The sequence below is a fragment of the Vibrio sp. CyArs1 genome, from assembly GCF_022432925.1.
GTDB classification, from domain to species: Bacteria; Pseudomonadota; Gammaproteobacteria; order Enterobacterales; family Vibrionaceae; genus Vibrio; species Vibrio mediterranei.
Map to the genome: position 1 here is coordinate 115344 of NZ_JAKRBO010000003.1, position 57671 is coordinate 173014.

Annotated in this window: 45 protein-coding genes (2 of these 45 cut by a window edge); 26 read left to right on the top strand and 19 right to left on the bottom strand. The window is 44.7% G+C overall.

Annotated features, from left to right (window positions below; all coding sequences use genetic code 11):
* The 5 genes from MMA19_RS11145 to MMA19_RS11165 all read left to right on the top strand — a co-directional run.
* Nucleotides 1-1239, top strand: partial view of an FAD-binding oxidoreductase gene (locus tag MMA19_RS11145; RefSeq protein WP_006069825.1) — the 3' portion only. It extends 213 nt beyond the left edge of the window; the window shows 1239 of its 1452 coding nt (coding positions 214-1452); its start codon lies beyond the left edge, outside the window; it ends in the stop codon at nt 1237-1239.
* A gap of 114 nt (nt 1240-1353) precedes the next feature.
* Nucleotides 1354-2355 carry a TRAP transporter substrate-binding protein gene (locus MMA19_RS11150; RefSeq protein WP_006069826.1) on the top strand — a complete coding sequence of 334 codons (1002 nt, stop codon included), beginning with the start codon at nt 1354-1356 and terminating at the stop codon, nt 2353-2355.
* Nucleotides 2356-2478: 123 nt separating this feature from the next.
* Nucleotides 2479-3021 (top strand): TRAP transporter small permease, encoded by a 543-nt coding sequence (locus MMA19_RS11155; protein WP_006069827.1) that lies wholly within the window; start codon nt 2479-2481, stop codon nt 3019-3021.
* 21 nt (nt 3022-3042) lie between these two features.
* Complete coding sequence (locus MMA19_RS11160) at nt 3043-4383, top strand: TRAP transporter large permease (protein WP_006069828.1); 1341 nt, start codon at nt 3043-3045, stop codon at nt 4381-4383.
* Nucleotides 4384-4394: 11 nt separating this feature from the next.
* A complete protein-coding gene (locus MMA19_RS11165) occupies nt 4395-5297 on the top strand; it encodes a cache domain-containing protein (protein ID WP_240206233.1) in 903 nt (300 codons plus the stop codon).
* A 59-nt stretch (nt 5298-5356) separates the two neighbouring features.
* Here the strand turns inward: MMA19_RS11165 and MMA19_RS11170 are convergent, their stop codons facing one another.
* Nucleotides 5357-5563, bottom strand: a complete 207-nt coding sequence (locus tag MMA19_RS11170) for a hypothetical protein (RefSeq protein WP_006069830.1) — start codon at nt 5561-5563, stop codon at nt 5357-5359.
* 251 nt (nt 5564-5814) lie between these two features.
* Entirely contained in the window at nt 5815-8523 is a 2709-nt protein-coding gene (gene malT, locus MMA19_RS11175) for an HTH-type transcriptional regulator MalT (RefSeq protein ID WP_038227535.1), read from the bottom strand.
* A gap of 545 nt (nt 8524-9068) precedes the next feature.
* On the opposite strand from malT, the gene MMA19_RS11180 reads away from it, so the two are divergent.
* The 5 genes from MMA19_RS11180 (at nt 9069) to MMA19_RS11200 (ending at nt 17468) form a co-directional block, all read left to right on the top strand.
* Nucleotides 9069-11522 (top strand): glycogen/starch/alpha-glucan phosphorylase, encoded by a 2454-nt coding sequence (locus MMA19_RS11180; protein WP_006069832.1) that lies wholly within the window; start codon nt 9069-9071, stop codon nt 11520-11522.
* A gap of 250 nt (nt 11523-11772) precedes the next feature.
* Complete coding sequence (gene malQ / locus MMA19_RS11185; protein ID WP_006069833.1) at nt 11773-13950, top strand: 4-alpha-glucanotransferase; 2178 nt, start codon at nt 11773-11775, stop codon at nt 13948-13950.
* 310 nt (nt 13951-14260) lie between these two features.
* Entirely contained in the window at nt 14261-16444 is a 2184-nt protein-coding gene (gene glgB, locus MMA19_RS11190; protein WP_240206234.1) for a 1,4-alpha-glucan branching protein GlgB, read from the top strand.
* Nucleotides 16445-16562: 118 nt separating this feature from the next.
* Entirely contained in the window at nt 16563-16949 is a 387-nt protein-coding gene (locus MMA19_RS11195; RefSeq protein WP_240206235.1) for an MAPEG family protein, read from the top strand.
* A 3-nt stretch (nt 16950-16952) separates the two neighbouring features.
* Complete coding sequence (locus MMA19_RS11200; RefSeq protein WP_240206236.1) at nt 16953-17468, top strand: DNA mismatch repair protein; 516 nt, start codon at nt 16953-16955, stop codon at nt 17466-17468.
* Nucleotides 17469-17551: 83 nt separating this feature from the next.
* On the opposite strand, the gene kdgR is transcribed toward MMA19_RS11200, so the two are convergent.
* Nucleotides 17552-18334: a DNA-binding transcriptional regulator KdgR gene (gene kdgR / locus MMA19_RS11205; RefSeq protein ID WP_006069853.1), complete on the bottom strand. Its 783-nt coding sequence runs from the start codon at nt 18332-18334 to the stop codon at nt 17552-17554.
* A 260-nt stretch (nt 18335-18594) separates the two neighbouring features.
* Between kdgR and kduD the strand changes: the two genes are divergently transcribed.
* From kduD to MMA19_RS11235, 6 genes are all read left to right on the top strand, one after another.
* Nucleotides 18595-19356, top strand: coding sequence for a 2-dehydro-3-deoxy-D-gluconate 5-dehydrogenase KduD (kduD, locus tag MMA19_RS11210; protein ID WP_240206237.1), 762 nt, complete (start codon nt 18595-18597; stop codon nt 19354-19356).
* 17 nt (nt 19357-19373) lie between these two features.
* Complete coding sequence (locus MMA19_RS11215; RefSeq protein WP_240206238.1) at nt 19374-19886, top strand: YgjV family protein; 513 nt, start codon at nt 19374-19376, stop codon at nt 19884-19886.
* Nucleotides 19887-19973: 87 nt separating this feature from the next.
* Nucleotides 19974-20609, top strand: coding sequence for an RpiB/LacA/LacB family sugar-phosphate isomerase (locus MMA19_RS11220; RefSeq protein ID WP_240206239.1), 636 nt, complete (start codon nt 19974-19976; stop codon nt 20607-20609).
* Nucleotides 20610-20758: 149 nt separating this feature from the next.
* Nucleotides 20759-21616, top strand: coding sequence for an alpha/beta hydrolase (locus tag MMA19_RS11225; RefSeq protein WP_051868079.1), 858 nt, complete (start codon nt 20759-20761; stop codon nt 21614-21616).
* 210 nt (nt 21617-21826) lie between these two features.
* Nucleotides 21827-22198 carry a hypothetical protein gene (locus MMA19_RS11230; protein WP_240206430.1) on the top strand — a complete coding sequence of 124 codons (372 nt, stop codon included), beginning with the start codon at nt 21827-21829 and terminating at the stop codon, nt 22196-22198.
* A 196-nt stretch (nt 22199-22394) separates the two neighbouring features.
* Nucleotides 22395-23342: a DMT family transporter gene (locus MMA19_RS11235; RefSeq protein WP_240206240.1), complete on the top strand. Its 948-nt coding sequence runs from the start codon at nt 22395-22397 to the stop codon at nt 23340-23342.
* 71 nt (nt 23343-23413) lie between these two features.
* Here MMA19_RS11235 and MMA19_RS11240 read toward each other — a convergent pair whose 3' ends face one another.
* From MMA19_RS11240 to MMA19_RS11255, 4 genes are all read right to left on the bottom strand, one after another.
* Nucleotides 23414-25168: a transporter gene (locus MMA19_RS11240; RefSeq protein WP_240206241.1), complete on the bottom strand. Its 1755-nt coding sequence runs from the start codon at nt 25166-25168 to the stop codon at nt 23414-23416.
* Nucleotides 25169-25501: 333 nt separating this feature from the next.
* Entirely contained in the window at nt 25502-26125 is a 624-nt protein-coding gene (locus MMA19_RS11245; protein WP_240206242.1) for a bifunctional 4-hydroxy-2-oxoglutarate aldolase/2-dehydro-3-deoxy-phosphogluconate aldolase, read from the bottom strand.
* Nucleotides 26126-26138: 13 nt separating this feature from the next.
* Nucleotides 26139-27068, bottom strand: coding sequence for a sugar kinase (locus MMA19_RS11250; protein ID WP_006069862.1), 930 nt, complete (start codon nt 27066-27068; stop codon nt 26139-26141).
* Nucleotides 27069-27093: 25 nt separating this feature from the next.
* Nucleotides 27094-27429: a cupin domain-containing protein gene (locus tag MMA19_RS11255; RefSeq protein ID WP_031496039.1), complete on the bottom strand. Its 336-nt coding sequence runs from the start codon at nt 27427-27429 to the stop codon at nt 27094-27096.
* 306 nt (nt 27430-27735) lie between these two features.
* Between MMA19_RS11255 and MMA19_RS11260 the strand changes: the two genes are divergently transcribed.
* The 3 genes from MMA19_RS11260 to MMA19_RS11270 all read left to right on the top strand — a co-directional run bounded on the left by MMA19_RS11260 (nt 27736) and on the right by MMA19_RS11270 (nt 33862).
* A complete protein-coding gene (locus MMA19_RS11260) occupies nt 27736-29874 on the top strand; it encodes a heparinase II/III family protein (protein WP_240206243.1) in 2139 nt (712 codons plus the stop codon).
* Nucleotides 29875-32025 carry a heparinase II/III family protein gene (locus MMA19_RS11265; RefSeq protein WP_006070260.1) on the top strand — a complete coding sequence of 717 codons (2151 nt, stop codon included), beginning with the start codon at nt 29875-29877 and terminating at the stop codon, nt 32023-32025.
* A 79-nt stretch (nt 32026-32104) separates the two neighbouring features.
* Nucleotides 32105-33862: a transporter gene (locus MMA19_RS11270; RefSeq protein ID WP_240206244.1), complete on the top strand. Its 1758-nt coding sequence runs from the start codon at nt 32105-32107 to the stop codon at nt 33860-33862.
* Between the two features lie 432 nt (nt 33863-34294).
* Here the strand turns inward: MMA19_RS11270 and MMA19_RS11275 are convergent, their stop codons facing one another.
* The 9 genes from MMA19_RS11275 to MMA19_RS11315 all read right to left on the bottom strand — a co-directional run bounded on the left by MMA19_RS11275 (nt 34295) and on the right by MMA19_RS11315 (nt 44867).
* Complete coding sequence (locus tag MMA19_RS11275; RefSeq protein ID WP_240206245.1) at nt 34295-36295, bottom strand: methyl-accepting chemotaxis protein; 2001 nt, start codon at nt 36293-36295, stop codon at nt 34295-34297.
* Nucleotides 36296-36526: 231 nt separating this feature from the next.
* Nucleotides 36527-37714, bottom strand: a complete 1188-nt coding sequence (choV, locus tag MMA19_RS11280) for a choline ABC transporter ATP-binding protein (RefSeq protein WP_240206246.1) — start codon at nt 37712-37714, stop codon at nt 36527-36529.
* A gap of 2 nt (nt 37715-37716) precedes the next feature.
* Complete coding sequence (choW, locus tag MMA19_RS11285; RefSeq protein ID WP_006070265.1) at nt 37717-38559, bottom strand: choline ABC transporter permease subunit; 843 nt, start codon at nt 38557-38559, stop codon at nt 37717-37719.
* Nucleotides 38560-38609: 50 nt separating this feature from the next.
* Entirely contained in the window at nt 38610-39548 is a 939-nt protein-coding gene (locus MMA19_RS11290; protein WP_240206247.1) for a choline ABC transporter substrate-binding protein, read from the bottom strand.
* A 37-nt stretch (nt 39549-39585) separates the two neighbouring features.
* A complete protein-coding gene (gene betA / locus MMA19_RS11295) occupies nt 39586-41274 on the bottom strand; it encodes a choline dehydrogenase (RefSeq protein ID WP_236109279.1) in 1689 nt (562 codons plus the stop codon).
* A 23-nt stretch (nt 41275-41297) separates the two neighbouring features.
* A complete protein-coding gene (betB, locus tag MMA19_RS11300) occupies nt 41298-42758 on the bottom strand; it encodes a betaine-aldehyde dehydrogenase (protein ID WP_240206248.1) in 1461 nt (486 codons plus the stop codon).
* A 19-nt stretch (nt 42759-42777) separates the two neighbouring features.
* A complete protein-coding gene (betI, locus tag MMA19_RS11305; protein ID WP_006070269.1) occupies nt 42778-43374 on the bottom strand; it encodes a transcriptional regulator BetI in 597 nt (198 codons plus the stop codon).
* Between the two features lie 433 nt (nt 43375-43807).
* Nucleotides 43808-44128, bottom strand: coding sequence for a cupin domain-containing protein (locus MMA19_RS11310; protein ID WP_006070270.1), 321 nt, complete (start codon nt 44126-44128; stop codon nt 43808-43810).
* Between the two features lie 22 nt (nt 44129-44150).
* Entirely contained in the window at nt 44151-44867 is a 717-nt protein-coding gene (locus tag MMA19_RS11315) for a FadR/GntR family transcriptional regulator (RefSeq protein WP_062456272.1), read from the bottom strand.
* Nucleotides 44868-45197: 330 nt separating this feature from the next.
* Here MMA19_RS11315 and MMA19_RS11320 point away from each other — a divergent pair, with 330 nt between their 5' ends.
* The 3 genes from MMA19_RS11320 (at nt 45198) to MMA19_RS11330 (ending at nt 48691) form a co-directional block, all read left to right on the top strand.
* Nucleotides 45198-45917 carry a FadR/GntR family transcriptional regulator gene (locus tag MMA19_RS11320; RefSeq protein ID WP_006070272.1) on the top strand — a complete coding sequence of 240 codons (720 nt, stop codon included), beginning with the start codon at nt 45198-45200 and terminating at the stop codon, nt 45915-45917.
* A 134-nt stretch (nt 45918-46051) separates the two neighbouring features.
* A complete protein-coding gene (locus MMA19_RS11325) occupies nt 46052-47959 on the top strand; it encodes a DUF294 nucleotidyltransferase-like domain-containing protein (RefSeq protein ID WP_240206249.1) in 1908 nt (635 codons plus the stop codon).
* A 27-nt stretch (nt 47960-47986) separates the two neighbouring features.
* Nucleotides 47987-48691, top strand: a complete 705-nt coding sequence (locus MMA19_RS11330; protein ID WP_110165266.1) for a 3'-5' exonuclease — start codon at nt 47987-47989, stop codon at nt 48689-48691.
* A 60-nt stretch (nt 48692-48751) separates the two neighbouring features.
* Here MMA19_RS11330 and MMA19_RS11335 read toward each other — a convergent pair whose 3' ends face one another.
* Entirely contained in the window at nt 48752-49438 is a 687-nt protein-coding gene (locus MMA19_RS11335; protein WP_006070275.1) for an oligogalacturonate-specific porin KdgM family protein, read from the bottom strand.
* A gap of 1252 nt (nt 49439-50690) precedes the next feature.
* On the opposite strand from MMA19_RS11335, the gene MMA19_RS11340 reads away from it, so the two are divergent.
* Both MMA19_RS11340 and MMA19_RS11345 read left to right on the top strand, forming a co-directional pair.
* Complete coding sequence (locus tag MMA19_RS11340) at nt 50691-52466, top strand: transporter (RefSeq protein WP_038222000.1); 1776 nt, start codon at nt 50691-50693, stop codon at nt 52464-52466.
* Between the two features lie 122 nt (nt 52467-52588).
* Nucleotides 52589-54214: a polysaccharide lyase 6 family protein gene (locus MMA19_RS11345; protein ID WP_240206250.1), complete on the top strand. Its 1626-nt coding sequence runs from the start codon at nt 52589-52591 to the stop codon at nt 54212-54214.
* Nucleotides 54215-54294: 80 nt separating this feature from the next.
* Here the strand turns inward: MMA19_RS11345 and MMA19_RS11350 are convergent, their stop codons facing one another.
* Nucleotides 54295-55191, bottom strand: a complete 897-nt coding sequence (locus MMA19_RS11350) for a GGDEF domain-containing protein (RefSeq protein ID WP_240206251.1) — start codon at nt 55189-55191, stop codon at nt 54295-54297.
* Between the two features lie 193 nt (nt 55192-55384).
* A complete protein-coding gene (locus MMA19_RS11355; RefSeq protein WP_031493109.1) occupies nt 55385-55780 on the bottom strand; it encodes a DUF413 domain-containing protein in 396 nt (131 codons plus the stop codon).
* Between the two features lie 269 nt (nt 55781-56049).
* Here MMA19_RS11355 and MMA19_RS11360 point away from each other — a divergent pair, with 269 nt between their 5' ends.
* Both MMA19_RS11360 and MMA19_RS11365 read left to right on the top strand, forming a co-directional pair.
* Entirely contained in the window at nt 56050-57423 is a 1374-nt protein-coding gene (locus MMA19_RS11360; RefSeq protein WP_038222003.1) for an Ada metal-binding domain-containing protein, read from the top strand.
* On the top strand, nt 57420-57671 hold the 5' portion of the coding sequence (locus MMA19_RS11365; RefSeq protein WP_063602988.1) for a methylated-DNA--[protein]-cysteine S-methyltransferase. 225 nt of this gene lie beyond the right edge of the window; 252 of the gene's 477 nt are visible here — the first part of the coding sequence; the start codon lies at nt 57420-57422; the stop codon falls past the right edge of the window. Before MMA19_RS11360 ends, MMA19_RS11365 begins: the two co-directional genes overlap by 4 nt.

Below are 57671 nucleotides of genomic sequence, written 5' to 3' on the forward strand. Positions count from 1 at the left end.
GCCATTATTGGTTCTGGATTTACTGGGCTGAGTACGGCTATACACCTTGCCGAAATGTACGGTATTAAAGCAACCGTTATTGAGGCGAATCGCTTAAGTTGGGGCTGCAGTACTCGAAATGGCGGTCAGGCTCAATGTGCTTCAGGGAGGCTAAAGCGCTCTCAGTGGATTGAACGCTGGGGTCTAGAAACGGCTCTGAAAATGCACCGCGAATGCGTTGATGGTATGAACACATTCAAAGAGTTAATCAAAGATATCGACTGCGACCCACAGCCTGGTGGTCACCTCTATGTGGCGCACCGACCCAAAATGATGCCAGGTTTGGAGAAAGAAGCAAAACTGCTGCGTGACACCTTCAATTACGATGCGCAAATTTTGGATGCTGAGACAGTAAAACGCGATTACGTCGGGGATCAAGAAGCCGCAGGTGCAATGCACGAGCCAGAAGGCATCGGCATTCACGCAGGTAAACTAGCGTTTGGCTACTTGAGAAAAGCACGAGCATTGGGTGTGAAAGTTCATCCGTCAAGCCCTGTTATGGGATGGGAAACTCGCGGAGGCGTGCACTACCTTAAAACACCAGGTGGTGTGGTAAAGGCTCGTTCAGTGGGGGTTTGCACTGGTGGCTACACCAGTCAAGGTCTGCACTCTGAGCTAAAAAACCGTTTGTTGCCAGTGCTGTCCAATTCAATGGTTACACGCCCTTTGACGCAACAGGAGATTGCCGCGTGTAATTTCAAAACCAATCAGGTGATTACAGATACGCGTGTTCTTCGTCATTACTATCGCTTGCTACCAGATAATCGAGTTCAGATAGGAACTCGCAGTGCCATTACAGGTAAAAATGCGCCAGAGAAGAAATATGAAGATATGTTGCGCGCCGATCTCACGCGTAAATTCCCAGCCCTAGATCAGATCAAAATCGATTACTCATGGTGGGGATGGGTGGATGTAAGCCACGATATGATGCCAAGGATCTATCAGCCCAATCCATCGCAATCCATATTCTACGCCTTAGGTTACGGCGGTAATGGTGTGATGTATTCCGCACAAGCCGGTAAACGTCTGGCTCAATGGATTGGCGGAGAAGGACACAAACTGGATTTACCCATATTTGAATCAAAACTTCCGTTTCCAAACGTGAGGGAAGTGGTGGAGTCAGAGATGTTTGCACCATTTCGACGAGTAGGACAGCGATTCCTTTACCAGTGGTATTCGCTAAAGGATGAGGTGCTGTGACACTCAAAACATGTTTCCAAAATAGGGAAATAATGACGACCAGGAAAGTTGTACCAGGTCACCTTGTGAGCAAAGTACAGAGCGGATGTCTGTACGATATTAAAGGTTAAGACTATGAAACTTATTAAAAACAAAATCATTGCGGGCATGACAATTGCGGCGACGGCAGTGTTCTCATATACGGCTGCGGCTGCAAATTTCAAAATGGCTATTGGCGATGCCGCTGGTGGAACGCAATGGGAACTAGCTACTACGTTCTCCGAGCTAATGGAGAAAAAGACGGATGGCAAAGTTAAGATTGACCTATTCCCAAATGGACAATTGGGTAATGAACAAGACACCGTCAATGATGCGGCTATCGGTCTATTGGACTTCTCTGTTCTAGCTATAAACAACGTAACGCCCTTCTCACCAACGGTTGGCCTACTAACCATGCCATATGTAATTCAAAGTCCTGAAGAAGCTGTGCTATTGACACAAGGTCAGGTTGGTCAGGAACTGGTTGAAAACACCATTCGTGATGCAGGCGTTCGCATTGTAGGTTGGGCGTACTCAGGCTTTAGAGTCTTGACCAACTCGAAGAAACCAGTGGCTTCACCGGAAGATTTAAAAGGGTTGGTTATTCGTGTTCCTCGTAACGAAATCATGATCGCGTCTTATCAAGCATGGGGCGTAAACCCAACACCAATGGCGTGGTCTGAGACCTTTACAGGTCTGCAACAGGGCGTGGTAGATGGTCAAGATAACCCATACATCACAGTGTATGCGATGAAATTTAATGAGGTACAAAAGTATGTCACTAATATTCGCTACATCTTCTCTCTTGAGCCGTTGATTGTCAGTGAAACTGTATTCCAGCAACAGACTCCAGAGATGCAAAAAACCATTCTGGAAGCAGGCCAAGAGGCGACAGAGCACAGCTTTGCTTACCTAGAGCAAACTGAAAGCAAGATTCGTAAAGACCTTGAAGACAAAGGCATGGTGTTTACCGATCCAGCGAACGGCGAAAAAGAGTGGATCGAGAAAGTCACAACGTCTGTTTGGCCAAAATTCTACTCAAGCATCGGAGGTAAAGAGAAGCTAGACAACGTTCTTGAGCTACTGGGTAGACAATAACGATTAGTTACGCCCTATCTATTGGTGACCTGATAGATAGGGTTTTTGCATGGCTTTACTCGTTTATCTGTTCATACATATTGAGCGACTGGTTGTCATGTAAAAATCAACATTGGAGGTTATATGTCAGTCGCTAAAATAATTAGAAAACACCTAAACAACATTGAGGAGTACACCTGTTGTTTACTACTAGCGAGCTTTGTCTTACTGCTGTTCACGCAAATTTTATCTCGTCAGTTGTTTGACTATTCCATTCCTTGGGGTGATGAAGTCGCCACCTACATGTTTGTTTGGTTCGCTTATTTAGGTGCGGTGGTTGCCGCGAAAATGTCCGCTCATAACCGAGTAAGTTTCCACTTTAAGTTCTTTCCACCCATTGTTCAGACCATCAGTGAAACCATCGCAGATTTCTTATGGCTGCTGTTCAACGGTTACTTTGTTTACCTCAGTTACGACTTTGTTTTCAACAAAATGAATCTATTTTGGAAATCGCAAACGACTGGCATTCCAATGAAGTACTTCTACATGATTTTGCCGATAGCCTTTTCCCTAATGATGGTTCGAATCATTTGGAACAATTATGAGCGTTTATTCAAAGGGGCTCAAAATGAAGATCCCGAAGTAAAAGAGCTTCGCAAAATGACCGCTCAAAAGTCACTGCCATAGTCGTAACAGAGAGATGTAATTATGGAATCCTATTTAACTCTAATCTTATTTGGTGGCTTTTTAACGCTGTTAATCCTTGGCGCGCCAATTACCGTATCGCTCGCAGGTGCCTCCATGGCCGCGTATTTGATATTGGATAAAAACCCGATTGCACTTGTGCAAATTGCGTTTACCTCAGTGGGTAACTTCCCGTTGATGGCATTGCCATCGTTTGTACTGGCTGGTGCTTTGATGGAAGCTGCTGGTATCTCTAAACGCTTGGTGGACATTGCCGAAAGCTTAGCGGGGCCTGTAACCGGCGGCCTCGGAGCGGCAACCGTTATGGCGTGTCTATTCTTTGGTGCCATTTCTGGCTCTGGACCCGCAACCACTGCAGCAGTAGGTATGTTAATGGTACCGGCTATGGTGAAGCGTGATTATGAAAAAAGTTATGCTTCCGCGGTTACCGCGGCCTCCGGCGGACTTGGGATCATTATTCCACCGTCGATTCCGTTGGTCATCTTCGGTATCTCTGCAATGGGTTTGATGGCGCCGCCTGAGGCTATTGCTCAGCACGGCCAGTTTGCCTCGCTGTCGATTCCTAAACTGTTTGTCGCGGGCGTTATTCCTGGTTTGATCATGGCATCAACCTTGGTGTTCACCAATTACATGATTGCCAAAAAACAAGGCTATCAAGGGCTGACTGAAAACTGGTCATTTGGTGAGATTCGACACTCATTACGCCGAGGACTTTGGTCGATATTAGCGCCATTTTTGATTCTCGGTGGTATCTATAGCGGTATGTTTACTCCAACAGAGTCTGCGGTGGTTGCTATTTTCTACTCGCTATTTGTTGGTTTATTTATTCACCGCGAACTGTCATTCAAAAATATCCTTAAGTCCCTGTCGACGACAACATGGATTACTGGGCGCGTCCTATTGATCTTATTCGCGGCAACCGTGTTTGGTCGCTTACTGATTGAGCAAAAGATTCCAGTAGTGGTCGCCGAGTCATTGCTTGGCTTTACCGACAATATGTATCTCGTTTGGGCATTAACTATCATTTTATTGCTATTTATCGGCATGTTTATGGAAACGTTAGCGGCAATCATGATTATCGTGCCTGTTCTGCTGCCTATTATGTACATGCTTGGCGCTGATCCAACTCACGTAGGTATTGTTGTGGTATGTACGTTATCGATAGGGTTTGCGACGCCACCTCTCGGGGAGAATATTTTTGTCGCCTCAGGGATAGGGGGGGCCACGGTGGAACAGATTACCGCGAAGATCCACCCATTTGTGCTGGCTTCGGTAATTGGCGTGTTTGTTATTGCCTTCTTCCCACAAATTACGCTTTGGCTTCCGTCATTAGTCGGCTATTAGGAGAGATATCCATGAACGTATTGAAACTGATGGTGATAGGCTGTGCTTTGTCCGGCACGTTAACGAGTTTTGTTGTAAGAGCTGAAAGCAGCACTGCCGTCAATGTCTTGGATATTACTGAGCCTCATGTCGCCAGTGACGCAGAAAAGCGTGCCAAAACCTTGTTGGCGAAAGCGGTGATACATGTACAAACCGAAGGGGATGAGAGTGTTAAAGATTTCATGAGTGACCCCGAATACATTGATGGAGAGCTCTATGTCTTTGCCTTAGGTATTGATGGCGAATTTCTCGCCAGTGGAGGCTCGTCTATGGTGTTGGTTGGTGACAGTGTGCTCGATACTCAAGATGTTTACGGTAAGCCGTTTTTCCGAGAGATGATCACGAAAGCGGTACATGATGGTTACGGTGAAGTGAAGTACAACTGGGCTAATCCTACCGACCGTATGGGGGAACCTAAAACTACGTTCTTTGAACGTGTAGGTGATGTAATAGTTGCTGTGGGCTATTACCCCGAGCGTTCCAGTGCAGCTGAGGCGAAACGATTACTGGCTAGGGCAATGAAAGCCATGGTGGAATCTGAGCAGAAAAGTATCGATGAGTTTAACGACACCGACGGTAGTTTCGTGGAGGGGGATTTATACGTATTTGTGATGGATATGAATTCGGGTAAGTTTCTTGCTCATGGTGCGTCTCCTGAATTAGTGGGCCGCTCACATGATGAGATCCTAAGCCCAGATAACAAACCTATTCTTACCGAATTACTGACTCTAGCTAAGGAAAATGGACGCGGCGTTTATACCTATAAATGGTTGAACCCTCAGTCGAACAAAGTTGAAACCAAACATACATACTACCGTGTGATCGACAATAAACTTGTCGCTGTGGGCTATTATGTGAAGTCAGAAAGCTCTTAACCATATGATTTACTAGAGCAATCAAAAGCCAGTGGTTCTCACTGGCTTTTTACTATTCATCATATATCTACCAGTTCGTACCCTGAAAACCCATTCTGTCCCCAATACTTGTTATTCGATTTTGCGTTAAGGACTAAAGCCTGAATGGTTTCCACGCGACAGCCTAGCTGTTGTGCTAATTCAAAGACACTGCCCCGAATCACCTCAGAAGTAGAAGTGTTAATTAAGCAATGTTCTTGCTGGTAATGGTTTGATTGTAAATCCATACATGCTCTCCTCTACGTTTGTGGTTCTGGGCGTGAGATCTGACGTTACAAGTATTGGATCTCGCATGGGAAGTTGTATAAATAACATACTATTAAATTATAAAAAATGAAACAAAACATTCCATTAAATTAAATATTGGCTTAATTTGAGTGTGTTGATACGGTGTAGATTAAACTGTATCAGTAAGGACTTCATGAAAAAGCCCGAGTGTATGAACTATACGCTCGGGCTTTGTTTGTTGGCTGGCTTACTAATATCCCATCAACTGCAAGAGATTCTCAGCGGTGCTGATTGCTTCCTTACGATTTGCGATATTGAGCTTCTGATACAAATTACGGATATGTGTTTTAATTGTTGTACCTGCGACGTCCAGCTCTTGAGCAATCTGCTCGTTACTGAACCCGGAATATATCAAACCAAGAACCTGCCATTCTCTTTGTGTTAGAGGGCTAGTGCGTACTAACTCAGGGATATTCGGGTGGTTGATTAACTTTTCCACAAACTCTTCGTTAAAGTGGACGGAACGGCTACGCTGCGTGGTATTAATGTCTTTCATCAATAGTTGTGCGCGATGACGTTCCAAATCACCTAATTCAGACTTAGATACCAGTTTCTCAAGCAGATGACCGATGGTTGCACCGTCGACTAAGAAATTACCAATCATGCCAGTTTGGTTCGTTAAGACTAACGCTTCTTTTAGCAGAGCTTTGGCGGTCTCTTCATCCTGGTTTTGCACATTGAGTACCGCTTCCACAATCAAGTTGCGGTTGCGATCGGTCACTAACTGGTGGGCTTCTGCCTTGTCATTGAGATAGTTTAGAGTTTGCTGAGCTTGCTCGAACTGGCCTAGGTTGATTTGGGCACGAGCGATGTTTCGCCACTGAAGCTGCTCGAAGTGGTTACAAGCGTTGTCTGGTCGAATCGCAGTTTCTAGCCATTGTTCGATGGAGTCCACGTCACCGCGTGCTTGCCAGTAGAGGAGCAGCGATAATGAGGCGTTTGCGGTCCAATCAACATGGTAAGTTGACTGTTTCATCAGATGTTGGATCTGCTCAATGAACTTAGCGGCTTTATCGAGCTCCCCGCGACCAATTGCGATGCGTGCAATCATCGAGTAGCTATGAAGGTGCTTGCTCGGAGAATGGTTGCCAAGTACATCAAGTCCTTTATAAGCACACTCTTCAGCTTCATCCAATCGGTTCCAGCACCATAATACTTGCGCACGAACACGCAGCAAGAACTCATGCAATGGGACTTGATGTAGCTGCTGTTCTTCGATGAGTTTCAGTGCGCTATCCTGAATTTCGAACGCGGCTTGTACGTAGCCTTGTGCAATCAGAATTTCACTCTGCTGAAGCTGGGCCCAAAGTGCTTGGTGATAGACATGGTACTGACGCGCGAGCTTTTCAGTCTGCTGCATCATCGACAAAGCACGGCTAAGCTGACCGATGACGTGATTCACTTCACCCACCACCGAGGTTGCCACGATACGGCTGCGATAAACAGAATGGTCGAGTTCACTCAATGCTTGCTCGGCAAGCTCAAGCGCTTTTTCTGGTGAGTTTTGGTTAATGGCAACTTGAGCTAGCAGCGCGTGGAATTCACCTTCTTGCTTCTTCGAGCGCTCAACGTTGCGCGTTTCCATTTCTTTGTCGGCTTTAGCAATCAGCTCGCCAACATCGTTGTAGCGGTGCTGACTTTGCGCCAACCACGCCTGCAACATACACAGCTTTGGCTGGCTATATAATTGGTCTTGGGTCAGGACCGCAATGGCTCCTTCCAGAGTCGCAAGCTCACCTTGGTTGAACATTTTCCAGCCAAACTCGCTTAAGATTTTTGCAACCAACTCACTGTTATTGGCCAGTTGAGCATGACGCAGTGCTTGGTGCGGCACTTTTTGCTCTAGCCAAGCTTCGGCTGCTGCCAAATGAAGCTCGTGTTCCTGCTGAGGAATACGTGCTTTGCGCTCATGGGATAAGAACTCGGCAAACAGGTTGTGGAATCTAAACCAGTTATTTTCTCCCTCAAGCGGATAGATAAATAGGCCGAATCGGTTAAGAGATTCAATCATGCTTAGCGCATCGTCGCGCTTGGTTAGGGCGATAACCAGACTATCATTGAAGTGATCGAGTACTGAACACTGCATCAAGAACTTACGGGTATCTTTGTCTAACAGGTCAAACACTTCCTCAACCAAATAGTCCCAAAGGTGTGCATGGTTGAATTGAGAAATAGTCTCGACCGATTGGGCAAGAGTACGTTTTTGGTGCTGTGCTTGTAGTGCAAATAACTGCAATGCAGATGGCCAGCCTTCAACGTAAGTACGCAATGAATCGGCGGTCTCATTATCGATATCGCTAGCGAGTCGTTGGCTAAAGAAACGCGTGGTCTCTTCGGTATCAAAAGCGAGTAGCTCGTTGCCAATCTCAATCATTAAGTCGCGCACACGGAGGTTTGCTGTGCCTAAAGGAGGGTTGCCTCGACTGGTAACCACGAGAGTAACATTATCTGGCATGTGCTTAAGGAAAAAGCGCATCGCTTCGTGAATCTCTTCGTCAGTGATTAAATGGTAGTCATCAAGGACGATATAGCACTCGTTATGATAGCTCGTCAGTTCTGCAAACACTTCACTAAACAGGGAGTGGAGTGAAGAGAATTGACGACGCTCTGCCAAGGTTTGTGCATTTGGACACGTGTTATTCGTGGCTTTGTTGATGGCCTGCAATAGGTAGTTGACGAAGCGGAACGGGTCGTTGTCACTTTCATCGATGCTGTACCAGCCAACGTTTGGTTTATCTGATAGCCATTGAGCTGCCATCGTTGTTTTGCCGTAACCGGCGGGCGAGCGAAAAAGTACAAGCTTATAAAATGGAGCCTGTGCTAGCAGGTCCAATACTCGTGGACGCACAATCGCGTTATGTAAGCGTCCAGGTCGAGTTAGTTTTGAAGGAATCCACATAGATATTTCCTACCAATTTATTATGTTCTACTCCGTCGGGGAGTAGGGAGCGAGTCACCAAAGCTTTTTATTGCACGTTCGATGGTATGAGAGAGTGAGCTCTACATTTATTGATCGAGGGCTATATTTTGATTTTTAAGCTTTTTTCACAGCTACTACGCCTTATAAATGTGATTGATGTCACTTTTACTGCTTAGTGTGGAGTGTGAATGGCCTGTCATGTATACAAAAAAAACCTGTGATTTGCGGCTTTTTTCGAGGCTAATTGTGATCTGAACAGCAGAATTTGTATTTAGTCCGATAAGGGATAGCAAATGTTTCTTAATTAACGCTTAGAGTGAAATGTGAGCTTGGCGTGATCGTTATCACCAGAAAAAACAGAATGGTTAACCGGAATGGGAGATCGATCACTAAGTGGAGGGGAGTACGCCCTCTACGCCCTCCTCACTCATCCTCCATGGAGTCGGAACTAGGAGGATGTTTATGGAAACGTCACCATGCACGATATGGGACAGATGGATAAAAACTTAAAGTGAGATTTCTTAATGAAACCTACTCAGCAAAAACAATTTGATAAAGCTTCTTTCCAAGAAAGTGTTAAAAAGCACCTGTCTGCTACCTATGCAACGACTGTCGAGGCTGCTTCTGAGCGCCAATGGTATCTAGCGATGGGTCGAGCGTTAGCGGAATTAACTACGTTTGACCTTCTTGCCACTGAAGCGGACGAGCGCATCAAAAAAGCAAAAAGTGTTAACTACCTATCTCTTGAGTTCTTGATTGGTCGTTTGACAGGTAACAACCTGATCAGCATGGGCTTGTATGAGCAAATCACTGAAGCAATGGCTGAGCTAGGTCATAATCTTACCGACCTTCTTGAAGAAGAGCGCGACCCATCACTTGGTAACGGTGGTCTTGGTCGTCTAGCGGCGTGTTTCATGGATTCATGTGCTGCTCAAGAATACCCAACGGTAGGCTACGGTCTGCACTATGAATACGGCCTATTTAAGCAGTCATTCAAAGATGGCCGTCAACAAGAAGCACCAGACGCATGGCGTGGTGTAGAAGGTTATCCATGGGAAGTGGCGCGTCCAGAACTTGCGCAAGAAATTGGCTTTTACGGTCACGTTGAAGTTGTCAACGAGAACGGTAAAGAAGTTCGTAAATGGGTTCCTGGCATGACAGTAAAAGCGATGCCTTGGGATCTACCTATCGTAGGTTACGAGTCAGACACAGTGTACCCATTACGCCTTTGGGAATGCCAAGCCATTGCACCATTCTCATTGGCAAGCTTCAACAATGGTGATTACTTCGAAGCACAGCACGCGCTAATTGACGCGGGTAACATCACTAAGGTTCTATACCCGAACGACAACCATGAAAAAGGTAAGACTCTGCGTCTAATGCAGCAGTACTTCCACTCAGCAGCGTCAGTGCGCGATATCCTGCGTCGTCATGAAGCAGCGGGTTACACGCTAGCGTCTCTACCTAAGCAAGAAACTATTCAGCTTAACGATACGCACCCAACGATCGCAATTCCTGAACTAATGCGCATCCTCCTTGATGAAAAAGGCATGAGTTGGGATGACGCGTGGGCGATTTCTTCTAAGACATTCGCATACACAAACCACACACTACTTCCAGAAGCTCTAGAGACATGGCCTGAGTCGCTAATCCAGCGTCTACTTCCGCGTCACATGGAAATCATCTTTGAAATCAACCACCGCTTCCTGCAAGAAGTACGTGCAATGTGGCCTGGTGATGGTGAGAAGCAAGCGAAACTGTCTATCATCCAAGAAGGCTTCCATCGTATGGTTCGTATGGCGAACCTATGTGTTATTGGTTCATACGCGGTTAACGGTGTAGCTGCACTTCACTCTCAATTGGTTAAGAAAGACCTATTCCCAGAGTTCGATGCAATGTACCCAACGCGTCTGCATAACGTGACTAACGGTATTACGCCTCGTCGTTGGTTGAAGTTCTGTAACCCTGGTCTATCTGCTCTGATTACTGACAAGATCGGCGACGAGTGGCCTGCGAAACTGGAACAGCTTGAAGGCATCGCTAAGTTTGCTGATGACGCTAAATTCCAGAAGGAATATATGGCTGTTAAGAAGCAAAACAAACAGCGCCTTGCGGATTGGGTTTCTGAGAACATGGGTATCGAGCTAGATACTAACGCTATCTTTGATGTTCAAATTAAACGTTTACACGAGTACAAGCGTCAGCACCTTGACCTTCTACACGTACTAGCGCTTTACCACCGCCTACTGAAAGATCCTTCTTTCGACATGGTTCCACGCGTTGTGTTCTTCGCAGCGAAAGCAGCGCCAGGTTACCACCTAGCGAAAGAAATCATCTTTGCAATCAACAAGATTGCTGAGAAAGTGAATAATGACCCACGTATTGGCGGTAAGCTGAAAGTGGTATTCATCCCTGATTACCGAGTAAGCATGGCTGAGATCATCATCCCAGCAGCAGATGTGTCTCAACAAATCTCTATGGCAGGTAAAGAGGCATCGGGTACAGGTAACATGAAGATGGCTCTAAATGGTGCTCTAACTATCGGTACGATGGATGGTGCGAACGTTGAGATTCGTGAAGAAGTAGGCGACGAAAATATCTACATCTTCGGCCTAGATGTTGACGGTGTTAAAGAAGTGAAGGCGGCGGGCTATAACCCTTACGACTACTACAACGCGGATCCTCTACTAAAAGCATCTCTAGACCTACTTCTAGGTGATGAGTTTACTCCAGGTCAACCAGGTCTACTGCGTGCTACCTACGATAGCCTACTAGATGGCGGTGACCCTTACCTATGTCTTGCTGATTTTGCTTCTTATGTTGAAGCACACGAAGCGATGGACGCGCAATACCGTGACCAAGCGGGCTGGGCTAAGAAAGCGATTCTGAACACTGCTCTAGTTGGTAAGTTCAGCTCTGACCGAAGCATCAGAGACTACGTGAATAACATTTGGAAACTAGAAGCAGTTTCTCGTTAATCACGATGACCAAGGTGCTCAGAGAGTGCCTTGGTCGCTTTAATTACTTCATCTCTGTTTTAGCGTCATCCCTGCGCGGGCAGGGATCTTCTAACAGCGATAATGAATACTTTGAGTAGATTTCTGCCTGCGTAAATGCGCGATGAGCAGGAATGACGTAAATAGACTGTCGAGCGGCATAATAAGCTCGAATCAAAAATTACACTAACCCTACCGTTTTGAAGGTTAAAGAAGTCCTTCGGAGAGAGCGATGACAGAACAAACAGCATTAAAACAAGTTGCTGAAATGGCAAAAATAGCCGACAGCTACGTAAGTGCGTGGGGCAGTCCAGCGAAAGTAGAAGACGAAACAATTCTTCGTCTGCTAGCGTCTTTAGGCTATGACACCACAAATGATGAAACTTTGCTTAAATCTGCTGAGAAAAAGCATAAAAAAGAAGTGATTGAACCAGTTCTTGTTGTTAAAGACGAGGATGCGGTTGAAGTCGAACTTCATTTAGGTGTTAGCGCTCGCGAAAGCGATTTCAGCTGGCGTTTAGAGACCGAGCAGGGAGAAGTACTTGAAGGCTATCTTCAATCTCAAATCGTTCGTGATGAGCGTGCTGAGGGTGGCCCTTTAGTATTTTCGTTACCTAGTGACCTACCATGGGGTTACCATAAGCTTTACCTAGAGCGTAAGCGTCGCAAAGCCCCTTATGAAATGACACTGATTCGTACGCCACGTGCCTGTTTCAAACAGAGTGCCATTGACCATGGCAAGAAACTATGGGGTCCGAGTGTCCAGCTTTATACGCTACGCACTCAGCACAACTGGGGTATTGGTGACTTCGGTGATCTAAAACAGTTGGTGGCAGACATTGCTGCGCGTGGTGGTGACTTTGTTGGTTTAAACCCAATTCATTCACTATTCCCAGCCAACCCAGAAGGAGCAAGCCCTTACAGTCCTTCTTCTCGTCGTTGGTTGAACATACTCTATATCGATGTGAGCTCTGTCGCTGAATTCGCTTTGAGCGCTGATGCTCAGCAAATGGTCGGCAGCTCTGACTTCCAAGCTCGCCTTCAGAAGGCGCGTGATTCCCACTGGGTTAATTACACTGAAGTCGCGGATCTGAAAATGAGCGTGTTACCTCTTCTTTTTGAAGAGTTTAAATCTCGTCATTTGGATAAGCAGTCTGAGCGCGCAAGATTGTTCTTAGATTTTGTGGAAGAGGGTGGCGAAAGCCTTCTGCATCAGGCGGCATTTGACGCAATTCATGCCGAATTGCACGCAGAAGATTCAAGTGTTTGGGGGTGGCCTGTTTTCCCTGAGAAATATCGCCGTTTTGAAAATAGCGCTACTCAGAAATTTATCGCTGATAACCGCGATAAAGTTCAGCTTTACATGTACTTACAGTGGATCGCTGATGTTCAAATCAACGAAGCACAAGCACTTGCCGAAGAAAAAGGCATGGCTGTAGGTCTATATCGTGACTTGGCGGTTGGCGTTGCAGATTCTGGCTCTGAAACTTGGGCAGACAATGGCAACCTTGTGATGGATGCAAGCATTGGTGCTCCACCTGATATTCTAGGTCCCTTAGGTCAAAACTGGGGTCTACCTCCACTGAACCCACAAGTACTGCAAGCGACGTCCTATGATGCCTACATCAAGTTACTGCGCGCTAATATGAAACATTGCGGTTCACTGCGTATTGACCACGTACTAGGCCTGTTGCGTCTATGGTGGATTCCAAAAGGTGAAAATGCCACTAAAGGTGCTTATATCTACTATCCAGTGGAAGACATGCTAGCCATCTTAGCGCTTGAATCACATCGTCATCAATGTAGTGTGATTGGTGAAGACTTGGGTACGGTGCCAGATGAAATCGTTGAAATCCTTCGTGAAGCAGGCGTCCACTCGTACAAGGTGTTCTTCTTCGAAACAGCAGAAGATGGTGGTTTCATCTCACCAGCGCACTACGCCGATCAGTCAATGTCAGCACTATGTACGCACGACATGCCGACATTACGTGGTTTCTGGCATTGTGACGACCTAAAAATGGGTAGCGAGATTGGTCTTTACCCTGATAAAGAGCAACTTGAAGGCTTGTTTGATGACCGCCTGGAATGTAAACAAGGCATTCTTGATAGCGTAGCATGGCACGGTTATCTACCAGAAGGTGTTGGTCGTGATGCTAGCCTAGTGCCGATGGACGCTTATTTAAGTGAAGCACTTCAGCTGCATGTTGCTGCGGGCGCATCAACGCTATTGAGTGTCCAGCTCGAAGATTGGTTAGAAATGGACAAGCCAGTTAACATTCCTGGTACGGTGAATGAGTACCCGAACTGGCGTCGCAAACTGTCGATGAACCTTGAGGAAATCTTTACTCAAGAAGGGGTGAATCGTATCGCGAAACGTCTAACAGAAGTGCGCGCTAACGCAAGCAAATAATCCGCCTCAAAATCGCTAATCAAGCACGGCTTCTTCAGAGATTTGTTCTGTCATCTCTGGGAGTCGTGCTTTTCTTTTTATCGCTTGTCACTATTGGGATTTATATTGTAAAGAAGTGCGTAAAAATACCGTATTGCACCCGAAAATTAGGGTTAAATCACTTCCCGTATAGGTGCAATCAAGTACAATGAAACCTTGCTGGTAGCCCGCGCTTTGCGGGCTTTTTTATAGTGCCTCAAACGTCAGTGAAACCAACTATTGGTTTCGAAAAAATAATCATGGGGCTATTTAAGGTCGAGGGAGATGAACGTTGAATAATAAAGGGCTTAAAAAACTAAAACAGGCGTACGATCGACTCTCGAGTGCATCGTTTGCTGATCCATTTTCATTCTTAGGACCTTATCTACAGGAAGAAGGTATTGCCTTAAGAGTATGGATGCCAGGTGCCGATGGGGTAGCCGTTGAACTAGCATCAGGTGAAAGACTACCGATGGTGAGAGAAGAGGCGTCAGGTTTTGTTCTCAAATCTGATTTGGACCTGCGATTTACTCACTATCAGTTAGCGGTAGATTGGAATGGTACTGAGCAAATGCTGGATGACCCATACCAATATCACGCTTTGTACGCTGAATACGATGAGTTACATACACCAAAAGAGATGTATCACCATATGGGCTCACAATTTATCTCGCTTGAGCGAGACGGTGAGAACATTGAGGGGACACGCTTTTTGGTTTATGCCCCTCATGCTACAGCGGTTAGTTTAGTCGGTAGCTTCAATGCTTGGGATGGGCGTCGTAATCCAATGCAGCGATTGGATTATGGAATTTGGGGTATTTTTATTCCAAATCTGCCAGAAGGAGCACAATACAAATTTGAATTGAAAGGACCAAATGGTGAAGGCTTACCGCATAAAGCGGATCCTTGGGGCTTCTACTCCGAGCAATACCCTTCTTTTTCATCAGTGACTTACAATCATAATCGCTACGATTGGCAAGATGAAAAGTGGCAATCTCGACCTGTCACCGAAAAGCGTAAAGAGGCGCTGTCGTTTTATGAGTTGCATGCAGGTTCGTGGAAGCGCAATGACAATGGTGATTTCCTGACTTATCGTGAATTGGCCACCGAACTTATCCCTTATTTGACCGATATGGGTTATACCCATGTTGAGTTAATGCCAGTGTCTGAACACCCATTCTACGGTTCTTGGGGCTATCAACCAGTCGGGTTGTTCGCACCGACGAGCCGCTTTGGTTCCCCAGATGACTTTAAGTATTTCGTAGATCAGTGCCACCAAGCAGGCTTAGGTGTTGTACTGGATTGGGTACCTGCACACTTCCCATCAGATGATCATGGTTTGGCGAATTTCGATGGTACGCCTCTATTCCACGATCCTGATCCGCGTCGCGGCTGGCACCAAGATTGGAATTCTTATATTTACGATTTAGGTCGTGAACATGTTCGTCGCTTTTTAGTGTCCAATGCGCTTTATTGGTTTGAGCAGTTCCATATTGATGGTATTCGCGTTGATGCCGTTGCGTCGATGTTGTATCTAGACTATTCGCGTAGTCACGATCAGTGGATTCCAAACGTCGATGGCGGTCGCGAAAATTACGATGCTATCGCAACCCTTAAGTGGATGAACGAAGAAGTCTACAAGCATTTCCCGAATGCGATGACCATTGCTGAAGAATCGACCGCATTCCCTGGCGTATCGGCTCCGACCTTTATGGGTGGTTTAGGTTTTGGGTTTAAATGGAATATGGGGTGGATGCACGACAGCCTTTCTTATATTCAAGAAGATCCTATTAACCGCAAATACCATCACGATACCATCACGTTCCCGCTTGTTTATGCCCATAGTGAGAACTATGTTCTTTCACTATCACACGATGAAGTGGTATACGGTAAGCACTCTATTCACAATAAAATGCCGGGTGATGAGTGGCAGCAAACTGCCAACTTACGAGCGTATTTAGGCTATATGTATGCGCAACCTGGCAAGAAGCTTAACTTCATGGGTGCTGAGTTTGGGCAAACCGGTGAGTGGAACCACGATGACCAGTTACAGTGGTTCTTGTTAGATTTTGACCGTCATCAGGGCGTGCAAGCTCTAACGCGTGACTTAAACAAACTGTATCGTAATGAGAAATCACTGTTCGAACTCGACTCAGAACCTAAAGGCTTTGAGTGGCGTCTTCAAGATGCGGCAGAAGCGAGTATTCTCGCTCATGAACGTATCAGTGAAGAAGGCGAACGTATGTTAGTGATCAGTAACTTTACCCCTGTACCCCATGAAGCTTTCCGCTTAGGTGTGCCGTTAGCAGGTAAGTATGAGCTGATGTTAAATACCGATGACTCTATCTATGCTGGTAGTGGGTTTGGTGCGGTGCAAACTGCATTGACTGAGCAAATGGAAAGTGAAGCACAACCACAATCGTTGTCGTTACGCTTACCACCGCTTTCAACGGTATTCTATAAGTACTTAGGTTAGCGATCATTTTGACTTAATGATCTAAGCCCAGCTAATGCTGGGCTTTTTTGTATCTGGAGAAACTAGCTGAATAGTCTACACTCACTAAACCTAACTCAATAAAAAATAAGGTTTATTAATGATCACTGCGCTGTACGCCTCTCTTTTAGCTTGCCTTATGCTTTGGTTAGCTTTTCAAGTAATCAAACAACGACGAATTAATCAGGTAGCATACGCAGATGGCGGTGTAGAAGGGCTCCAAATTGCCAGAAGTGCTCAAGGCAATGCGATGGATTATATCCCTATTACGCTGATATTGATGGCGCTGGTAGAGTACAATGGGGCTCCCGCTATTTGGATTCATCTAACGGGACTCAGCTTTGTTATTGGTCGTATTCTACATGCTCATGGCATTCTAAATAAGCGCTTTAAAGGGCGTGTTCTAGGCATGCAAGTCACCGTGTTGGTTATCGTAGTGCTTATCTTATCTAACCTCGTTTATCTGCCGTTCGATAGGTTGTTATAGTCTATGAAAGTCGCACTTCCTCCCGCTTGGGTAATGGTTTCAGTTGGGTTAATTCTTAATATTACGGCCATCATTTTATCGAGTCAGGTGCTTGATAAAATGTCTGGGGAAGTCGCGATGCTTCAGGAGCGTAAAAACAGTAATCTATACTCCATCCAACTTGCCTGGAACCAAGTGGAAACACTGGAACGAAAGCGAGAAACCTTGCAGCTTCATCTCGCTCAATCTCAAACTATCACGCCAGAAATTTCTCTCTCACTAAGAGGACAGCTCGCTCGATGGGTAAACGCTGATGTCCCAGAAATAGAGTTAGCTAACCTTTCTGAATTGATGCGTTTGATTAATAAAGCACAGCAAGGACAACGCAACATTATCGATGAACTTTACTTGGATAACCTGTCGCTGACTGAAGCGATTCAATTTGTGGAAGAAGAAATGGCGTATTATAAGAATATCGCGCTGTTTTTGCAGATCTTTGGTTTAGCGTTGATTCTAGCTCGGGACTTGTCTGTTCGTTGATAGGGAAACGGGATCCTTGATAACCTCCCATTCTTGAGTTTGATCTCAGGCTAGTTCCAACTTAGCCCGAGATTCCACGATAACTAAACAGGATAGTTGTGATAACCCAACTGCTCAGAAATGGTCCTTCCGGCATTGTGTAGGAGAGTGATGTATTCTGCTTTCTTCTCTTCGTCGAAACGGATGATGGGGAAGGAGACAGAGACTGCAGCGATAGCATGGCCGAAACGGTCGTAAACAGGGACAGCGATGCAACGTAGTCCAGGCTCTTGCTCTTCGTTGTCTTCACCATAATGACATTCACGAACGGTATTCAGCTCTTCAATCAGTTGCTCTGTGTTGTCGTGGGTTTTGTCTGTGTGTTTGATGAATTCGACCGTGTCTAATATTACACGAACTTCTGCGTCAGGAAGGTGGGAAAGTAGCACTTTACCTATCGCTGTGCTGTAGAGTGGATTGCGGCGGCCTACCCGAGAATGCATACGTAAGTGATAGCTTGAATCTATTTTGTGTAAATAGATGATCGAACCATCGTCAATAGAACCCAAGTGAACCGTTTCATTAGTCACTTTGTTAATCTCACGCATTTCTTTATCTGCAATATCAATAAGGTCGACAAACTCCAATGATTTCGAACCAAGTTCGAACATTTTAAGAGTAAGTGCGTACTTATCTGCTTCTCCTTCTTGAGAAACGTAACCGAGTGTTTTCATGGTTTGTAGGAAACGATAGGTCGTCGCTTTTGACATCATGAGTCTTTGTGATAGTTCTGAAACGCCAATTTCCTTTTGCTCGCCCAAGGCTTGCAGAATATTGAACACTTTGAGTACCGAGGACACGGCTTCTGGCTGCGTGGACTTATCCATCTATCTTCCTTTGATTTTCTGTTGTGGGCGCGATTATAGCTTTGCAACCTTACCATGTCAGTAATTTCAAAAAGGCTTTTCATAAAAATCAGAACCGGATAGTGAGATTGCCTTCACAAACTTGCATAAGTTAAAGATAAAAATGAAACGGCATTTCAAAAATAACTTTAATGCGATTCATTTTTTGTGTATGGTTAATTTAACAACAGTGAGAACTTTCTAAGGTTCATCCTCGAATTACATCTATGAAGGAATAAAAAATGATTCTTGATTCATTCAAATTAGACGGGAAAGTCGCAATCGTAACTGGCTGTGATACTGGTTTGGGCCAAGGTATGGCATTGGGTCTTGCTAAAGCGGGTTGTGATATTGTCGGTGTGAATATTGTTGAGCCGACAGAAACGATCGAGCTTATCGAAGGGACCGGCCGAAAGTTCATCGATATTCGTGCTAACTTGATGAAGCTTGATGATATTCCGAACATTGTTGACCGTGCAGTTACCGAACTAGGTCGAATTGATATCCTAGTGAACAACGCAGGTATTATCCGACGTAACGACGCTATCGATTTCTCAGAGCAAGACTGGGATGACGTGATGAACATCAATATCAAGTCGGTGTTTTTCATGTCTCAAGCGGTAGCTAAGCAGTTCATTGCTCAAGGCGAGGGCGGTAAGATTATCAATGTTGCCTCCATGCTTTCATTCCAAGGTGGCATACGTGTTCCATCATATACCGCTTCAAAAAGTGGCGTGATGGGTGTAACGCGTTTGATGGCAAATGAGTGGGCCAAAGAAGGCATCAATGTTAACGCAATTGCACCTGGATATATGGCGACGAACAATACTGCGGCGCTACGTGCAGACGAAAAGCGTAACGCAGAAATTCTAGAGCGTATTCCTGCCGATCGTTGGGGTACGCCAGAAGATCTAGCAGGTCCCTGTGTATTCTTAGCTTCACAAGCATCAGACTATATTAATGGTTATACCATTGCGGTTGATGGTGGATGGTTGGCACGCTAACCGGAGACGATTAGGTGATGGACGCGTACATTGTTGGGCAGATACTAGGGTTTGTAAGTTATGGTTTAGGTATTGCTACCTTTTACCAAAAAAACGACAAACGACTGAAGATTTTGATGCTGGCACTGAACGTTAATCACCTTATCCACTTTTTATTGTTGGGTTCGTTAACTTCTGCGTTAGCTGCTGCACTCTCTGCGGTCAGAACAACTGCTGCCATTTACACAAGTTCCAAAATCGTCGCTCTGATTTTCATTGCGTTGAGTCTTCTCTTAGGTGGTGTGATAGCCGAAAACTTATCGCAGCTTTGGCCAATTTTAGGGGTGGCAATTGGTACTTATTCGCTGTTTATGCTTCAGGGCATTGCGATGCGAATCGGTTTTTTATTAGGTGCAGTGTGCTGGTTAACAAACAATATTATGGTGGGTTCAATTGGCGGCGTCCTGCTCGAAGCTACGCTTCTATTAACAAATTTATTGACCATTTTTAGATTAGCTCGCGATGGTCAGCGCACGGTTCATGATGTTTGAGCCGTAGCATGGCCAACGTATTGGTCGACGACACAGTTATTTAGTTTTAGGAAAATTCGCGGCTAATAAGGCCGTTGGGGAAAGAACATGAAAATTGCACTAATGATGGAAAACAGCCAAGCGCCGAAAAATGCTATGGTAGCGGCTGAATTAAATACAGTAGCGGGCGGTTTAGGTCACGACGTATTCAACGTAGGTATGACGGATGAAAATGACCATCATCTTACCTATATTCACCTTGGCATTATGGCGAGCATTCTACTGAATTCAAAAGCGGTGGACTTTGTCGTGACTGGCTGTGGCACAGGACAAGGCGCGATGATGGCAAGCAACCTTCACCCAGGAGTAGTATGTGGCTACTGCCTAGAGCCATCTGATGCATTCCTTTTCAATCAAATTAACAACGGTAATGCGATTTCACTGGCGTTTGCGAAAGGCTTTGGTTGGGCCGGTGAACTGAATGTACGTTATATCTTTGAAAAGGCCTTCACTGGTAATCGTGGCGAAGGTTACCCTATTGAACGTGCAGAACCTCAACAGAAAAATGCTGCGATTTTGTCAGAAGTAAAAGCTGCAGTTTGCAAAGATGTTGTGGAGTCACTGAAGGCAATTGACCAAGAGTTGGTGAAAACGGCGGTCGGTAGTGCTCAGTTTCAAGAATGCTTTTTCTCCAACTGCCAAGAACCGGAACTGGCAGAGTATGTACGCACACTTATCGATTAATATACTGTGCATTGAAGTTTCAAAAGCCGACGTTTGGTCGGCTTTTTTGTACTGAGAAGCTGCTCATTGTTTACACAATAAACGCTTGTGGACATGTAAGAAGCGTTTTACTTTGGTATTTAACTTAAAGAATAATAACGAGTAATTTGATGCAATCTATTTATTCGCTTTCGGAGTTATTCCCAGCAGTAACAGTCCATTCCCTTGAGCAAGGTGATGGATTTTCGGAACGCTCTCCAATGAAAGTAAACGATTCGCAAACTCCGCTTCGCTATCCTCATCGGCTCATTTCCGATATATGCTCCCCTGAACTGCTTGAATTTCCGCCTGAGCGAAGCAATGGTCACGCTATTCTCATTATCCCTGGTGGAGGCTATCAAATTGTATCGATTGATAACGAAGGCGTAGAGGTGGCAAAGTGCCTTAGCGAAATGGGTTATCATGCGTTCTGTTTAAATTATCGACTGCCTATTAAAAACAATGGCTCTGACATAGAAAAGCTTGCGCCCATCGTCGATGCAAGAGCAGCATTGACTTTGATTCGCCAGCTAGTCCCCATGGCAAGGGTAGGTATCATGGGCTTTTCCGCAGGTGGTCATTTAGCCGGATGGTTAAGTACCGATACGCTGTCTAACCGACCAGACTTCACTTGTTTAATGTATCCTGTGGTATCGATGACCTCTGGTGTCGCTCATTTGGGTTCTTATGAGAATGTCGTTAAGGCCTTAAACGATGCGCAGCAAATAAGTTTGTTGTCTATTGATGAGCGTATTTCCCCAGATGTTGCCCCGATGCTCATTATGCACGCTAAAGACGATGATGTTGTTGTAGCTGAACATAGCCTTAAGCTGCACAATGCACTAGTGGCAGCATCTGTGTCTAGTGAACTCACATTATTTGAGCGAGGTGGACATGGGTTTGGCGTCTATGTCCGAGAAGGAAGTGATGCCGACGATTGGCTACGACGTTTTGATGATTGGGTACGCAAGTTGGATTATTGTCAGTAATGATGCACGAGAGCGATGGTGCAAGTTAACGTTATTTCTACAAAGTAGCGTTATTCACACAAAGGTATCGTTGCGCTAATACAGGTCACCAAATTCGCGTAAAAAAATGTAAAGTCGTCTCAAAGGCTATTGTGTGTTCCAGCTTGGATAGGTATCTTCAGACTCAGAATTTTTAAGTGTTTTTTCTACTTATTTGAATGAGACGTTGTGATGCTCGCTAAAAGCGTATCTACAATCTGTAGCTGGCTAGCGATACTGGTAATATTCGTATTATCCAGTGGAGCAGTGCGTGCAGAAGTCTCGTCACCGCAATCATCACTGAGCATGGCGCAAGTCATGCATGTGAAGTTCTGCGGTATCACCTCCGATACATTGCAAACTGAGGACTCAGGCTGTTGTGAGCCTGGAGGAACCTGCTTCGAAAAGCAGTGTTGTTCCCATGGTCACGCATCAGGCTCTGCTTTAGTTGAGACGCCACAAGATTCTCGCCTTGCTCCGTATCGTTATGAACTCACACAAAGACTGGCTAGTCTTTATACGAGCGCAGATATGCACTCGCTCTACCGACCTCCCATCGCCTAGTTCCTGTCTTACAGCGCTTCGCTGTTAACAATTTTATTGCGTGATTACTCACGCGGACTTGTTGTGTGTGCAAATAAAGCTATTTGCACCATCCTGTGATGGGAATAAAAAATGAAAACTAAATCCAAAGCTTGTGGCAAGCTCAATGCCACGCCTCTGTGCTATCTCATTCGTTGTAGTAAATTAGGAGGTTGTGATGTCGCATAAACAGCTACCTATTTTACTGTTTGTCTCAGTGTGCCTTATTTGGGGAACGACGTGGTTTGCAATGGAAGTGGCCGTTGAGACTATTCCACCAATTTTCGCAACGGGGATGCGTTTTCTCATCGCCGCACCTCTATTGGTGATACTGGCGAAGTACCTAAAGCAACCATTATTCTTTCCTAAAGGAAAGCGAGTGTGGATGTATGTGGTCGCCATTTTCTACTTTGCGATTCCGTTTACGTTGATGATATTTGGCGAGCAATATATTTCCTCTGGGTTGGCTTCGATTATCTTCGCCAACATGCCAATTGCGGTGATGGTTATGTCGAGCCTGTTTCTTGGTTTACGCCTGCGAAAAGTGCAAATCGCAGGACTACTAGTCGCGGTGTTAAGCCTCATTCTGATTCTGGCGACAGAGATGAAATTGGGAGGCAAAAACTACTTGGTTGGCTTTGCTGCCCTAGGTGGTGCGGTAGCGATTCATGCAGTTATGTATGTGTTTGTGGAGCGGTTTTGCAAAGGCACGCCAGTGCTTACCTATAATGCGGTACCAAGCTTTCTTGCGTCATTGTTTTTGTTGTTCACTTCTTGGGTGATTGAGCAACCAGACATAAGCCTGTTCACATTGGACTCGATGACAGCGGTGTTGTACCTAGGGGTATTTGCCAGTGTCGGCGGCATTGTGGCGTATTTCAAATTAGGCCAGGTGTCTACGCCGTTTGCTGCTTCGATCTGTTTTCTGTTCTTTCCGCTTATCGCATTGAGTATTTCTACATGGATTGCTGGGAACTCGATCTCGTTAGTATCTGTGGGTCTACTTTTACCTTTGCTTGGCGGGATTTTTGTCACCAAAGCCGAACCTGAGTTTTGGTTAAAGTATCAGCGAACAAGACCGAAACCACAGTTGTGTGAGATGTGTATGAAGGAAATGATGGACTAACTTTCACTTACGTTTAGCAAAAAAAAGCCGCCCAGAGAAGACTCTGCGCGGCTTTCTGTTGAGTTCAATGATTAGCTCGCAATTTGCGCTTTTTTCGTTGAACCAGATTTAGATGCGTTAACCAATAGGATTCCCACAGTCAGTACCATTGAACCGCATAGTAGGAACAATAGGCGTCCTGTTGGTTCATTTGGAATTAGAGCCATAGCAAGGATACCGAAACCAGCCACACTGATAAGTTTACCTAGCATTGAACGCTGTTTAGTATCTAGATTTTGCTGCTCTTCACCTTCTGCAACAATCGGGGTATTCCAGTTGGTAAATAATTGTTCTACTTCTTTCTCACGCTCAGACGATAGTCCTCGGTAGAATTTAGTCGTTAGGATGAAGAAACCACCAGTGAACACAACGTGTGCTGCTAAGCTCAATCCAACTTTAAGATCTCCCCACTCACGACCTGTTAGAGCTTGCTCCAAACCGAACAGGTGCTCAATGTCTTCTGCTTGTAGTGAGATACCGAAGATGTAAGAAACGAAACCACCGACGATAAGTGTTGCCCAACCAGCCCAATCTGGCGTTTTGCGAATCCACATACCAAGTAGCACCGGGATAAGCATTGGGAAGCCGATAAGCGCTCCAACGTTCAATACGATGTCGAATAAGCTCAGGTGACGCAACGAGTTAATAAACAAACCGATACCGATGATGATAAAGCCCATCATGATAGTGGTAAGTTTACTTACTATAACTAGCTCTTTTTGAGACGCGTGAGGGCGAACAATAGGGCTGTAGAAGTTCATCACAAAGATACCAGCATTACGGTTTAGACCAGAGTCCATCGAAGACATAGTCGCCGCGAACATAGCTGACATAAGTAGACCCACCATGCCTGCTGGCATTACGTTTTGCACAAATGCTAGGTATGCCGCGTCACCGCCTACTGAACCATATTGCTCAGCAAAGTCAGGCATAAATGCTGCTACGTACCATGGTGGTAGGAACCAAATTAGTGGGCCAACGACCATTAGGATACAGGCTAGACCAGCCGCTTTACGCGCGTTCTCACTGTCTTTAGCACATAGGTAACGGTAAGCGTTGATGCTGTTGTTCATAACACCGAACTGTTTAACGAAGATGAACACTACCCAAAGGATAAAGATGCTCACGTAGTTCAGGTTATTACCCATCATGAAGTCGCCTTGGAAATTATCTACGATATTTCCTAGACCACCACCGTGGAAGTACGCTGCAACTGCACAGGTGATTGTCACAGCCATGATGACCAACATCTGCATGAAGTCAGATGCTACGACCGCCCATGAACCACCTGTTACTGCCATTAGCATCAGTACTAGACCAGTAACAACGATTGTTGCTTCCATTGGGATGTTGAATACAGCTGCCACGAAGATTGCTAGACCGTTCAACCAAATACCAGCTGAGATCAAGCTGTCTGGCATACCAGCCCAAGTGAAGAACTGCTCTGAAGTTTTACCGAAGCGTTGACGAATCGCTTCAATTGCCGTTACTACTCGTAACTGACGGAATTTTGGTGCGAAGTAGAGGTAGTTCATGAAGTAGCCAAATGCATTGGCTAAGAATAGGATTACAACAACGAAACCGTCGTTGAACGCGCGTCCTGCGGCACCTGTAAACGTCCATGCTGAAAACTGTGTCATGAAAGCGGTAGCACCTACCATCCACCATAACATCTTACCGCCACCTCTAAAGTAATCACTGGTCGACGTGGTGAATTTACGGAACATCCAACCGATAGCGATCAGGAAAAAGAAGTAGGCGAGTACTACAAGAGTATCAATAGTCATGTTTCAGCCTTATATCATTCATACTGACGATTATAGTAAATAATCCTCTTGTAGTTTTGTATTACAATAAGCTTAAAGTGTGATGGGAGACGCATCTTTATTTTGTGTGGAAAACGATACATAAATCCTCACAAATTAACTCTAATACAAATCAACGAGTTATGAACGAATTGTATTTGAATTTGCTTTGCCTATTGTGCGGTTGTTACGCCTATGCTTTTTCAAACGGTGAAGACTTCAAGCGAAAGTGGGCAGATATGCACTTATTGTGGGACAAAAAAAGCGAGCCAATGGCTCGCTAATTCCCGAATTAAACTGCAAGGTCAATACGGATTAGTTTACGTGTGCAACTGCATCTTTAACCAGTTGACCGAGTTCTTCCCAGCGACCTTCGTCTATTAGGTTGGTAGGAACCATCCATGTACCGCCACAAGCCAATACTGACTTGATAGACAGATAGTCGTCGACGTTCTTGAGGCTTACACCGCCTGTAGGCATGAATTTTACTGGGTAAACCGCCGTAAGTGCTTTTAGCATGTTTACGCCACCTGAAGGTTCTGCAGGGAAAAACTTAAGTGTACGTAAGCCCATCTCCATTGCTTGTTCAACAAGGCTTGGGTTATTTACGCCCGGTACAATTGGTACGTTTTTATCCAAACAATATTGGACTGTTCGTGGGTTAAAGCCAGGACTTACGATGAAATCAACACCCGCTTCAATTGCTTGGTCAACCTGCGCGTTAGTCAGCACAGTACCTGCGCCGATAAGCATTTCAGGGAACTCTTTACGCATTACAGCGATAGCTTCAGCTGCACACTCAGTGCGGAACGTAATCTCAGCGCATGGCATACCGTTGTCAACCAACGCTTTGCCTAGTGGAATAGCGTCTTCAACTTTGTTGATGGCAATTACTGGAATTACTTTCAAGCTTGCTAGCTGTTCGTTTACTGTCGTCATTTTATTTGTCCTACTAATCAAGAGTTGGTGTTGCGTTCTTGGGAATAATGGCACCGCGATGCTGAATAACCGTACCTGCGACTTTGTGACCCATTGCGGCTGACTTTAGAGCATCGCCGCCAGTTAGGCGTTTCGCTAGGTAACCTGCGCTAAACGAGTCGCCAGCTGCAGTGGTGTCGATAATATTGTCAACTGGTTTAGGTGCGACGTAATTAGCCTGATCGTTCACAATAACCAAACAATCTTTTGCACCTCGCTTAATAGCAATCTCTGAGACGCCAGCTTCGCTTGTGCGTTCAATACATTGCTCAACAAACATGTCACCAAACAAGGCCTGTTCATCTTCAAATGTTAACAAGGCAGTATCGGTATAGCTAAGCATCGCTTTGTAAGTATTGATTGCTGTGAGCTGATCTGCCCACAATTTCGGGCGGAAGTTGTTGTCAAAGAAGACATGCCCGCCTTTTTCTTTAAATGCTTTTAGGAAGCCGAACAACTTATCGCGTCCTGAATCAGTCAGGATCGCAAGGGTAATACCACTTAAGTAAACCGCATCGTAACCTAATAAGGTGTCGATGAGTTGTTCTGATTCTTGTTGGTCGAAAACGAATTTGGCCGCTGCATCATTTCGCCAATAAAAGAAGGTACGCTCACCAGTTTCATCGGTTTCAATGTGGTATAGGCCTGGCATTTTGTCATTAAGGCGCAGAATTAAGCTTGTATCGATACCTTCTTGATTCCAGCCCTCTATCATCTCAGCCGAGAACGGATCGTTACCTAGTGCTGTAATGTAACTTACTTTAATGTCGTGAGCATGAGTTAGCCGAGATAGATATAGCGCAGTATTGAGCGTATCACCGCCAAAGGCTTGTTTTAAAAGGTCACCTTTGCGCTGTAGTTCTACCATGCATTCGCCGATGATGGCGATTTTGTATTGGTTCATTGTGTGCGATCCCACTTTGGAGTGATTAACTTAAAAAGTCTTCACGTGAAGGAGAAAAAATATCGAGTAGAACACTATCTTGTTCTAGTGCGGTGGTGCCATGGTCAAGAAGCTTTTTCACCATAAATGCATCACCCGCCTTTAACTCACGCTTTTGCCCATCGACGATAGCTTCAAAACGGCCACTAACGACATAAACAATCTGATCGTGTATTTCATGCCTATGTATCGTACCGCTTGCTCCTTTGTCGTAACAAAGATGCATCGCCATCAGATCATCGGTAAAGCCGACAATCTTACGTTTGATGCCTTGACTCACCTGTTCCCAGGGGTGTTCATCAGCAGAGAAAAAACGGTGCACTAACTGCCTCCTAGACCAAGTTAATGTCTACTCTTAAATTCGTTGACGTCATAATAAGCAGATTTATTAATTTGTAATACAATAAGCTTACTGCAATGTGATCTTGATCTGTTTTATTATTAAAACGCCGTTTTAATAATGTGTAATTTACCAGTTTGTGCCCGTGAATAGTAGTGTTCATATCGCACATCCTTGGTTAAATGTGACTAATGTCCACTTTTGTCTGATTTCTTGTATGATAATAATGCATATTGTATTACTTTATATGGGTCGGATTTATAGATTCAATAGATTTTGAGGGTGAAAATGTCCACATTGGTTCAACCCATACTGTTAAACGAAGACGAAATAGAGCAATTACGAAGAGAGCTCGGTCGCGATACCTTAATGGGTAAAGCGATTGCAAAAGCCATCAAAGATGTTGAAGCATTCATGAAGCTTCCTCTTGAAGTACCAGGTCACGGTGAAGCAGGTGGCTACGAGCACAACCGCCACAAGCAAAACTATACTTACATGAACCTAGCGGGTCGTATGTTCCTCATTACGGGGGATGATCGTTACGCTAAGTTTGTGCGCGATTTACTGGCAATGTATGCAGACCTATATCTCACCTTCGATTTTCATGTTCAAAAGAACACGAACCCAACAGGGCGTCTGTTCCACCAAATTCTAAACGAACACGTATGGCTAATGTTTACTAGCCTTGCATACTCATGTGTTGCCGCAACCATGAGTGAAGAAGAGCGCCAAAACGTGGTTGACCGTCTGTTTAACCCAATGCTGGACATGTTCACTGTGAAATACGGCCATGATTTCGACCGTATTCATAACCACGGTGTTTGGGCAGTAGCGGCCGTTGGTATTTGTGGCCTAGCGGTTAACCGTCGTGAGTTCCTAGAGAAATCCGTATTTGGTCTTGAGAACAACGGCACGGGTGGTTTCCTAGCGCAGATCACTCAGCTGTTTGCTCCGTCGGGTTACTACATTGAAGGTCCTTATTACCACCGCTATGCGATTCGTCCACTGTGTGTGTTTGCTGAGGTTCTTCATCGTCATATGCCAGAACTCGACATATTCAATTACAAAGGTGGTGTGATTGGTAACACGGTTGAGGCGATGCTATCAACGGTCTACCCAAATGGTCAGTTCCCAGCACTTAACGATGCATCTCGCACCATGAGCATCAATGATGCGGGTGTGCAGGTCGCAGTAAGTCAGTACGCGAAGCACTATGGTATCAACGATAACCTACTCGGTATGGCGAACATCCAAGACTCTGTGTGGGTGCACGGCTGTGGTCTGGAGCTATCACAAGCGTTTGAAAAAGCGACGGATGTGGGTCTTCCATTCTGGCCAAGCGTTGAGCTCAACGAAGGACCAAATGGTGACCGCGGTGCGCAAGGCTTTATGCGCGTGCAGGACAAAAACAAAGACGTATTCCAGTTAGTGATGAACTATGGTCAGCACGGTATGGGACATGGCAACTTTGATACGCTGGGTATTTCTTACTTCAACCGAGGTAAAGAAGTGCTTCGTGAATACGGCTTTGGCCGTTGGGTTAACGTTGAACCTAAGTTTGGTGGACGCTACCTAGACGAGAACAAAACCTATGCTCGTCAGACGATTGCTCACAACGCAGTGACGGTTGACGAAACGTGCCAAAACTACTTTGACGTAGAGCGTGCTGACAGCGTACACGGTCTGCCACACTTCTTTGCTGCAGACAACGAGCAGATCGTTGGTATGAGTGCTTTTGCTAATGAGCACTACGACGGTGTACAGCAGCAGCGCAGCGTGTTCATGTTGAAACATGACGATCTTGAAGCGCCATTACTCATCGATCTATTTCGCCTAACAGGCGAAGGTGAGCACCAGTACGATTATTCGCATCAGTTTGATGGTCAGGTGATCTGCACCAACTTTGAATACCAGGCACATAAAGAGCTCAACGTATTGAGCGAAGAGCTTGGCTATCGCCACCTTTGGAATGTAGCACAAGGCGAAGCAAACGAGACGGCGCTAGTCAGCTGGCTACAAGAAGACAGCTACTATACTTGGCTAGGTACCAGCTCGAATGACAATGGCGAGGTTATCTTCACTCGCACGGGCGCCAATGACCCAAGCTTTAACCTACGTAGTGAGCAAAGCTTTATTCTTCGCACTAAGGGTGAAGACACTCTATTCGCATCGGTAATTGAGACACACGGTTACTTCAACGAAGAGTTTGAGCAATCGGTCAGTGCCCGTGGCAGCGTTAAAAATATTCAAGTTGTTGGTCACAACGCGCAAGCGTCAGTGGTAGAGATTGAGACGGAAACCTCTCGCTTTACGCTAATGGTGAGCAACAACCCACAAGTTACTAAAGATACAACCAACAATGCTGAGATCGCAGGCAAAACCTACTCTTGGGTTGGCTGTTTCGCGATTGAGCAGGAGACACTATAAATGAGCTATCAACCACTACTATTGAACTTTGAGGAAGCAGCGGAGCTGCGCAAAGATCTAGGTAAGGAAACCTTGCTAGGTAAGAAACTAGCGCGTGATATTGCTCAAGTGAATGACTACATGGCTGAAGTGGGCATTGAAGTCCCTGGCCACGGTGAAGGCGGCGGTTACGAGCATAACCGTCATAAGCAAAACTATATTCATATCGACTTAGCTGGTCGTTTGTTCCTTATCACTGAGGAAACTAAATACCGTGACTACATCGTAGAGATGCTAACCGCGTACGCGAATGTTTATCCAACACTGGAAAGCAACGTTAGCCGTGATACTAACCCACCGGGTAAAATCTTCCACCAAACGCTAAACGAAAACATGTGGATGCTTTACGCATCTTGCGCATACAGCTGCGTGTACCACACGCTTTCGGATGAGCAAAAGCAACACATCGAAACAGACCTATTCAAACAGATGATCGACCTTTTCGTTGTGACTTATGGTCACGACTTCGACATCGTCCACAACCACGGTCTGTGGGCAGTAGCCGCTGTGGGTATTTGTGGCTATGCGATCAACGATCAACAGTCTGTTGATAAAGCGCTTTACGGTCTGAAGCTTGACAAAGTAAGCGGCGGTTTCCTAGCTCAGCTAGACCAACTGTTCTCGCCAGACGGCTACTATATGGAAGGTCCTTACTACCACCGCTTCTCGCTGCGTCCAATCTATCTGTTCGCAGAAGCGATTGAGCGTCGTCAACCAGAGATCGGTATCTATGAGTTTAACGACTCAGTGATCAAGACGACTTCTTACGCCGTATTCTCTACAGCTTTCCCTGACGGTACGCTACCAGCACTAAACGATTCGTCGAAAACCATCAGCATTAATGATGAAGGCGTTATTATGGCGACAAGCGTGTGCTACCACCGCTATGAGCAAAGCGAAACGTTGCTTAGCATGGCAAACCACCAACAAGACGTTTGGGTTCAATCTGCAGGTAAAACTCTGTCTGATGCAGTTGATGCTGCGGATGAAATTAAGCCGTTTAACTGGGGTAGCTTGTTTGTCACTGACGGTCCTAAAGGTGAGAAAGGTGGACTTACTATTCTCCGTCATCGCGATGCTCAAGACGATGATACGATGGCTCTTCTATGGTTTGGTCAACACGGCTCTGATCACCAGTATCACTCTGCTCTTGACCACGGTCATTACGATGGGCTTCATTTAAGCGTATTTAATCGTGGACAAGAAGTTCTGCACGATTATGGTTTCGGTCGTTGGGTAAACGTAGAGCCTAAGTTTGGTGGTCGCTATATTCCTGAGAACAAGTCGTACTGTAAGCAGACGGTCGCGCATAACACAGTAACAGTTGATCAAAGAACGCAAAACAACTTCGACACGGCAACCGCGGAGTCTCGTTTTGGCTCAAAGCAGTTCTTTAAAGCTGATGATGCAAAACTGCAAGGTATGAGCGGTAAAATCAGCGAGTACTATGAAGGCGTGGATATGCAGCGTTCAGTGCTACTGGCTGACATAGAAGAATTCGAGAAACCATTGGTTATTGACGTTTACCGTATCAAAGCGGACAAAGAGCACTCTTACGATCTCCCCGTTCACTTTTCTGGTCAAATCATTCGTACCGACTTTGAATACAACACAGAATCTACATTGCGCCCAATGGGTGAAAACTTTGGTTATCAGCATCTATGGAACTTAGCTAGTGGTAACGTTGAAGGTAGTTCTCTTGTATCTTGGTTACACGGCAACAGCTACTACAGCTTGATAACAAGTGCAGTAGCAGATTCAAAAGTGTACTTTGCGCGCCTAGGTGCTAACGATCCAGACTTCAATCTACGCAGCGAGCCTGCACTTATCTTGCGTCAATCTGGTCAGAATCATGTATTTGCTTCTGTACTTGAAACTCATGGTTATTTTAACGAAGAGTTTGAGGCTTCAGTGGGAGCCCGTGGTCTTGTCGAAGCGGTGACAACGCTGGCTGATAATGACGATGCGACTGTCATTGAAGTGACAACCACAACAGGTAATGCATATCGATTTGCCATCAGTAACCGCGAAGCGGGGCAACAAGAGTTATTACATGAAATGACGATTGGCGACGAAAGCGTGAGTTTTACTGGCTCGTTTGCTCAACTCTAACTCTAACTCTATATCTATTTCTAGCCGGGCATTGCCCGGCTTTTTGCGTTGACGATTTTAGCAATTTAAAAGGGGAACTATGGACACTCTTGATGGTGTGATTGTCATTGGCTATTTTGCTTTTGTGCTGTTCGCTGCGTTAGCTTTCAAGCGTTTTACTACTGACTCATCTGGCTTTATTCGTGGTGGTGGAGCGATGATGTGGTGGATGGCTGGCGCGACGGCATTTATGACTCAGTTCTCCGCGTGGACATTTACTGGTGCTGCGGCAAAAGCTTATGAGGATGGCCTAACTGTGCTATTTATCTTCTGGGGCAACGCACTCGGTTTCTTTGTAGCGGCTTGGTATTTTGCCGAACGCTATCGAAAGCTACGCGTTGAAACGGCGATGGAAGTGATTAAGGTTCGTTTTGGTCGTAGTTCAGAGCAGGTCTACACTTGGATTTCTTTTCCTCTTACCATTTTATCTGGTGCAATATGGCTCAATGGCTTAGGGATCTTTGCTTCTGCGGTATTTAATATCGATTTAATGGTTACCATTATTGGTGTTGGTTGCTTGGTGACGTTTATTGCGGTGAGTGGCGGCTCATGGACTGTATCAGCGACGAATGTGATTCAACTGATTTTGCTGGTGGCTATTACGATGGCGGTTGGCGTTTACGCACTCATTGAAATTGGTGGTCCATCTGAACTAATTAATCAATACCCGACTGAAACGTATATGGGGCATGACATCAGTTATTGGCAGATCTTCTGGTTATGGGTCGTGGTTATGATGATGAAGCAAACCATGAACACCAATAACGCATTATCCTGTTACCGCTTTTTGGTGACAACCAATGAGAAAGAAGCGAAAAAAGCGGCTCTGGTTACGGGTATTCTTTTCATTGTTGGACCTGTTATGTGGTTCGTGCCGCCATGGGCAACAGCAGCAATGGGTGTTGACTTGATGGCGTATTATCCAACGTTAGGCACGAGTGCCAATAACGCTGCATATGTTTACTATATTGACCACTTCTTACCTGCTGGGATGTTAGGTTTGGTATTAGCTGCAATGATTGCTGCGACGATTTCTCCAATGACAACAGCATTGAACCGTAATGCAGGTATTTTCGTGCGTAATGTCTATCAATCCATTATTAAACCTCAAGCTAACGAAGTAGAGCGGCTTCGCGTGGGGCAAGTAGCCACATTAGTGAATGGTGTGCTTTGCGTTCTTGCTGCCTTGATGTTTGCGTCGATTAAAGAATACAGTTTCTTCGATATCATGATGTTATTTGGTGCGCTACTACAGACACCACTTTCTATTCCATCGCTGTTGGCGTTTGTGACGTTAAAAACACCAGACTGGTCTGGCTGGGCGACTATTGCTGTGGGACTCTGTGTGTCAGCATTTATGCAGTTCATATTCCAAGTGGATTGGTTGTTACCACTGTTCGATACAGCAAGCTTTAGCCATCGTGAAACAGTGGATCTGCAAGTCGCAGCGACCATGTTAGCTCACCTCTTTATTACCGGCGGGTTCTTCATGATGACACGTTATTTTTATCAAAAGCCGATTGGTGCGAGATTAGGTGAGTTGAATACGCTGAAAAAGAATTTACTCACGCCGATTAGTAAAGAAGAAGAGGCACCTGTAGATTTTCGTCAAGGCGCTTATCTAGGAAGAATGTGTCAAGTTCTAGGATTGCTGGTGGTGCTTATTTCAATGACGACTGACTCGTTACGTGATGGCAGTATTTTTGTTGTCATTGGTGCTCTTATAGTGTTGGCTGGTACTCATTTATATCGAACCAGACATAATGACGACAAGTTAGAAGATGCGACTTCACATTAAAATTACCGTATTAACAATACATTAGTTGAATTTTCACTCTAGGATAGAATTTGAGTGAATTTTATTTATCAGAGTGGCTAGTGTCGGTAAAGATCTATCATCTTGAGGGGCTGAAATAGTTGCTTCACTATTGAGATCCTTTTCCTCATACAGTTTTGGCATTATGGAAATATTTCAGCAGCAACACGAAGCGATTGCTTTCATTGGATTAGCGTTAGCTTTTGTTTGTGGATTTTCAGCAGTGTTTTGGCAAGCTCATCAATAAGGCAAATACATGTTCGATGTCCCGACTCTAGAAGCGCTAGCATTGGTATTGGTTGTCTTTATCGGCGGTTTTGTTTACCGCTCGAAAATTGAAGACTAATACGCATTGTCACGACGATCCAAAAGGCCCTAGTCATCACTGATTAGGGCCTTTGCTTTTATACTTGATTAGGTGTTTAGCTTAAATAGAGAAACTTCCGACACTAACTCTTCCATTCTTTGTTTCACAATGTGCATTTCTTTGTTCATTTTCTGAATATTACTATCGGTTTCCTCCACCATAGAGAGCAGGTTATCGATATCTGATTCAACCGATTGTGTGGTTTGTGCTTGTTCTTCAGTCGCTGTCGCGATACTGCTGTTGTAGTCTGTGATCTTCTTGGTGGTGCCAATAAGTGTTTCGATCATGGCATTGGTTTCCGATACCATAGATTGTGCCGAATAACTGGCATCACGACTTTGCTGCATGTTCTCAAATGAGGTTTTCGCGTTACTAGAGATATCATCCAGAAGGTTGCGGATGACTTCAGTTGATTCTTTGCTGCGCTGAGCAAGTGAACGAACCTCGTCTGCTACCACGGCAAACCCACGCCCTTGCTCACCCGCTCGTGCTGCCTCAATAGCGGCATTCAGCGCCAGCAAATTGGTCTGCTCAGAGATGGCATTAATGTTGTCGAGAATCTCAGACACGTTCGCCATCTTCACTTCCAACTGTTCTAGACACGTGTAAGTGTCGTCAACACTCGAAATTAACTTGGTCGTGGTCGAGAGTGAATGTTCCCCATGGCTTTGACACTGCATTGCATCATTCTGAGCGCTATCAGCGCTTTGTTGGGCTTCTACGGTAATGCCCGCCATTTCTTGACTGGTTTGGGCCATTTCTGTCATAGCCGTTGCGATATTGTCACAACGCAGATGAGTTTGCTGACTCACGGTTTGAGTCGAGGCGACCAACCTACTCATTTCTGCCATTTCTTGCTCAGTTTTTTGTGCGACATCGAGAGAGGTTTGTAATGCCGATGCAAAGCTGTCCGTTAGCTGATTAAAGTGGTGAGCGATGTTGCCAAGTTCATCTTTTTGCTCACAAGGCAGTTTTAGGCTCAAATCCTTGCTGCGCGCAATGGTATCGATTTGTTCGACAAAACGACTAACACGGCGATGTAGGCGATTGGTTGACATGAATGCGATGATGGAGAGAGGTAGCACCACAAATAATGTTAAAGCGATATACGCATAGACTAGTTGCTGTGCTTGTTGCTGGTTTTGTAACGCCAGTGCTGTCATATCGTTGGCAATGGAATCGGCCATAGACTTAATCTGTCCGATACGCTTAGTAGCAAGTTCAAACCAAAGAGAAGCACTTGGTCCTTGCAAGTTGTCCAGCGTTGTTTTCTGTGACAGGTAATCTTGTTGAATGGCATTCACGTCACGCCAGTTTGAACTGTTAGTCATTGCGGATAGCTGATGAGCTTGCTCGGCGGAAAACAGAAGCGTTGCTTGACGAAGGGCATAGGCTTCGGTTGCGATATAACTGGTGATGTTGGCGTATGCATCCAGTGTTGAACGTTGTCCGGCAAATGCACCATTGAGAGCGCCACGAGCTTTACCGGCTTCCTCTTTCATAGCTAGTAAGGCGTGTAGACCACGTAACTGCTGTTCAAGTTTTGGTGCGTCAACCTGAGTTAAAATTACCGATAGATTATCAAGCGCCATGCGGTTGATATTGGAGTAAAACGCAAAGGGTGAATCCTTGATATTCAGAGTATCAACTTGCTGACGAATGCTATTGCGTTGTTCCAACTGTTGTCGAACATCCTGGCTTAAACGGTCTATCAGTTGTTTGTCCAACACTTGTGGTGCAAAGGCCAATAGACTTTGATACGCCTGATCGGCTTTCACCCTTTGCTGTTTAAGTGCTGTGACTTGCGGCCCTTGTCCTTTGGATGCTACCACACCTGCCGTTAATCCTCGTTCAACAGCAAATTGATGAGCAATGTTATCGAACAGATGGAACAGCTCGACCGCTTCTTGTGATGCTTGGGCATGGTCGGCACGTTCTTGGGCTTTGAAGATCTGGGTAGCGATGAGTCCCATCAAAAGTGTTGTTGGAATTAGAAAAACCAAGAGAATGGTGTTTTTAATATTAAGTAACTTAAGAAGGTTAGCCATTGTATAAACCGTGTATAAAAAACTGGATGCGTAACCTAAAGATTTTACAGAGTTCAATACACGTATTACACGTCAGGGTATTAGAACTTTGATACGATACGAGAAGCGTCAATGGTTTGATGAGTGTCAATTTTTTGGCTACCACTTTGTGGTTATAAAACAAAGTGATAGCCAATAAAATTGAGAGATTCTTCCAAGCTTCAACAAGGAGGAGATCATTTCTTGGCCATGTTAGGCTGCCTGGTGAGTACTAAAGTTACCTAACAATGCGTCATAAAATTCGCTGTCATCGAGAATGCCAACGACTCTACCAGACTCAACCAACAAAATCGGTAACCCACTACGCTGCTTAAGTTCTATTGCTTCTCTCATACCGATGTCTGGACTGGCGACCACGACGGTACTTTGATCAATATGGGTCAGATCACCTCGATTTGCATCCCAATGGACGAGCTTTAGTTCCTCGTCTTTAACGATGCTGAGTTTGCCATTCGATTGATTGACCCAAACCGATTGATCGGAACAGATCTGCAAACGATCATGTTCTTGCTTTAACTCACTTGCCGGTTGCATTAATGAGCGGCCTTTAAGTACGTTAAGCGGGTTAGTGTGAGCAACAAAATCACGGACGTAGTCGTTTTCTGGTGTGAGGATAATTTCTTCTGGCTTCGCATGTTGAATTAGTTTGCCAGATTCCATAATGGCAATATTGTTGCCTATTTTTAGAGCCTCATCCAAATCGTGACTGACGAATAGAATCGTCTTATTGAGCTTCTCTTGGAGAAGAATCAGCTCATCTTGAAGCTGGGTTCGAATCAATGGATCTAGGGCAGAAAAGGGTTCGTCCATCAATAAGATGTCAGTATCCATGGCAAATGCACGAGCGAGTCCAACACGCTGCTGCATACCACCTGATAGCTCATGTGGGTACTTATCTTCCCACTCAGAGAGACCAACAAGCTCTAGCTGCTCGCGTGCTTTGTTTCGCCTTGTCGACTTCGACATGCCTTGCAGTTCAAGTCCAAAAGCTACATTGTCCAACACGGTTAGCCAAGGCATCAAAGCAAATTTCTGAAAGACCATAGAAACACGATGAGTACGTAGGTGACGTAACTTTTCGTCATCACAAGTGGCTAAATCAACATAATCGTCACCATTTTTCAGCGCTAATGAGCCTCGGGAGATGGTGTTTAAGCCGTTGACTGCACGGAGTAAGCTTGACTTACCTGAGCCTGAAAGTCCCATCAGGACGCAAATCTCACCTTCTTTTACGCTCATCGACACATTGTCGACCCCGACGACTTGTGAAGTTTGGTCGATGATTTCTTGACGAGTTTTACCTTGGTCAAGTTGCTCAAGCGCTAATTGCGGCTTATCACCGAAGACAACGTCTAGGTTTTTAATCGTAATGGCATCCATGACTAGGCTTCCTTTTGATTCGGCGATTTACACAGTCGGTCTAGGATAATAGCAACTAGGACAATCGCTAATCCGGCTTCAAATCCTTGAGAAATATTGACCGTATTTAGGGCTCGAACGACGGGTTTACCCAGTCCATCCGCACCGACGAGAGCGGCGATGACCACCATGGATAAAGACAGCATGATGCATTGGGTCACGCCAGCCATGATGCTGGGCATGGCCGCTGGCAGTTCTACTTTAAACAACAGCTTCATTCGTGTGGCACCAAATGCCTTGCCTGCTTCCACCAACTCTTCCGGTACTTTGGTGATGCCAAGGTAAGTTAGTCTAATTGGCGCGGCGATGGCGAAAATAATGGTGGAGATCAATCCAGGAACAATACCCAGCCCAAACAGAACCAAAGTTGGAATCAGATAGACGAAAGTGGGGACGGTTTGCATTAAGTCGAGAATGGGGCGCAGCAACGTATACAGCCAAGGGCGGTGTGCTGCCATGATGCCAAGAGGTACGCCAATTAATACAGAAATCGTTGTCGCGGCAAACACCAAAACAAAGGTTTCTAGCATTTCTTGCCAGTAGCCAAGGTTCAAAATCGTCAGCAAAGCACCAATGACAAATAGTACCAAAGGGATACTACGGTGCAGATACCAAGCAATGGCTGCGGTCATAATGATCGGCATTGCAGGTGGCATCCATTTAAACACATCAACGACGAACAAAATGATGGTTTCAAGGAAGATAGAAATTGCGTCGAACAGGCCTGCGGCATTGAATGTCAGCCAGTCGACACCTGCTTCCATCCATTGACCCAGAGGGATTTTGTTGTCAGTAATAAAATTCACAATACAACCTTAGTGTTTTCGAGTGGACAGTTATGCCCACTCATTTTGAATTACGCTTTTGAGTCGATGTAGCTTTGTACTGCTGCGTTTGCGTCTTCACCTGATAGAGTTGTTACGCCAGATAGCCAAGCTTCTACTTGCTTTGGATTTGCCTTTATCCATTGCTGTGCCGCTTTTGACGGTTGTACATTTTGATTTAAGATGGCTTCCATCAATTGGTTTTCCATCTCAAGGCTGAACTCTAGATTTTTCAGCAGTTGACCCACGTTTTGGCATTCAGATAGATAGTTGGCACGCACGTTGGTGTAAACGTTGGCACCGCCGTAGTTAGGACCGAAGTAATCGTCACCGCCAGAGAGATACTCCATTTCGATATTGCTGTTCATTGGGTGTGGTGCCCAACCCAAATACACAATCCATTGGTTGCGGCGTGCAGCGCGAGAAACTTGAGATACCATGCCCGCTTCACTAGATTCGACTAAGTTAAAGTCCTTGAGGCCGAAAGCGTCACTGTCGATCATGGATTGAATAAGGCGGTTACCATCGTTGCCTGGTTCAATGCCGTAGATACGATCGCGGAATTTGTCGGCATGTTTGGCTAGATCAGCAAAGCTTTTTACGCCAGCGTCATAGACATATTTAGGCACGGCTAGGGTGTACTTAGCACCTTCTAGATTGGCACGAACGGTTTCTACGGTTTTGGCTTCACGATATTTAGCGATATCTCCCTCCATCGTAGGCATCCAGTTGCCAAGGAAGATATCGATATCACCGTTCGCCATTGAAGAGTAAGTGACAGGTACTGACAGAAGATCGGTTTTGGTTTTATAACCCATCCCTTTTAGTAGTTCCGTAGTGACCGCAGTGGTTGCAGTGATGTCTGTCCAACCAACATCGGCAAAACGTACCATTTCACATTGGTTGGCATAGGCGTTCATCGCCAGACTACTAAGAGCGAGTGCTGAGAGTGTTTTTGTCATCGTTGACATGCTATTTCCTTTTTATTTTTGGCTGACTTTGGTGGACTTAGTCCAACTCTCTCAATGGAGAGCCAATTCGTTGTGTTTGTTCCCAGTTCGGGGCTATCCAAACGGGTTGTTTATCTTGTTGAAGAGGCTTACCCAAGATCATATCGGCAGCGCGCTCGGCAACCATGATGGTTGGACCGTTAAGGTTACCGTTTGGAATCGTTGGGAAAATGGAAGAATCGACCACGCGTAGTGCTTTGATACCGCGAACGCGGCACTGCTCGTCGAGCACGGCTAGTGGGTCATCATCGGCCCCCATTTTGCAACTGCAAGAAGGGTGATATGCGCTTTCTACGTTCTGCTTTACCCACTCATCGATAGCGTCGTCGCTTTGAATATGAAGCCCAGGTTGAATCTCATCACCGCGGTAGGCATCCATTGCGGGTTGATTTAGAATCTCACGAGTCAGGCGAATGCAGTCTCGCCAATCTTGGCGATCTTGCTCAGTTGAGATGTAATTGAACTCAATTAATGGCTTGTCATGTGGATTTGCCGAACGAATCTCTACGGTGCCACGGCTCTCGGGTTTATTAGGCCCCACATGCACTTGGAAACCATGCCCATCAAAAGCCGCTTGTCCGTCATAGCGCATAGCAGCTGGAAGAAAGTGGTATTGAATGTTGGGCCACTTAAGCCCTTTACGAGAACGAATAAACGCGCAAGATTCAAAGTGGTTGGTCGCACCTAAGCCTTTACGAGTAAGAATCCATTCTGCGCCAATAAGCCCTTTGCTCACCAAACCGAGTTTGCTGTTTAGCGTGATTGGCTGAGAGCAGTGGTATTGGAAATACACTTCAAGGTGGTCTTGAAGATTAGCACCTACACCAGCGAGGTCATGTTCTACCGTCACGCCTGCGCGCTCCAACACCTTCTTAGGACCGATTCCGGAAAGCTGCAAGAGCTGCACTGAGCCGATAGAACCAGCGCTAGAAATGACCTCCTTGTTCACTTTGGCATCGACGACAATACCAGACTTTTCATACTGGACGCCGACAGCTTGCTTTGCTTCCAATAAGACTTTATGAACCACGACACCTTTAATCAGCGTGAGGTTAGGGCGCTTGAGGGCACGTTTTAGATAGGCATTGGATGTAGAAGCTCGGACCCCACCATCAACGGTCATATGCATCGGACCAAAGCCTTCTTGCTGATAACCGTTATAGTCTTGAGTTTCAGGGTAACCGGCTTCTTTGCCTGCATCGATAAAGGCTTGATAGAGTGGGTTACGAGTCATGTTATTGCCATTGCAAGTGCCAACTGGGCCGTCCCCACCACGATACTCATCGCTGCCACCATCCCAAGACTCTGCGCGGCGGAAATAGGGTAAACAAGACTGGTAGTTCCAACCTTTTGCACCTTGTTGTTCCCATTGGTCGAAATCACAAGCATGCCCGCGAACATACACCATTCCGTTAATGGATGAGCTACCGCCAAGCACTTTACCGCGAGGACAATGTAGTTTGCGTCCATCTAGACCCGCCTCTTCAGTGGTTTCAAATTGCCAAGCGTATTTTTCGGTGTTCATTGGGTAAGAGAGGGCTGTTGGCATCTGAATAAAAATACTTTTATCGCTGCCACCTGCTTCTAACAGTAATACAGAGTGCTCACCGCTTTCCGTTAGTCGGTCTGCCAAAACACAGCCAGCCGATCCCGCGCCGACGATAATATAATCGTAGCGTTGTTCCATAATCTGTCTCCGTAAACTCATCGTTAGGCGTAAGGGCTGACGTATTCGCCAAGCTCGATTAAAACACTCTTAGTTTGGGTGTAATGCCTTAAGGTCTCAGGTCCATTTTCACGGCCAATACCAGAATGCTTATATCCGCCTACGGGCATTTCTGCTGGAGAATCACCCCATGTGTTCACCCAGCAAATACCAGCTTGCATTTGATGAATAACGCGATGTGCTCGCGATAAATCTTGAGTGAAAAGTCCAGCGGCCAATCCATAATCGGTGTCGTTAGCGCGTGCAATAACGTCTTGTTCGTCATTGAAAGTAAGTACTGACATTACAGGTCCGAAGATCTCCTGCTGTACATGCGGCATGTTGTCGTCACAATCGACGAAGACAGTTGGCACGACGAAGTTACCTTTGTCTAACCCATTTTCAGTCACCTGATAACCGCCAGTCAGTAGGGTTGCGCCACTTTTCTTAGCACTTTCAATGGCGTCTAAAACTTTAGATAAATGTGTTTTTGAAATGAGGGCACCAACTTGAGTTTTGCTGTCCATCGGGTCGCCAACGATCAGTTTTTCAGTGCGGGATTTCAGCTGCTCAATAAAGGCTGAGTATATAGATTGATGTACAAAGACGCGGGTGCCGTTAGTGCAGACCTCGCCCTGGGTATAGAAATTCGCGACCATAGCGGCAGATACTGCGTCATCCAGTTTAGCGTCTTCAAAGATGATCATTGGAGACTTACCGCCAAGCTCCATGGTGACGTGTTTAAGGGTTCGAGCACTATCAGCCATGACTTTCTTCCCTGTACCTGATTCACCGGTAAAGGAAACTTTGGCAATATCAGGATGTGCTGTCAGCATCTGACCAACCCGATGATCACCTTGAATCACATTGAACACACCATCTGGTACTCCCGCTTCACTATAGACTTCCGCAAGCTTTAGTGCGCTTAGAGGCGTTTCTTCCGAAGGCTTGAAAATCATGGCATTACCCGCAGCAAGTGCCGGTGCAGACTTCCACATAGCAATTTGAATCGGGTAGTTCCAGGCGCCAATTCCCGCGCAGATGCCTAAAGGTTCACGTCTGGTGTAGAAAAACTGATTCTCGCTAAGTGGTTGTTGCTCACCTTGTAATGCTGGAGCGAGACCAGCGTAGTATTCGATGACGTCGGCACCAGTGGCAATATCCACTTCAAGGGCTTCTTGTAGTGGTTTTCCGGTGTCAGTAACTTCGAGAGCAGCGAGTTCAGAATTGCGTTCGCGCAGCAATGCCACTGCCTTGAGAAGAATTCGACTGCGTTCAATGGGGCTCATCGCAGACCAAATGGCGAAGCCTTTTTTAGCAGATTCAATAGCAAACGCTAAGTCCTCAGAATTTGCTCGGACGATTTCAGCTAAGGGCTCACCGTTAGCAGGATTATAGGTCGTAAAGTATTCGTCGGATGAGCCTTGTTGAAGTTGTCCGTCGATGTAGAGTGTTTTCATATCCATTTGAAAGTCTGACTTATGATTATTTTAATGAGTAAAAAGTGAGTTGCTTATCTAGATAATCGTTGATGATGAAACGGGCTTTTTCAGCGTCAATACCTTCTGGGGTCAAGGTGCCTCTTAGCCAAATTCCATCGATAAGCGCAGCGATACCGTTAGCAACGACATCGGCTTGTTCCGGTGTGAGCAAAGTGTTGAGTTCAATCTTAAGGTGCGATAACAGGCGTTTTTCATTGACACGTTGTAGGCGTTTCAACTGGGCGTCATGCATTGAATAAGACCAAAACGCTAACCAAGTTTTCGCCACTTTATTTTCTGCCTGAAATCCTACGAAATTGGCGTCAATAATGGCATTGATACGTTTGACGTGTTCTGTTTTGGGGATTTGACTCAGGTGAGATGTCACGGTTCTAGAAAGCTGCCTTAGGATCTCTCGCATGGTCTCTTCGAGAAGGCCGTGTTTACCACCAAAATAGTGGTTGATGATACCTGTAGAGACGCCGGCTTCCTTGGCTATTAACGAGATACTCGCGGCGTGCAAGCCCACACGATCTATAACAGACATGGCTGCTTGAACCAGCTGTGGTTTCCTGACTAATGGCATGCCAACCTTCGGCATTTGAACTCCCTTTTATTTTTAATTGAACGTTCAGTTAAATATAAAATGCCTGAAAAAAGATTTGAGTTCAAATTAAATCTCTCTTTTTTGTAACCATTAAGTAAACATTTTTTAACACAACAAAAGAGTGGGTCTATCATTCGACACCAAAGAAACAGGTCAATAAAAGTGCTAAACCAAGCTGTGTAGTTGATTTGTTGGTATCTAATTCGTTGATTTAAAATGATTACTTTGGCTTTTAATTTATCTGGGAGTGAAAGGTTTGGAATTTCGGTTCAGCGGAAAAACCATATTGAGTAGGCTGACTTGGCTCAATAAATATTTAGAGTACGAACTATTAAGAAATAACAACGCAAGAGAGTCACTAAGAAGGGGCATTTGGAGAAGCGCAATGGGCAGTTAAGAGAGTCTCTACTGCCCATTGCGTTAGCGTTTAAATGAAGTCTTTACGCATTGGGGTAAAGTTATCAATTAAGATACCGGCTTTTAAGCACTTACAGCCGTGCATAATGTTTGGCACTTTATAAACAGTATCTCCCGCTTTGACGATTTTTGTCTCTTCACCTACTGTGAATTCAAATTCACCAGAGACAACATAGGTAATTTGCTCGTGAGGGTGGTTGTGCATTGGTGCAACCGTTCCATCTTCGAAGTGTACTTCGACGGTCATCATGTTTTCACAATGCGCCAACACTTTGCGGCGTAGGCCGCCACCTTGATCTTCTAATGCTACATCTTTGTTGTATACGAACATTGCTGTTTCCTCTAAATCAGGTTTAAACTGCCTCTAATAGGGCAAGTCTTTGGTTGTGATCATCTAATAATTGGCGTGATGCGACTTTTGCAGAGTCTGCATCGCCAGTCATAATTGCGTCGTAAATATCCCCATGCTCTTCAATACAGAATCGCCCGCCCACGGCAGCTTCATCGATAAAAGTCTTAAAAAGCGATTCAAGAATATTGGCAAAAGGGACGTAAAACGGATTAGCTGTCGCTAAGAATATCGTTTTGTGAAAGGCATGATCGTTATGTGTCCACGCTGTGTAGTCGTGATTAAACGCGGCCTGTTTCATGTTTTGAAAACAGACAGACAGTGCCTTGCGATGCTCGATAGAGGCATTTCTCGCTGCCATGGAGCAGGCTTCTGGTTCAATCGCTTTTCGAAGTCCCAAAAATTGGGTGAGGAAGCGTTGGACATTCTCAGTGTCTTTTACCCAGTCAAGAAATTGAGGGTCGAGAAAGTGCCAATGGTGACGAGCTGTCACATTGGTCCCGACTTTAGGTTTTGACTCGATTAAGCCTTTGGCAGAAAGTAGTTTAGTGGACTCACGAAGTGCAGTACGGCTGATGCCAAACTTCTCGCAAAGTTCTAACTCGCTCGGCAACTTTTCACCTTCTTCTAATTCACCGGTAAGGATTTTGCTGGCGATTTCTTTTGCCACTTGAACGTGAATTCTTCTGCTAGAGTCTGCCACGGTATGGAACGTAGCCATAGTTCTGACCTTGTTGGTTGTAAGGTTCACACGTCAATTAAGTTCACGTGTGTTTGTGTAATAACTATATAATCATACAATATCACTTAATGGCGTCAATGGACAAAATAGTAAAAAAACAATTCTAGGTCGCAAACTGAGCATGAGACTCGGATTATGTGATGGGTAACACGTAAATTAGCCGGTTATTGGGTAATAGGGTGGTTAATTGGGGCAAAACGTAAGACATTTACACTGAATAAATGCGATGTATCACATCTATTCTGGAAAGTTTAGTGATAGAATAGCTGCTAAAATAATACATAAACACTTTAAGTAAGCGATAAAGATATGTCAGGTAAGTTTAATTCTATTACGGGTTCAAAGCGCAGTATCCACGTCCAGGTCGCTCGTGAAATTGCTCGAGGTATTCTCTCTGGTGATTTGCCGGAAGGTTCAATTATTCCAGGCGAAATGGCGTTGTGTGAACAATTTGGTATCAGCCGTACTGCACTTCGTGAAGCAGTTAAGCTATTGACGTCAAAAGGCTTGCTTGAATCTAGACCTAAAATTGGTACACGTGTTGTTGATCGCGCATACTGGAACTTTCTCGATCCACAGTTGATCGAGTGGATGGATGGTCTTAACGATGTAGAACAGTTCTGCGGTCAGTTCCTTGGACTGCGCCGTGCTATTGAACCAGAAGCATGTGCGTTAGCGGCCAAGTTCGCGTCTGCAGAGCAACGAATCGAGTTGTCTGCGACCTTCCAAGAAATGGTCGAAGTGTCTAAAGAAGAAAACTTTGAGCAGTCTAAATGGTTAGATGTTGATACTCGTTTCCACAGTTTGATTTTTAATGCGACGGGCAATGACTTTTATCTCCCGTTTGGCAATATTCTTACCACTATGTTCGTTAACTTTATCCAGTTCTCTTCAGACGGCGGCTCGACGTGTATCAACGAACACCGAGCTATTTACGAAGCGATCATGGCAGGGGATAGTGACAAAGCTCGTGAGGCGTCAGCAAACCATCTACGCGAAGAAAACCATAGGCTTCCTGTAGCAAGTTAACACCAAGGGATGAGCGCGCTTGTTAACAATTTGAAGAAAAAGGCAGCATATAAGCTGCCTTTTTTGTATCCAAAGTGCACCATTGTGAAATTTCTATTGATATAATAATACAAAATTTCAGTTGGAGACTTCACATGCCTCACGCGCTTCTACCCAATATCACGCAATTTCTATGTAGCGTTGATCCGTTCGATAAACTTCCCAAAGAGCTGGTTCGTAAGGTCGCTGCAGAAATAAAAATCACCTATTTGGGTAAGGGTGAGGTGATTGACCCATGTAACGGGCAATCTGGGCTTAGTGGAGAAGGGGAGAATTTGCCGAAAAGCCAACAGAAGTTTCTATATGTCATTCGAACTGGCTCTATGGAGCAACGCAAACCCGATGGCGTTCTTCGCGCAAGACTGGGAAGTGAAGATTTGTTTGGCTTTACTTTTCTCGATGATCAAGTTTCTAAAGAGGCGGGTTATCAAGCGGTTGCCATCGAAAATACGCTTCTGTATTTAATCCCTCATTCTACGCTTGAAACCATCTTTAAACGTAATCCAGAGTACGCGGAACACTTTGCTTCTCAAGCGCAAGTTCGCCTTAAATCTGCACTAGATGTTGTTTGGTCCAATAAAGAAAAAGGTCTGTTTATTAAAAAGGTGTCTGACGTGGCGAGTGGAGTCATTGCGATTGTTGATGCCTCTATGTCGATTAAAGATGTCGCACACGAAATGCGAGTTGTTAAACGATCTTCAACTGCGGTGGTGTGTGACAACGGCAAGTTAGTTGGCCTGATGACGGATCGTGATATGACCAAACGAGTCATCGCAGAAGGCCATGATAACAGTGCTCCGATTAGGGATGTGATGACGCCTAATCCACTAACAGTCAGCCCAAACGATCTAGTTTTGCATGCCGCATCATTGATGATGCAACATAATGTTCGGGGTTTACCCGTTGTTTTTGAGGGTAAAGTGGTGGGCCTGCTGACCACTTCGCACTTGGTGCAGAATCATCGCATGCAAGCGATATTTCTTATCGAAAAAATCAAATACGCTACCAGTGTTCGTAACATGGCGAGTTTCACCACGGAACGTCAGGCCATATTTGAAGCCCTAGTAGAAGGAAATGTCGCACCTGAGACCATAGGTCGGGTAATGTCGATGATTATGGATGCGTACAATCGTCGAATTATTCAGATTGCGATTGATAAACTGGGGGAGCCACCATGTCATTTTTCGTGGATAGTTGCAGGTTCTCACGCTCGAAATGAAGTTCACATGCTTTCGGATCAAGACAATGCAATCATTCTTAGTGATGAGGCGACCGAGAATGACAAAGTCTACTTCCGCCACTTATCACAGTATGTCTCAAATGGGCTTGCTGCTTGCGGATATCCCTTGTGTCCGGGTAAATATATGGCAGCTACGCCCAAATGGTGTCAGCCATTGTCGACATGGAAACACTATTATAAAAAATGGGTATCGAACCCTGAATACGAAAGACTTTTGAATATCAGCGTGTTCTTGGAAATTCGCTGTGTTTATGGTGAAGCGAGCTATGCCGATATATTACGCGATGAACTTCACTCCAACATTCGTAGCAACCGTGAGTTTTTAGGGATTTTGACTCGAGATGCTATTAATACGTCACCTCCTCTTGGTGTTTTTAACAGCCTAGTGCTGGAAAAAACAGGCGAGAACAAGAAAACTCTGAATATAAAAAAATACGCGATAAACCTCGTTATTGATTTAGCGCGTATTTACGGTCTTGCCGTAGAATGCGACTCGTCGAATACCGACGAACGATTCACTCAAGCCAATGAGCAAGGCATGTTAAGTGATGACTCATATAAAAACATTATCAATGCTTACCATTACATTCTTATGTTTAGACAGCATCATCAGCTACAAGCGCTAAAACGAGGTGAGCAGCCGGATAATCACATCAATCCCGATTCATTTGGCAGTTTTGAACGTGGCAACTTGAAAGATGCATTTAGAATCATTTCTACGTTGCAAGATGCGGTTAAACTCCGGTTTGGTGGGAGGTTGTAACTAGTGGCTGGTGTTTTGAAAAGCGTGATGAATCAATTTCACGTTTATAACCATTATCTCAAGCAAAGGCAGCGATATCTCGCCAATCAAAAGATACCCAATGAGTTGAGAAACTTGTTAAGTGAGCAACCGCCGAGAATGGAGGTATTAGCAACAGAAGTCGAGTACCTAGTGTTGGATTTTGAAACGACTGGGTTAGATGCCAATACCAACACCATTCTTAGTTTAGGTTGGGTAGAAATTGCCAACTTTACGGTCAATGTTGCTAGTGCAAAACAGCTGTTTATTGAGTCGCCAAATGAGGTTAAGGCGGAAACCGCGGTCATAAACCATATCATGCCTGAAATGTTGCAAGATGGAATTTCATTAGATTCTGCGATGACACAGTTATTTCAAGCAGCAAAAAACAAAATACTGATTGCACACGGTTCGATGATTGAAGCGGCATTTGTTGATGAATATTTAACTCAGAAGTATGGAGTGTCAGATCTGCCAGTGATGTGGCTGGATACACTAGCTATTGAAAAGTCGATGGCGTTAGCGGTGAATAAAGATGCTGAGATCGATGTTCGTCTGTCTGAGACTAGGAAGCGATACGGACTACCTGAGTATAATGGGCATGAGGCCTTAATTGATGCTATTGCAACTGCAGAGTTGTTTTTGGCTCAGTCGACTCGACTTTTCAACAAACAGCACCCTTGTATTGGAAAATTGTACCGACTAAGCCAATAAGGGGGTAAAAAAAGAGGTGCCTATCAAGACACCTCTTTTTACTGATTCTTGAATTACGTCTTAGAAACTGTATGTGACACCCAGTCGGCTACGTAGTTCGCGGCGATCTGTAACAGAATCGACGTTCACATCACCAAACTCAACGTACGGTGCCCATTGGCCGAAGCTACGACGTGCTGTGGCGTTTAGCTCGTAGTTTGTGTCTTTGCCGTTGTACAAGATATAACCATCTGTCGCTGCTTTATAATAGTTACCTTCAAGTCCAAAGCGCCACTCGTTTACTGAATAATTGATGTTAGCCGTTAGACGATGACGGCGTTCATTTTGTGCGTCTTCACCGTTGTTTTGACGAATGTCATAACGATAACGACCACTTAAGCTGAGTCCTTCAACACTATCCAGTGCGTAAGTCACGCGAAGCTGTGGTTTGTAAGTCATACCCGCCGAACGAGCTTCGATAGGCATACCTGGTTGGATAGTCCAGTTGTCGTTAATCTTAAAACGATAACCTAAATCCAGCTCCCAACCATTATTTTGCAAGTCTTTAAGAAACGCGCCATCTTCTCCTTTGAACTTTAACTCACCGCTATAGTAGAAGTTACCGATGCTGTCTCCCATTTTGATGCGCGTCGCATGTTGCTCCGTTGTGTGCTTGTACTCAGTACGTATATCTAAAGAAGCTGCGCTTACCGCTGCTGTCGCGAACACAGAAACTAATGCCACTGTTACTTTGTTTAAAGTGCTCATCTTATTTAACCCTTAAGATTTTCAGTTTGTGGTAATGTATGACAAATATGATAAGGAGTTTTCTATGTTTTTAATGTGATACGGATCGGGATTGGCCGTCCTTTGGCAATGCCTTTCATACGGTTTACTGCAATAAATTAAACTATGCTATTGATATATAAGTTTTTATTTGTTTTTGTGTAGTTATGCCTCTATCGAATTTAACAATAAGATATGTGATGTAGGTAAAGTAATTTTTATATATATTTATACTATTAAATCACAATAGTGCTGTGGTGCGGTTGATTTTTATCCAATTGAAGCCTTCGAATTATCCTATTGAGGGAGGTTTCTACTTCCAACTCGAATACCATTAAAGTTGGAATGTTGTCGAATAGATTTGCTCTCAGACCACAGCAACAAACTGTTGGTGATTTAGTTTGTTGTTAATGATGGGATAGAGACAGAGTATGCACAAAAATACACTCACGACTTTTATAAATACTACAAATGTGCAGATTTTGACGTGTTGAAAGAGAAGTGACAGTATCAAAAATACTTGGAAGAGAGTTTTCTATCGAGACTTAGGTTGAGAGGTTTGAGAGTTAAATTGTTTCATTTCAGTGTTTTAATGTGATTTTTTGATGTGGCAGTCGCGGAAGAGTTCTACACCTTTCCAAAACATGATCCATGTCGCATTAATTTTATTTGTAATACATTAATATTAATTTGCTTTGATAGAGCACGACACGAAGTGTCAGAATTAGCTTGGATGTGGCAAAGCAGCCAAGCGTTCAGATTATTCCATACGACCCCAAGCGAATGGGATGATTCTCCAAAACCTACTTGATAAGTATAAGAGTGTTGTTTACCACCTCACTCAAACACCCCCGGAGTTAATGTCGACGTCACTCTACATTGACAATGGATCTCCTAATGTCGTTTTAACCCTCGCATTATTACAGGTGATGCGAGGGTGTTTTTTATGTCTTACAATAAATTGTCTCAATTACTTATGCTTTCCTTAACTTATAAATCATTCGTTTAGGTTATGGTTTCATTTAACTGATTGTTTTTGCTTTTAAATTGTGGGTTTTTCTCTCGGTTGTGATGTAGATCTCGATATTCTTTAAAATATGATACGGATCATATGTAATACAATAATGATGGTTAAATAAACGATCTTGTTCACGTAATAATTATATTGTACTACAAATTGTAAGGTGTGGACGTATAGTTAACGTAACCGAATAACATATCAAAAGGTTTCAAGATGGATCTCAATACCCTAATTGTAGGCATCTATTTCCTATTTCTTATAGCAATAGGCTGGATGTTCCGAACATTTACTAGCACTACAAGCGACTACTTCCGTGGGGGCGGTAGCATGCTTTGGTGGATGGTTGGTGCAACGGCATTTATGACGCAGTTTAGCGCTTGGACATTTACCGGAGCTGCGGGCAAAGCGTTTACCGATGGTTTTGCCGTTGCCATCATTTTTATTGCCAACGCATTTGGCTATTTAATGAACTACCTATACTTTGCTCCTAAATTCCGTCAGTTGCGTGTCGTCACTGTCATCGAAGCGATACGTATGCGTTTTGGCAAAGTAAATGAACAGGTATTTACGTGGTCAGGGATGCCTAACAGTGTTATCTCGGCAGGTATTTGGCTGAATGGTCTCGCCATCATCGCTTCTGGTATTTTTGGATTCGATATGACCACAACCATTATTCTTACCGGCCTTGTGGTTCTTGTCATGTCTGTGACCGGTGGTTCCTGGGCCGTCATTGCCTCTGACTTCATGCAAATGGTCATTATCATGGCCGTAACGGTAACGTGTGCAATTGTTGCGGTTTATCATGGTGGTGGTGTTTCAAATATCGTTGAGAACTTCCCAACCGAGTCATTTGTTACCGGTGATAACCTCAACTATTTAAGTATCTTCAGTATCTGGGCTGTATTTATTTTCCTAAAGCAGTTTAGCATTACTAACAACATGTTGAATTCATATCGCTATTTGGCTGCAAAAGACTCAAATAACGCTCGTAAAGCTGCACTTTTGGCATGTGTGTTGATGACGCTTGGGCCAATCATTTGGTTTATGCCTTCATGGTTTATTGCAGGTCAAGGTGTGGACTTGGCGGCACAATACCCAGAAGCTGGTTCTAAAGCGAGCGACTTTGCGTACCTTTACTTCGTTCAAGAGTATATGCCAGTGGGCATGGTTGGTCTTTTGATTGCAGCGATGTTCGCAGCGACCATGTCTTCCATGGACTCTGGTCTGAACCGTAACTCAGGGATTTTTGTTAAGAACTTTTATGAGCCGATTCTGCGTCCAAATGCCAATGAAAAAGAGCTAGTCGTGGTTTCTAAGCTGACGTCTACTTTCTTCGGCATTGCTATTATTCTAGTCGCGCTGTTTATTAACTCCCTTAAAGGTCTAAGCCTTTTCGACACTATGATGTACGTGGGTGCTTTGATCGGCTTCCCAATGACTATTCCTGCATTCTGTGGTTTCTTCATTCGTAAAACGCCAGATTGGGCGGGTTGGGGAACGCTAGTCGTCGGTGGCTTTGTCTCTTATTTCGTCGGTTTTGTCATTACGGCAGACATGATTCAAAACTGGTTCGGTCTTAATGAGTTGACTGGTCGTGAATGGGCTGATTTAAAAGTCGCTATTGGTTTGATTGGTCACATGATTTTCACCGCAGGTTTCTTTGTACTCTCAACGTTGTTCTATAAGCCTTTACCTGAGCATCGTGAAAAAGACGTCGACAAGTTCTTCAACAATCTGGCGACACCTCTTGTGGCAGAAAGTACTGAACAGAAGAAGCTTGACAATAGACAGCGTCGTATGTTGGGTTCATTGATCGCCGTTGCTGGTGTTGGTGTAATGGCGATGTTCGTCTTGCCAAATCCATTGTGGGGGCGTTTCGTGTTTGTTCTGTGCGGCAGCATCGTCTTTGCAGTCGGCTTACTGCTCGTCAAAGCAGTGGATGACAAAGTGGAAAGTGCGGCTGAAGCCAACGTAGCTACCGAAAACTAGAGTGCTTTATTCATAAATATTGAGCGGCTGATTCCAGCCGCTTTCAACCTTTCTAATGCTTGCAACGTTCAAGCAAGTCCATTGTTAAATCTAATCCAACAAGAATTCATAAAGAGAATCACATGAAAAAAAATGTCCTCGCTTTATCTTTAACGGCAGTATTCGCCTCAGTTGCGCTGGTTGGTTGTGGTAACACGAATGTTGACACTACTCACGCTAATAAAACAATGCTTCAAACGTCTGTGCCGATGGCGTTTAATGAAGTGACACGCGATTACCTTTTGTCGAGTGACAGATTGGTTGATGTTGATGGTGCGACACTGGAGTCCAAATCAGACCAACAGGTTAACGCACTTAAATCTCAACTTGAGAATGCAAAAGATGGTGAGGTGATTACGATTCCAGATGGAAAATATACCAATTTGGGGCATGTAACAATTGCGGCAAATGGTGTGACGATTAAGGCCGAAACTGCAGGAGCGGTTTGGTTTACGGGTCTGGTTCAATTTGAACTAACAGGTAACAACGTGACGCTAGATAGCTTGGTGTTCACCGAAGGCGGCCCGGCGGAACGTTTCGGCGGAGTTCGCATGATGGGTAACGGAAACACACTGCAAAATTCCACATTCTATTACTTCAATCATGATTATGCGTACGAACCTGATGAGCGTCGTTCTGAATATCCTAAATACCTGTGGGTGTCCTTATGGGGTAAAGATGGAAAAGTCATCAATAATCGATTTGAAGGAAAGCAAAAACGTGGCACTTTGATTGGTGTTCAGAAAGATGAGACGCCAGATAACCACCTTATTGCTCATAATATTTTTGTTGATCAGAAACAGAACCAGTTTAATGAGTTAGATATAAAAGAAGCCGTTCGTTACAACGGTAACAGCTGGGAAGCGATTCGAATTGGTGACTCGAAATCTTCGCAATGGGATTCTAGTTCTAAGTTTGTCGATAATTTGCTCGTAGATATGGATGGAGAACGTGAACTTATCTCGATCAAGTCGGGTGATAACGAGATTTCGGGTAACACAATATTCGAAAGTGCAGCGTTGATTTCATTGAGACATGGTAAAGGTAATAAGGTAGAGAACAATGTTATTCTTGGAAACAAGAAATTGCTAACAGGTGGTGTGCGCATCTACGATGAAGATCATGTGATTCGCAATAACTACTTTGCTAACACACGTGGGCGTGATGGACTAATTGAAGGTAACGCTGATCTTCGAGGTGGTATTGTCATTAATACAGGGATTATCGACGTAAAAAACGGCGAGCAGCTTGACCAGTCTGTAAAAGGAAAAGAGCTAAACAAGCAATGGACACCAAAGAACATCGACATAGAGAACAACACGTTTGTTGATACCGAGTGGGGCATTGTTTACGGTAATCAATCTCACCGTGTTAGCTTGTTCAATAATGCCGAAGTAGACAATATTTTTGCTGGTGTTGATATTCGATTTAACAACAATGTCGTCGACAATTCACAAAACCCAGAGTTTGTGAGTGTACGAGCTACAGAGCAGTTTCCTCTGGTTGATGCCAGTTACCATAATGAGTTTTACACCTCAACTATAGTAGGGCAAGAGCAGTTAGAAAATTACTCACTAACACTTCCAAACATGTCCTTGGAAAACGGGTTTAATCAATACCAAGGAGCAGGGGCAAACACCTCTGAGTTGCAATTGATTACCGCTGATAGTGCGGGGCCGACTTACGTATTAGTGAATAGCAACAAGTAACCTGTCAGGAAATTTCGTAAGGTAAAGTCAAAGCGGTCAAGTGGCCGCTTTTTAGTGGTCGAGTACTCTGTGCTGATCGGCTAACTTAATACCATACTTTGATTTCTACCTCGGCTCTTTGCAATGTACAACGCGTCATCCGCTCTTGAAAAAATATGATTATTTCGCTCTTGATAGCGAGCTTGGGTTACGCCAACGCTCAATGTTATCGAAAAGGTCTGCTGTTCATAGTGGAAAGGCGTATCGGCTATGGTACAGCGAATGCGTTCCGCAATCTCGTAAGCCGTGTGTTCTTCAATATCAGGTAGAAGCAGTGCGAATTCTTCGCCACCTACTCGGGCGAAAGTATCATCAGGCCGAATGATATCTTGTATTCGAGCAACCACTTCTTTTAGCGTGTTATCCCCAGCTAGGTGTCCATAGGTATCGTTGACCTTTTTGAAGTAATCAATATCCATCAACAATAAACAGTGTGGGGTCGTGCTTTTAGTTATGGTTGCTAATGTGGAGAAAAAATAGCGGCGATTAGCTATTTGTGTGAGTGGATCGGATTCACTCTGTTTACGGAGCTTTAGTTCAAGGCGATGGCGCTTCGATATGTTTCGAGTGAGCCAACAAACTACCCTTTGGTTTTTACAGGTAAAAGAAAGCGGAAAGATCTTGCCCTCAAACCTTAATGTGCCTGCTGGACCCGATTTGGGGTCAATGCCGTTAAGATCTTCAACGCATAGATCATATTCGACAGTCATGACCTGATTATTATCGAGTGATGTGATGATTTGACTGATATACCAGTCGGCTTGCTCGGAAGGCATTACCGAGTGCAGAGTTTGCCCAATCAGTACACTGCCGTCATGATACGACTGAGTATCAGTCCCGCCAAGAAAATCAACATATTCTCCTTCTTCACTTATTATGAAGACAGGGTCAGGTAAACAAGAAAGCACCTCATATACTTCGTCTAATTCAGTAAGCATGCTCTTCCACGAATATTTTTATAATTTACTTTATTAACAATAGAGTATATAAGCAAAAAATAAATAATAAAGGTGATAGAAAAAGCTGAGGTTGAGATCGAGAAATAGGTTTAAAAGCTATATGTGACAGCTAGTTGTATAAGCTATCACATATATTTACGACAAGCTGGAGAGCCTTGGTTTTCCTGTAAAACTAGTTGTCAGAATCTATATTCTCATCAGTTATGTCATCACTGAGCACATCTGAATCGTCATAGTCCACATCTTCATTGATTGTCTCTGGCTCAGATTTCTTACCATTTAATGCATGAAACCTTTTCCTATCGCGTGCAAGGTGTATGTATTTCAACCATGTTTTTTCTAGTTTGCTCTCTGCATGACTTTCGTCTTGGAGCACTTCTAGAAAGTGTTTTTCTGAATCCGATTCCGGAGATAGCTCGCCACTTTCTAGCAAACTCATCGTATCTCCAAAGCGAATCAAGATATCTTCTTCAGCTAAAGTAAAATCGCCAGATTTAGCAAATCCACGTCGAAACCGCTTGTTATCGTAAAAAGGTCTCTTTCCAAGACGAAAATCTACATTTGACATAGCCACCCTCATAAAATGACGTTAATCATCGAACTCAGCCTCAGTATAGACAGAGGATGTAAGGTTTTTAAAATTCTACCCATCGATTTTTTCAACGTTTTTTGGTTTGTTCATTAACTCATTGGTTAGACGCTACTTTTACTTGGGTTTTTTAATATTGTGTGATGGTTTGATGAAGATTTCATGTCGCCCTTGAGTTCCGAAAGTGGCTAGTAAGATGCAAAATGTGCGTTACACTGGCGATAGAGTAGGCAAGGTTAGAGGCAGGTATGGAGTCACTTAGTAGAGAGCAATGTTCTGTTGCCCGATTATCAAGGGATCCAAGGTTTGATGGCGTATTTTTTGTGGCAGTGAAGACAACGGGCATTTTTTGCCGCCCTATTTGTCCAGCAAACTTGCCACGAGAGGAGAATGTTGAGTATTTCTCTACGGCGCCTGTAGCGTTGCAGGCAGGATATCGACCTTGTTTGCGCTGTCGTCCGGATAGTGCGCCTAATTCGTGGGCCTGGCTTGGTAAAGAAACCAGTTTTCGACGAGCATTAAGTTTGATCGAGCAGGGGGCGTTACAGCACTCCAATTTGGAAACGTTGTCAGATAGGCTCGGCGTTACCAGTCGATACTTAAGACAACTATTTCAAAACCACCTGGGTATGTCACCCAAGGTGTATGCTCAATATCATCAATTAATGTTTGCCAAACAACTGCTTCACAACAGTTCACTATCAATAACTGATGTTGGCTTTGCCAGCGGTTTTAATAGTACTCGACGATTCAATGATGCCTTTAAGAAGTATCTTAAATTGACGCCTTCAGAAATGAGGCGTCACCATGCAAGGCAAGATGACAGCGGTCGCAATGTGATTCATTTGGCTTACCGAGGTCAATATCACTGGGAGTCGTTACTCGATTTTTATCGTTTAAGAGCAATAGAAGGCGTAGAAGAAGTGACGCAATACAGCTACGCTCGTTATGTGGAGATTGATGGTAGTTTAGCTTGGTTCAAGTTACACGCTGATGTTGAGGGCAAGCAAACAATCAAAGTGGAATTTGAATTGGAAGATGTCACAAAACTGTCTTGGTTGATGAGCAATATAAAAAGAGTCTTTGATTTAAACACCGATGTGGCTTTGATTGAAGAGTTGCTATCGAAGTACGACGACCAATTAGTTATTAAATCAGGGCTGCGGCTTCCTGGTGTGTGGTCGACTTGGGAAGCGGGTGTTCGAGCTGTAGTTGGGCAGCAGGTTTCGGTAAAAGCAGCTATAGGGCAGCTTAACTTGCTGACTGACACTTTGGATCATACGGTATCTGGGCAGCGAGTTTTTCCTAGTGCGGATATCGTCGCCCGTTCCGACCTTAGTTTTCTTAAAATGCCAAACAGTCGAAAAGAGACATTAGCCCGGTTGGCTCATCATATTACCAATTCGCCCGAGGACACACCAAATAACTGGCTGGCTCTAAAAGGCATAGGTCCATGGACCATTAGTTATGCAAAGATGAGGGGAGCCTCCGAGCCCAACTTGTTTCTTGATACAGATTTGATCGTTAAAAAATACCTTGCTGAGCACCCACAATTGAACGCTGCGAATGTGTCACCTTGGGGAAGCTACGCTACATTACATTGTTGGAGTCATTTTTCATGAACTACTACCTAATAACACCAAGCCCACTTGGGGATGTCACTATTCAAGCGAACGATGATGGTCTGCTAGGGCTTTGGTTTGAAGAGCATACTACATTGCCCGATGTTCTGGGCTCACTAGCTCCCGAGCATCCAATTTTGGCTGAAGCTTCTAAACAGCTCTCTTGTTACTTTGAAGGCAAGGTACAGTCATTTGATCTCCCCTTAGCAGCTGAAGGAACTGATTTTCAAAAGCTTGTTTGGCGAGCA

What these genes read in the sequence shown, in the direction of transcription:
- MMA19_RS11150 (WP_006069826.1), top strand. Translation starts at nt 1,354, where the DNA reads ATGAAACTTATTAAAAACAAAATCATTGCGGGCATGACAATTGCGGCG.
- MMA19_RS11155 (WP_006069827.1), top strand. Translation starts at nt 2,479, where the DNA reads ATGTCAGTCGCTAAAATAATTAGAAAACACCTAAACAACATTGAGGAG.
- MMA19_RS11160 (WP_006069828.1), top strand. Translation starts at nt 3,043, where the DNA reads ATGGAATCCTATTTAACTCTAATCTTATTTGGTGGCTTTTTAACGCTG.
- MMA19_RS11165 (WP_240206233.1), top strand. Translation starts at nt 4,395, where the DNA reads ATGAACGTATTGAAACTGATGGTGATAGGCTGTGCTTTGTCCGGCACG.
- MMA19_RS11170 (WP_006069830.1), bottom strand. Translation starts at nt 5,563, where the DNA reads ATGGATTTACAATCAAACCATTACCAGCAAGAACATTGCTTAATTAAC.
- malT (WP_038227535.1), bottom strand. Translation starts at nt 8,523, where the DNA reads ATGTGGATTCCTTCAAAACTAACTCGACCTGGACGCTTACATAACGCG.
- MMA19_RS11180 (WP_006069832.1), top strand. Translation starts at nt 9,069, where the DNA reads ATGAAACCTACTCAGCAAAAACAATTTGATAAAGCTTCTTTCCAAGAA.
- malQ (WP_006069833.1), top strand. Translation starts at nt 11,773, where the DNA reads ATGACAGAACAAACAGCATTAAAACAAGTTGCTGAAATGGCAAAAATA.
- MMA19_RS11195 (WP_240206235.1), top strand. Translation starts at nt 16,563, where the DNA reads ATGATCACTGCGCTGTACGCCTCTCTTTTAGCTTGCCTTATGCTTTGG.
- MMA19_RS11200 (WP_240206236.1), top strand. Translation starts at nt 16,953, where the DNA reads ATGAAAGTCGCACTTCCTCCCGCTTGGGTAATGGTTTCAGTTGGGTTA.
- kdgR (WP_006069853.1), bottom strand. Translation starts at nt 18,334, where the DNA reads ATGGATAAGTCCACGCAGCCAGAAGCCGTGTCCTCGGTACTCAAAGTG.
- kduD (WP_240206237.1), top strand. Translation starts at nt 18,595, where the DNA reads ATGATTCTTGATTCATTCAAATTAGACGGGAAAGTCGCAATCGTAACT.
- MMA19_RS11215 (WP_240206238.1), top strand. Translation starts at nt 19,374, where the DNA reads ATGGACGCGTACATTGTTGGGCAGATACTAGGGTTTGTAAGTTATGGT.
- MMA19_RS11220 (WP_240206239.1), top strand. Translation starts at nt 19,974, where the DNA reads ATGAAAATTGCACTAATGATGGAAAACAGCCAAGCGCCGAAAAATGCT.
- MMA19_RS11225 (WP_051868079.1), top strand. Translation starts at nt 20,759, where the DNA reads ATGCAATCTATTTATTCGCTTTCGGAGTTATTCCCAGCAGTAACAGTC.
- MMA19_RS11230 (WP_240206430.1), top strand. Translation starts at nt 21,827, where the DNA reads ATGCTCGCTAAAAGCGTATCTACAATCTGTAGCTGGCTAGCGATACTG.
- MMA19_RS11235 (WP_240206240.1), top strand. Translation starts at nt 22,395, where the DNA reads ATGTCGCATAAACAGCTACCTATTTTACTGTTTGTCTCAGTGTGCCTT.
- MMA19_RS11240 (WP_240206241.1), bottom strand. Translation starts at nt 25,168, where the DNA reads ATGACTATTGATACTCTTGTAGTACTCGCCTACTTCTTTTTCCTGATC.
- MMA19_RS11245 (WP_240206242.1), bottom strand. Translation starts at nt 26,125, where the DNA reads ATGACGACAGTAAACGAACAGCTAGCAAGCTTGAAAGTAATTCCAGTA.
- MMA19_RS11250 (WP_006069862.1), bottom strand. Translation starts at nt 27,068, where the DNA reads ATGAACCAATACAAAATCGCCATCATCGGCGAATGCATGGTAGAACTA.
- MMA19_RS11260 (WP_240206243.1), top strand. Translation starts at nt 27,736, where the DNA reads ATGTCCACATTGGTTCAACCCATACTGTTAAACGAAGACGAAATAGAG.
- MMA19_RS11265 (WP_006070260.1), top strand. Translation starts at nt 29,875, where the DNA reads ATGAGCTATCAACCACTACTATTGAACTTTGAGGAAGCAGCGGAGCTG.
- MMA19_RS11270 (WP_240206244.1), top strand. Translation starts at nt 32,105, where the DNA reads ATGGACACTCTTGATGGTGTGATTGTCATTGGCTATTTTGCTTTTGTG.
- MMA19_RS11275 (WP_240206245.1), bottom strand. Translation starts at nt 36,295, where the DNA reads ATGGCTAACCTTCTTAAGTTACTTAATATTAAAAACACCATTCTCTTG.
- choV (WP_240206246.1), bottom strand. Translation starts at nt 37,714, where the DNA reads ATGGATGCCATTACGATTAAAAACCTAGACGTTGTCTTCGGTGATAAG.
- MMA19_RS11290 (WP_240206247.1), bottom strand. Translation starts at nt 39,548, where the DNA reads ATGTCAACGATGACAAAAACACTCTCAGCACTCGCTCTTAGTAGTCTG.
- betA (WP_236109279.1), bottom strand. Translation starts at nt 41,274, where the DNA reads ATGGAACAACGCTACGATTATATTATCGTCGGCGCGGGATCGGCTGGC.
- betB (WP_240206248.1), bottom strand. Translation starts at nt 42,758, where the DNA reads ATGGATATGAAAACACTCTACATCGACGGACAACTTCAACAAGGCTCA.
- betI (WP_006070269.1), bottom strand. Translation starts at nt 43,374, where the DNA reads ATGCCGAAGGTTGGCATGCCATTAGTCAGGAAACCACAGCTGGTTCAA.
- MMA19_RS11310 (WP_006070270.1), bottom strand. Translation starts at nt 44,128, where the DNA reads ATGTTCGTATACAACAAAGATGTAGCATTAGAAGATCAAGGTGGCGGC.
- MMA19_RS11315 (WP_062456272.1), bottom strand. Translation starts at nt 44,867, where the DNA reads ATGGCTACGTTCCATACCGTGGCAGACTCTAGCAGAAGAATTCACGTT.
- MMA19_RS11320 (WP_006070272.1), top strand. Translation starts at nt 45,198, where the DNA reads ATGTCAGGTAAGTTTAATTCTATTACGGGTTCAAAGCGCAGTATCCAC.
- MMA19_RS11325 (WP_240206249.1), top strand. Translation starts at nt 46,052, where the DNA reads ATGCCTCACGCGCTTCTACCCAATATCACGCAATTTCTATGTAGCGTT.
- MMA19_RS11330 (WP_110165266.1), top strand. Translation starts at nt 47,987, where the DNA reads ATGAATCAATTTCACGTTTATAACCATTATCTCAAGCAAAGGCAGCGA.
- MMA19_RS11335 (WP_006070275.1), bottom strand. Translation starts at nt 49,438, where the DNA reads ATGAGCACTTTAAACAAAGTAACAGTGGCATTAGTTTCTGTGTTCGCG.
- MMA19_RS11340 (WP_038222000.1), top strand. Translation starts at nt 50,691, where the DNA reads ATGGATCTCAATACCCTAATTGTAGGCATCTATTTCCTATTTCTTATA.
- MMA19_RS11345 (WP_240206250.1), top strand. Translation starts at nt 52,589, where the DNA reads ATGAAAAAAAATGTCCTCGCTTTATCTTTAACGGCAGTATTCGCCTCA.
- MMA19_RS11350 (WP_240206251.1), bottom strand. Translation starts at nt 55,191, where the DNA reads ATGCTTACTGAATTAGACGAAGTATATGAGGTGCTTTCTTGTTTACCT.
- MMA19_RS11355 (WP_031493109.1), bottom strand. Translation starts at nt 55,780, where the DNA reads ATGTCAAATGTAGATTTTCGTCTTGGAAAGAGACCTTTTTACGATAAC.
- MMA19_RS11360 (WP_038222003.1), top strand. Translation starts at nt 56,050, where the DNA reads ATGGAGTCACTTAGTAGAGAGCAATGTTCTGTTGCCCGATTATCAAGG.